The sequence below is a fragment of the Paraburkholderia gardini genome (assembly GCF_907164545.1).
Classification (GTDB): Bacteria; Pseudomonadota; Gammaproteobacteria; order Burkholderiales; family Burkholderiaceae; genus Paraburkholderia; species Paraburkholderia gardini.
On record NZ_CAJQZB010000010.1, the window covers coordinates 56432 to 112680 of the forward strand.

General features: G+C 63.2%; 52 protein-coding genes and 1 pseudogene (2 of these 53 running past the window's edge). 25 read left to right on the forward strand and 28 right to left on the reverse strand.

Features of this window, described 5'->3' with window-relative positions:
* Both LPA37_RS09700 and LPA37_RS09705 read right to left on the reverse strand, forming a co-directional pair.
* Positions 1–248 carry the beginning of an ABC transporter substrate-binding protein gene (locus LPA37_RS09700; protein WP_229012415.1) on the reverse strand. The gene continues 628 nt to the left of window position 1, outside the view, so the window shows 248 of its 876 coding nt (coding positions 1–248); its start codon is at positions 246–248; its stop codon lies off the left edge, out of view.
* Between the two features lie 102 nt (positions 249–350).
* Entirely contained in the window at positions 351–1418 is a 1068-nt protein-coding gene (locus tag LPA37_RS09705) for a TauD/TfdA family dioxygenase (RefSeq protein WP_228981741.1), read from the reverse strand.
* Between the two features lie 512 nt (positions 1419–1930).
* Between LPA37_RS09705 and LPA37_RS09710 the strand changes: the two genes are divergently transcribed.
* Entirely contained in the window at positions 1931–2128 is a 198-nt protein-coding gene (locus LPA37_RS09710) for a type II toxin-antitoxin system VapB family antitoxin (RefSeq protein WP_228981743.1), read from the forward strand.
* On the forward strand, positions 2125–2496 hold the full coding sequence (locus LPA37_RS09715) for a type II toxin-antitoxin system VapC family toxin (protein WP_228981745.1): 372 nt from the start codon (positions 2125–2127) through the stop codon (positions 2494–2496). Before LPA37_RS09710 ends, LPA37_RS09715 begins: the two co-directional genes overlap by 4 nt.
* A gap of 91 nt (positions 2497–2587) precedes the next feature.
* Here LPA37_RS09715 and LPA37_RS09720 read toward each other — a convergent pair whose 3' ends face one another.
* The gene (locus LPA37_RS09720; RefSeq protein WP_229012416.1) at positions 2588–3379 is read right to left on the reverse strand and encodes a hypothetical protein; all 792 of its coding nucleotides are present in this window, start codon (positions 3377–3379) and stop codon (positions 2588–2590) included.
* Positions 3380–3676: 297 nt separating this feature from the next.
* Here LPA37_RS09720 and LPA37_RS09725 point away from each other — a divergent pair, with 297 nt between their 5' ends.
* The gene (locus tag LPA37_RS09725) at positions 3677–5518 is read left to right on the forward strand and encodes an ATP-binding response regulator (RefSeq protein WP_229012417.1); all 1842 of its coding nucleotides are present in this window, start codon (positions 3677–3679) and stop codon (positions 5516–5518) included.
* 37 nt (positions 5519–5555) lie between these two features.
* Here the strand turns inward: LPA37_RS09725 and LPA37_RS09730 are convergent, their stop codons facing one another.
* From LPA37_RS09730 to LPA37_RS09750, 5 genes are all read right to left on the reverse strand, one after another.
* Positions 5556–6275, reverse strand: a complete 720-nt coding sequence (locus tag LPA37_RS09730) for a response regulator transcription factor (protein WP_228981750.1) — start codon at positions 6273–6275, stop codon at positions 5556–5558.
* Between the two features lie 333 nt (positions 6276–6608).
* Positions 6609–6785 carry a hypothetical protein gene (locus LPA37_RS09735; RefSeq protein ID WP_228981752.1) on the reverse strand — a complete coding sequence of 59 codons (177 nt, stop codon included), beginning with the start codon at positions 6783–6785 and terminating at the stop codon, positions 6609–6611.
* A 79-nt stretch (positions 6786–6864) separates the two neighbouring features.
* Entirely contained in the window at positions 6865–7866 is a 1002-nt protein-coding gene (cydB, locus tag LPA37_RS09740) for a cytochrome d ubiquinol oxidase subunit II (RefSeq protein WP_228981754.1), read from the reverse strand.
* Positions 7867–7894: 28 nt separating this feature from the next.
* The gene (locus LPA37_RS09745; RefSeq protein ID WP_229012418.1) at positions 7895–9307 is read right to left on the reverse strand and encodes a cytochrome ubiquinol oxidase subunit I; all 1413 of its coding nucleotides are present in this window, start codon (positions 9305–9307) and stop codon (positions 7895–7897) included.
* Positions 9308–9578: 271 nt separating this feature from the next.
* Positions 9579–10484 carry an urea transporter gene (locus tag LPA37_RS09750; RefSeq protein ID WP_229012419.1) on the reverse strand — a complete coding sequence of 302 codons (906 nt, stop codon included), beginning with the start codon at positions 10482–10484 and terminating at the stop codon, positions 9579–9581.
* 153 nt (positions 10485–10637) lie between these two features.
* Between LPA37_RS09750 and LPA37_RS09755 the strand changes: the two genes are divergently transcribed.
* A complete protein-coding gene (locus LPA37_RS09755; protein WP_228981760.1) occupies positions 10638–11207 on the forward strand; it encodes a putative glycolipid-binding domain-containing protein in 570 nt (189 codons plus the stop codon).
* A gap of 108 nt (positions 11208–11315) precedes the next feature.
* On the opposite strand, the gene LPA37_RS09760 is transcribed toward LPA37_RS09755, so the two are convergent.
* On the reverse strand, positions 11316–11903 hold the full coding sequence (locus LPA37_RS09760; RefSeq protein ID WP_229012420.1) for a GNAT family N-acetyltransferase: 588 nt from the start codon (positions 11901–11903) through the stop codon (positions 11316–11318).
* 231 nt (positions 11904–12134) lie between these two features.
* Between LPA37_RS09760 and LPA37_RS09765 the strand changes: the two genes are divergently transcribed.
* Positions 12135–12617 (forward strand): Spy/CpxP family protein refolding chaperone, encoded by a 483-nt coding sequence (locus LPA37_RS09765; RefSeq protein WP_229012421.1) that lies wholly within the window; start codon positions 12135–12137, stop codon positions 12615–12617.
* A gap of 85 nt (positions 12618–12702) precedes the next feature.
* Complete coding sequence (locus tag LPA37_RS09770; protein WP_229012422.1) at positions 12703–12993, forward strand: hypothetical protein; 291 nt, start codon at positions 12703–12705, stop codon at positions 12991–12993.
* 68 nt (positions 12994–13061) lie between these two features.
* Here LPA37_RS09770 and LPA37_RS09775 read toward each other — a convergent pair whose 3' ends face one another.
* Positions 13062–13952, reverse strand: coding sequence for a DMT family transporter (locus LPA37_RS09775; protein ID WP_228981765.1), 891 nt, complete (start codon positions 13950–13952; stop codon positions 13062–13064).
* A gap of 112 nt (positions 13953–14064) precedes the next feature.
* Here LPA37_RS09775 and LPA37_RS09780 point away from each other — a divergent pair, with 112 nt between their 5' ends.
* Positions 14065–15486: an aminotransferase-like domain-containing protein gene (locus LPA37_RS09780; protein ID WP_229012423.1), complete on the forward strand. Its 1422-nt coding sequence runs from the start codon at positions 14065–14067 to the stop codon at positions 15484–15486.
* Between the two features lie 36 nt (positions 15487–15522).
* Here the strand turns inward: LPA37_RS09780 and LPA37_RS09785 are convergent, their stop codons facing one another.
* From LPA37_RS09785 to LPA37_RS09795, 3 genes are all read right to left on the reverse strand, one after another.
* Positions 15523–16611: a TAXI family TRAP transporter solute-binding subunit gene (locus tag LPA37_RS09785; RefSeq protein WP_229012424.1), complete on the reverse strand. Its 1089-nt coding sequence runs from the start codon at positions 16609–16611 to the stop codon at positions 15523–15525.
* A 172-nt stretch (positions 16612–16783) separates the two neighbouring features.
* Complete coding sequence (locus tag LPA37_RS09790) at positions 16784–17995, reverse strand: hypothetical protein (RefSeq protein ID WP_229012425.1); 1212 nt, start codon at positions 17993–17995, stop codon at positions 16784–16786.
* Between the two features lie 510 nt (positions 17996–18505).
* Positions 18506–20044: an MDR family MFS transporter gene (locus LPA37_RS09795; protein WP_228981776.1), complete on the reverse strand. Its 1539-nt coding sequence runs from the start codon at positions 20042–20044 to the stop codon at positions 18506–18508.
* A 90-nt stretch (positions 20045–20134) separates the two neighbouring features.
* On the opposite strand from LPA37_RS09795, the gene LPA37_RS09800 reads away from it, so the two are divergent.
* Positions 20135–20884, forward strand: coding sequence for a TetR/AcrR family transcriptional regulator (locus LPA37_RS09800; RefSeq protein ID WP_228981778.1), 750 nt, complete (start codon positions 20135–20137; stop codon positions 20882–20884).
* Between the two features lie 532 nt (positions 20885–21416).
* Entirely contained in the window at positions 21417–21827 is a 411-nt protein-coding gene (locus LPA37_RS09805) for a response regulator (protein WP_228981780.1), read from the forward strand.
* 132 nt (positions 21828–21959) lie between these two features.
* On the opposite strand, the gene LPA37_RS09810 is transcribed toward LPA37_RS09805, so the two are convergent.
* Positions 21960–22523: a Fur family transcriptional regulator gene (locus LPA37_RS09810; RefSeq protein ID WP_228981782.1), complete on the reverse strand. Its 564-nt coding sequence runs from the start codon at positions 22521–22523 to the stop codon at positions 21960–21962.
* 108 nt (positions 22524–22631) lie between these two features.
* Positions 22632–23261 carry a glutathione S-transferase family protein gene (locus tag LPA37_RS09815; protein ID WP_228981783.1) on the reverse strand — a complete coding sequence of 210 codons (630 nt, stop codon included), beginning with the start codon at positions 23259–23261 and terminating at the stop codon, positions 22632–22634.
* A 140-nt stretch (positions 23262–23401) separates the two neighbouring features.
* Between LPA37_RS09815 and LPA37_RS09820 the strand changes: the two genes are divergently transcribed.
* From LPA37_RS09820 to LPA37_RS09830, 3 genes are read left to right on the forward strand one after another with little or no spacing between them, the layout of a single operon-like run.
* A complete protein-coding gene (locus tag LPA37_RS09820; RefSeq protein ID WP_228981785.1) occupies positions 23402–25087 on the forward strand; it encodes an ATP-binding domain-containing protein in 1686 nt (561 codons plus the stop codon).
* Positions 25088–25130: 43 nt separating this feature from the next.
* Positions 25131–25625, forward strand: coding sequence for a molybdopterin-dependent oxidoreductase (locus LPA37_RS09825; protein WP_228981786.1), 495 nt, complete (start codon positions 25131–25133; stop codon positions 25623–25625).
* Positions 25595–27448 (forward strand): ATP-binding response regulator, encoded by a 1854-nt coding sequence (locus tag LPA37_RS09830; protein WP_407672507.1) that lies wholly within the window; start codon positions 25595–25597, stop codon positions 27446–27448. Before LPA37_RS09825 ends, LPA37_RS09830 begins: the two co-directional genes overlap by 31 nt.
* Before the next feature lie 43 nt (positions 27449–27491).
* Here LPA37_RS09830 and LPA37_RS09835 read toward each other — a convergent pair whose 3' ends face one another.
* Complete coding sequence (locus tag LPA37_RS09835; protein WP_228981788.1) at positions 27492–28346, reverse strand: helix-turn-helix domain-containing protein; 855 nt, start codon at positions 28344–28346, stop codon at positions 27492–27494.
* A gap of 478 nt (positions 28347–28824) precedes the next feature.
* On the opposite strand from LPA37_RS09835, the gene LPA37_RS09840 reads away from it, so the two are divergent.
* Both LPA37_RS09840 and LPA37_RS09845 read left to right on the forward strand, forming a co-directional pair.
* Positions 28825–30165, forward strand: coding sequence for an NAD(P)/FAD-dependent oxidoreductase (locus LPA37_RS09840; protein ID WP_229012426.1), 1341 nt, complete (start codon positions 28825–28827; stop codon positions 30163–30165).
* 123 nt (positions 30166–30288) lie between these two features.
* Positions 30289–30939 (forward strand): C39 family peptidase, encoded by a 651-nt coding sequence (locus LPA37_RS09845; RefSeq protein WP_228981792.1) that lies wholly within the window; start codon positions 30289–30291, stop codon positions 30937–30939.
* A gap of 14 nt (positions 30940–30953) precedes the next feature.
* On the opposite strand, the gene LPA37_RS09850 is transcribed toward LPA37_RS09845, so the two are convergent.
* On the reverse strand, positions 30954–31142 hold the full coding sequence (locus tag LPA37_RS09850; RefSeq protein WP_228981794.1) for a hypothetical protein: 189 nt from the start codon (positions 31140–31142) through the stop codon (positions 30954–30956).
* A gap of 175 nt (positions 31143–31317) precedes the next feature.
* Between LPA37_RS09850 and LPA37_RS09855 the strand changes: the two genes are divergently transcribed.
* The 5 genes from LPA37_RS09855 (at position 31318) to zwf (ending at position 36558) form a co-directional block, all read left to right on the forward strand.
* Positions 31318–31572 carry a hypothetical protein gene (locus LPA37_RS09855; RefSeq protein ID WP_228981795.1) on the forward strand — a complete coding sequence of 85 codons (255 nt, stop codon included), beginning with the start codon at positions 31318–31320 and terminating at the stop codon, positions 31570–31572.
* A gap of 146 nt (positions 31573–31718) precedes the next feature.
* Positions 31719–32798, forward strand: coding sequence for a potassium channel family protein (locus LPA37_RS09860; protein ID WP_228981797.1), 1080 nt, complete (start codon positions 31719–31721; stop codon positions 32796–32798).
* 106 nt (positions 32799–32904) lie between these two features.
* Positions 32905–33912: a trans-3-hydroxy-L-proline dehydratase gene (gene lhpH / locus LPA37_RS09865; protein WP_228981798.1), complete on the forward strand. Its 1008-nt coding sequence runs from the start codon at positions 32905–32907 to the stop codon at positions 33910–33912.
* Between the two features lie 38 nt (positions 33913–33950).
* The gene (gene lhpI, locus LPA37_RS09870) at positions 33951–34874 is read left to right on the forward strand and encodes a bifunctional Delta(1)-pyrroline-2-carboxylate/Delta(1)-piperideine-2-carboxylate reductase (protein WP_229012427.1); all 924 of its coding nucleotides are present in this window, start codon (positions 33951–33953) and stop codon (positions 34872–34874) included.
* A gap of 208 nt (positions 34875–35082) precedes the next feature.
* Entirely contained in the window at positions 35083–36558 is a 1476-nt protein-coding gene (zwf, locus tag LPA37_RS09875) for a glucose-6-phosphate dehydrogenase (RefSeq protein WP_228981802.1), read from the forward strand.
* Between the two features lie 143 nt (positions 36559–36701).
* On the opposite strand, the gene LPA37_RS09880 is transcribed toward zwf, so the two are convergent.
* Both LPA37_RS09880 and LPA37_RS09885 read right to left on the reverse strand, forming a co-directional pair.
* Complete coding sequence (locus LPA37_RS09880; RefSeq protein WP_229012428.1) at positions 36702–37667, reverse strand: LysR family transcriptional regulator; 966 nt, start codon at positions 37665–37667, stop codon at positions 36702–36704.
* Between the two features lie 347 nt (positions 37668–38014).
* Positions 38015–39067 (reverse strand): NAD(P)-dependent alcohol dehydrogenase, encoded by a 1053-nt coding sequence (locus LPA37_RS09885; protein WP_229012429.1) that lies wholly within the window; start codon positions 39065–39067, stop codon positions 38015–38017.
* Positions 39068–39372: 305 nt separating this feature from the next.
* On the opposite strand from LPA37_RS09885, the gene LPA37_RS09890 reads away from it, so the two are divergent.
* Positions 39373–40290: an AraC family transcriptional regulator gene (locus tag LPA37_RS09890; RefSeq protein ID WP_407672508.1), complete on the forward strand. Its 918-nt coding sequence runs from the start codon at positions 39373–39375 to the stop codon at positions 40288–40290.
* Between the two features lie 113 nt (positions 40291–40403).
* The gene (locus LPA37_RS09895; protein WP_229012430.1) at positions 40404–40739 is read left to right on the forward strand and encodes a VOC family protein; all 336 of its coding nucleotides are present in this window, start codon (positions 40404–40406) and stop codon (positions 40737–40739) included.
* Positions 40740–40779: 40 nt separating this feature from the next.
* Here LPA37_RS09895 and LPA37_RS09900 read toward each other — a convergent pair whose 3' ends face one another.
* The 9 genes and pseudogenes from LPA37_RS09900 to tssK form a co-directional block, all read right to left on the reverse strand.
* The gene (locus tag LPA37_RS09900; RefSeq protein WP_228981812.1) at positions 40780–42255 is read right to left on the reverse strand and encodes a sensor domain-containing diguanylate cyclase; all 1476 of its coding nucleotides are present in this window, start codon (positions 42253–42255) and stop codon (positions 40780–40782) included.
* A gap of 143 nt (positions 42256–42398) precedes the next feature.
* Entirely contained in the window at positions 42399–43493 is a 1095-nt protein-coding gene (locus LPA37_RS09905) for a CocE/NonD family hydrolase (RefSeq protein WP_229012431.1), read from the reverse strand.
* A gap of 249 nt (positions 43494–43742) precedes the next feature.
* A complete protein-coding gene (locus LPA37_RS09910; protein WP_229012432.1) occupies positions 43743–44321 on the reverse strand; it encodes a DUF2459 domain-containing protein in 579 nt (192 codons plus the stop codon).
* Between the two features lie 321 nt (positions 44322–44642).
* Complete coding sequence (gene tssE / locus LPA37_RS09915) at positions 44643–45065, reverse strand: type VI secretion system baseplate subunit TssE (protein WP_229012433.1); 423 nt, start codon at positions 45063–45065, stop codon at positions 44643–44645.
* A 182-nt stretch (positions 45066–45247) separates the two neighbouring features.
* Positions 45248–45652 (reverse strand): annotated as a pseudogene (locus LPA37_RS09920) (type VI secretion system ATPase TssH); the annotation flags it as partial.
* A 178-nt stretch (positions 45653–45830) separates the two neighbouring features.
* Positions 45831–46316: an Hcp family type VI secretion system effector gene (locus LPA37_RS09925; protein ID WP_229012434.1), complete on the reverse strand. Its 486-nt coding sequence runs from the start codon at positions 46314–46316 to the stop codon at positions 45831–45833.
* A gap of 102 nt (positions 46317–46418) precedes the next feature.
* Positions 46419–48191: an OmpA family protein gene (locus LPA37_RS09930; RefSeq protein WP_229012468.1), complete on the reverse strand. Its 1773-nt coding sequence runs from the start codon at positions 48189–48191 to the stop codon at positions 46419–46421.
* A 62-nt stretch (positions 48192–48253) separates the two neighbouring features.
* Positions 48254–48985: a DotU family type IV/VI secretion system protein gene (locus LPA37_RS09935; RefSeq protein WP_229012435.1), complete on the reverse strand. Its 732-nt coding sequence runs from the start codon at positions 48983–48985 to the stop codon at positions 48254–48256.
* Entirely contained in the window at positions 48982–50331 is a 1350-nt protein-coding gene (gene tssK, locus LPA37_RS09940) for a type VI secretion system baseplate subunit TssK (RefSeq protein ID WP_229012436.1), read from the reverse strand. Before tssK ends, LPA37_RS09935 begins: the two co-directional genes overlap by 4 nt.
* A 577-nt stretch (positions 50332–50908) precedes the next feature.
* Here tssK and tssB point away from each other — a divergent pair.
* The 4 genes from tssB to LPA37_RS09960 all read left to right on the forward strand — a co-directional run.
* A complete protein-coding gene (gene tssB, locus LPA37_RS09945; protein ID WP_229012437.1) occupies positions 50909–51445 on the forward strand; it encodes a type VI secretion system contractile sheath small subunit in 537 nt (178 codons plus the stop codon).
* A 97-nt stretch (positions 51446–51542) separates the two neighbouring features.
* Entirely contained in the window at positions 51543–53078 is a 1536-nt protein-coding gene (gene tssC / locus LPA37_RS09950; protein WP_229012438.1) for a type VI secretion system contractile sheath large subunit, read from the forward strand.
* 109 nt (positions 53079–53187) lie between these two features.
* Positions 53188–55530, forward strand: a complete 2343-nt coding sequence (locus LPA37_RS09955) for a type VI secretion system Vgr family protein (protein WP_229012439.1) — start codon at positions 53188–53190, stop codon at positions 55528–55530.
* An 8-nt stretch (positions 55531–55538) separates the two neighbouring features.
* On the forward strand, positions 55539–56249 hold the start of the coding sequence (locus LPA37_RS09960) for a glycoside hydrolase family protein (protein ID WP_229012440.1). Its footprint extends 1716 nt past the window's final position; only the first 711 of its 2427 coding nucleotides appear in the window; its start codon is at positions 55539–55541; its stop codon lies beyond the right edge, outside the window.

The window sequence follows — 56249 nt, forward strand, 5'->3', positions numbered from 1 at the left end:
CCGTCTTTGATCGTGTCGAGGGAATCGCCATTCCACCATCCAGGCACACCGAGAACCGGTCGTACCGAAAGCGCTCCAGGGACGACGGTCGTCAACTTGACCGAACCTTTTTCTCCCGTTACCTCGCACTTCCCAAAGTCCGATGCAGCGAACGCGGTGACTGTGAAAGCACTCAAGACGAAGGCAACCGCAGCCCGATTAAGCCATCCTGCATGTGCTTTTGCGCCAGGACCTCTGATTTGTGTCATCTTTGTCTCCTCGATTATGGAATGAAGCGCCTTCAACGACCGACTACACGTTCTTGCAGATTGTCCACCCCGACAGCGGTGCGAAATCCATGTACCTTCCGCTCAGCTCATGCACGGCGTCGCCGGTTGCGCAATGCCGCCATGAGGCATGCCACCCGACACATCCCCCCAAAGGACCGCATGATCTTCAGGCAACGCGCGCGAATTGGGCACTGATAACCAGAGCCTCATCAGCATTCGATCCTGGCCGGTACTCACATCGTCTTTAAAGGCCGTGCGCCCGTGATAGATGACGTGGTTGTTGAGAAGCTGGATGTCGCCAGGCGCAAATCGCATCTCGAAGCAATGTTTCTGGGCAAGCTCCAGCATCATCCGGATAGCCTCATGCTCGGAACCGGTCAATCTGCGGACGCCGGAAAGCAGTTGCGCATTCTCGATGTAGGTCAGCGAAAAGTGACTCGTCAGCTTACCGTCCCGGACACCGAAAACCGGTAGATCGTAAGTCACATGCTGCCCTCCCGCTTCCTCTCCAAACCGGCTCCGCGGAATGGGTGCGCAAAGCAGGGCATGGAGATCTGGCCGAAGCCGCCGCATCTCGTTGTAAACAGTCGCGCTGCTGGCGAGCTTGCTGACGCCGCCTTCCGACGCCTGACGCACACAAAGCAAACCCACGACGTCGCAGCGGTCCGTGTGAAAGCGCAACTCTCCGGGCGAGAGTGTCCGCGCGCCCGACGAAAGAAATTCCTTGCCCGCTGCGTCCACCGTCGCGCCGTAGAGCTTGACGCCCACTCCTGCACCTTCGTCTTTTATCTCCCGCATCAATTCACCGCGGCGATTCTGAAACATGGGCGTCCCTAAATGACGACCCAATCCATACCAGATGCGGCGCAACTGTTGCTGGCTATAACGACTGACATCGAGGCCACGGATCTTCACCATCCCGGAGCCGTTCTCCAGTTCATCGCGCACGTCGTCGAAGAATGCATCGGCGCCTGGCAGCGGAAAGTTATCGCGGTCGACTTCGCTCCAGTCGATCTCTCCCAACTTGTCGACCGCGGCGTCGATCCCGTCCAGCACTGCCGGAGGAAACACCTTGACCCATCGAGGGTTCTGCTGGATTTCGACGCCACTCCACACACATGCACCCTGCAGATAATCGGCTGAAGACATTGGCTCTCCAAAGAAACTGAGACTGTAGCGGTGATGCAATTCGACAGAACAACCCTTGACCGTCCCCCAACCTGCGACTTATCCGGACGCCGGCATCTGGCGCATTGCATGGTTGTATATACAAGAAATCAAGATAAACCGCGTTGTCTAGTCAATCAAGAAATTATCACTACGATGCGGGCAAACACCTACCTTGGGACGACAACGCAGATCGCTGGCTTCAATCTCGCGCGGCGCCGGAAAATCGCTGGCTGGTTTTTTACCTGGACAACATCCCTGAATGGCGGTTAACTGTGCCCCGATCCGATCTTGTATATACAAATACACGAAGTCATTCCGGAATCGCAATCGGGGCAAGTGCTGATGCACATGGTCGCTGCGATGAAGGAAATCACCGGCAGCGACGAACAGCCAGCGATATATAAAAGTACGGATCTTTGTTGTGGAACGTAATGCACTATTAGAGGCATCATTCGATGTTATAATTGATGCTCTCGTTTAAGGAGGTTCCCATGCGTACAACTATCGCGCTCGATGACGACCTGATCGCCAGGGCGCAGGCCTATACCGGCGTAGAGGAAAAAACGGCACTCGTGCGCGAAGCGCTAAAGGCGTTGATCCAGCGTGAAGCCGCGAAACGACTCGCGAATCTTGGCGGTAGCCAACCGGGTATCAAGGGCGCGCCACGGCGCCGGCAGGACGTTGAATGATTCTGGTCGACACGTCGGTCTGGATTGACCATATCAGTGCCTCCGATTCCATGCTGGTCAGCCTGCTTAACGAGGAGCGTGTGCTGGCTCATCCCTATGTGACAGGCGAGATTTTGCTCGGGAGTCTACGTAATCGTGACGCCGTGTCTGGCGCTTTGCTCGACCTGCCACGCGCGCCAGTCGCAACACCGGAGGAAATTTTTTACCTGATCAAGCACGAGGGTTTGTTCAACCGCGGCATCGGATACGTCGACACTTCACTGCTGGCGTCCGCGCGTCTCCAACCCGGCATCACCATCTGGACGCGCGATAAGCGATTGAAGAAAGTTGCCGATGAACTCAATCTCGGCGCGATGCTCGCGCACTAGATAGCTTGCAGCTGCATTTCCGGATGCCAAAAAACGCAGTCCTCCGTGCGCCCGGTCCGCACACGAAGGACTGCACCCAGCTGCGCTTCAGTCAGGCGGCTGCTTCATTCATTTCCTGCGCGTTCGATTCGGCGGCGAGCAGATTCAGCACGACGAGAATCGCGTCGCGGTTGTCGAGACTGATCTCGATGCCGAGTACGTCGGTGAGCCAGCAGCCGATCTTCGTATTGGAAAAATCGCCGGCGTCGGCCGTCTTTTTCATGGTGACGCCGAGTTTGACGGCGCGATAGTGATACGACGGCACGCTGAACTGCGCGGCAACCGCGGAAAGACCGCCCTTGCATTCGGAGCACCAGCCAAGGCTGCCGGCGAGCACGATCTGCTCGGGTTCGTCGAGGCTGGCGATAAAGGCCCGGGCGGCGCGGCGCACGCAGTGCTCGTTGAGACCGTAATCGGTCAGCACGCTGTCGACGGGGTCTTCGAGCGCCTGCGCGTGCAGGTCGATTTCCTGTTCCATGCCGTCGTTTTCCATGGAGACGTTACGTTGATGACTTGCACTGCGCAGACAGTCGATCAGATAACGGCGGAAGTACGCACAGAGCGCGTAGCTGCTCGACGGCGCGCTTTCCGGGCAGGCCTGCGATCCGGTGTGGCCCGGCGCGAGACGCAGCACCTTCGTGTAGATGAACTGCGCGACGAGTTCTTCCTTGTCTTCGCCGAGCGCCTGCAGCTCGACGGGATGATAGGCCCGCAGCGCGCGCCGCACGAGATCGTACATCGACGCCATTTCGTCGTGCGAGAGTTGGGTGCGACGCCGCCACAGATCGGGCAGGATCGCGTCGTCGAGGTGTCGTGCCAGTTCGCGGCCCGCAATGGCGCCCATGAAAGCCTCCGTCGGTTAATTTGAGGCATGGAGCGCGGGGGAAGCGGATAATCCGCCGGGAAGCCTTGAAGCTGGCTGTCTGAAAAGCCCCGAAAGGCTTCGGCCGCGCTGGTAAGTTGCAACCAGTATGGTTTTTGCCGGCGGCTTCGCCTATATGGATTAAGTGTTAGCTGATGGGTAAACTGCCGGGTAAACCATCGCGACGAAACGGCATAACGGGCAGAACGGACATCACGGCGCGTGCAACCCGCACGGTTCGCCGTCCAGACCGCCGGCTTCCGGCAAGGAGACCGCACGATGCGGGCCGATCCCATCCAGCGCGCCATTGACGAAGATCTCGTGCCGGTCCTGTATGCGCAGGATCCGATTGCCTTTGTATCGCACTGGTTTTCGATCGTCGTGCTGGTCGCGATCTACTGGCCCGATATTCCGTTCCCCCATCTGTTCGCGCTGTGTTTCGGCTTTTACGGCTTCGCCAACTGCGCGGGGCTCGCGCTGTGGCTGTGCAATCGCCGCTGGCCCACGGCGCTTTCGCCGCGCGCCTGGATCAATCTGCACGCGCTGCGCGGTGCGCTGCTCTACTCGGCGCCGGGTGCCGCGATCTGGTTCGCGTTCCAGAGCGTCCATGTCGACCTGCCGCTGCTGCACACGGTGATGCTCGTCACGCTCGCAGCCGGCGTGTTCATGTCGAACGGTTTCGATTTTCTCAACTTCGTGACCGCGATTCCGTTCCTGCTATTGCCGGCCATTGCGCTTCATTTCAGCGTCCACACGTTCGACCGCACGATTCTCGCGATCGTCCTCGCGTTTTTCTTCTGCGCGATCAACGTGTATGCGCTGAGCTACCGGAAGCTGTTCCGCCGGGTCGTCGAGGCGCGCGTCGACCAGCAGTATCTGGCCGAATCGTTGGCCGCGCAGAAGCTGGTCGCCGAAGAGGCGAGCCTCGCGAAGACACGGTTTTTCGCGGCCGCGAGCCACGATCTGCGGCAGCCGCTGCATGCGATCGGGCTGCTCGCGGCGTCGCTCAACGACGGCACCGTCGCGCCCGCGCAGCACGCGAAGACCGCCGACCATATCGTGCGCAACGTCGAGGCGCTCAACCAGCTGTTCAACCAGGTGCTCGACCTCGCGCGGCTGGAGAGCGGGGTGACGCAGGTGATCCGGCTGCATTTCCGGCTCGACGAACTGTTCGAGCGCGTCGGTAGCCAGTACCGGCCGCAGGCCGCCGCGAAAGGGCTGGCGCTGCGGATCGCGCCGACTGCCGTCGTGGTGCATGGCGATCCGGTGCTGCTCGAACGCGTGCTGAGCAACCTGCTGTCCAACGCGGTGCGTTATACCGAGGACGGCGCGATCTGGCTGGGTTTTCGTCGCGCGGGGCGCCGCGCGGGCGGCTATATCGAAGTGCGCGATTCAGGTATCGGCATTCCGCGCGCTGAACAGGAGCGCATTTTCGAGGAGTTCTATCAGGTCGCCAATCCGCAGCGCGACGCGCGCCAGGGGCACGGCCTCGGGCTGCCGACCGTGCGCCGGCTGGTGGGACTGCTGGGCGGAGAATTGCAGATGAACTCGGCGCCGGGGCGCGGTTCGACGTTCCGGTTCCTCGTTCAGCCGGGCGACCCGGCGCGGATCGTGTCGAGTCTCGGCGACACCGTGGTGAACAGTCCGGCGATCGAAGGGCGGCGTGTGCTATGCATCGACGACGATCCATCGATTCTCGAAGGGCTGTCGGCGTTGCTTGGTCGCTGGGGCTGCGTCGTGCGCGGCGTACCGGACGAAATCCAGGCGCTGCAGGCGGTCGACGAAGGGTTCGTGCCGGATGCGGTGCTTTGCGACTACCAGTTGTCGAACCATCGAACGGGCGCGCAGGCGCTGTACGCCGTGCGCGATGCGCTGCGCCACACGGGGCACGGCGAGGTCGCCACGCTGCTGATTACCGGCGACATGGCTTCGCCCGATCTGGAGGCGCTCTCCGCGCAGGGTATTCCGGTGCTGCACAAACCGGTGACGCCGGCGCGTCTGCGCCGCACGCTTGAAAGCCTGTGGCAGCAGCACGCGGCGAAAAGCGGCGTCGAATCGGGTACGACAGGTGGCGAGTCGGCTGGTGCGCAGCCGCCTGTCGCCATCGACGGACAGCATTGAACGCACTGCCCGCAACACGATACGTGCAATCTCCGCGCTAAAGCGTTTTGCCGGCTTCGAGCCAGCCGTTGATCACGGCGATCGCGGTGGACCGGTTATGCACGCCCAGCGCCCGGAAAATCACCGACAGATGTACCTTGACGGTTCCTTCGGCGACACCGAGTTCACGCGCGATCATCTTGTTGGTCCAGCCGCGATGCACGAGCCGCATGATGTCCTGCTGGCGCGGCGACAGGTTTTCCAGCAGATGCCGCTGATGCGGCTGCAACTGATGCGCGGGCGGCACGGTTTCGAGGACGGCTGTCTCGGCGCCCGCGGGAGCGCGCGCGGCCGCCGCGCCGGCCGCGTCGCGCGTGCCGAGCAGGCTGAGCGCTTCCATCGGCACGTAGGCGCCGCCGGACAGCACCAGTTCGATCGCCTTCAACATCACGCTCGCGGGCTGGCGCTTCGGCACGAAGCCGAGCGCGCCGGCGGCGAGCACGGCGCGCATTTCGTCGGGCGATTCTTCAGCGGAAAGGACGACCACCGGCAACGCCGGGTTCGCCTTGAGCAGGACTTCCAGCGATCCCGCTCCCTCCATGCCGGGCATGTGCAGATCGACAATCGCGAGGTCATGGTTGGCATCGGGCCGCGCGGCGGCGGCGAGCGTCTCCCACGTATCGGCCTCGTCGAACTGGGCATCGGCATCGAGTCCGCGCAGCAGGCCTTTGACGCCCTGGCGGATCAGTTCATGGTCGTCGGCCACAAGAAACTTCATGATGTCTCCGCGTGTGGGCCCTGCCGGTTTGTCCTGCTACTCTTGTTGTCTGACGGTCGGAACCGGTCAGCGCCGCAGTGTGGCTATTCTGCCCGATGCGGCGAGCCGATGCGCGTCCGTCTTCTCCCTGTGTCGCCAGGTTGCCTCGCTGCGAGGCGTGACCCCTGGCAACGACCGCAGCAGGCCACGCAGACATCCTTGCATGGCTTACCAGGTAGACGAGTGGATTGAAGCGATTTTGAACCGTTCCACACCTGGCATTGCAGAATATGCGGCACGGTTCAAACGGGTGTTTCTTGTGGGCTTCGCAGCCCGCTTTCCGGCGTGATCGCGTTAACGCGAAACCGCGAAGAGCGTCGCGTTCATGAAGATCCGGAACGCGAAACCGAGCGAGACGGCCGCCGAAACACCGCCGCCCCACAACAGCACGAACCAGAGCCAGCCAGGCAGACGGAAGCTTGCGGCACCGCGCTTGCGTGCGCGGAAACGGGTCAGGGCAGTGAGGCGCATAGGGTTGGCGATGATGTGTGCGACGTGCGTTCCGGTTTCCTCAGTGGATATCCGGCGATGGCTGCTGGTTTTCAGCGGCTTAGTGGTAATGGATATCGCCATGACGAACCTTGCCGCGAAATACCCAGTATCCCATCGTCGTGTACGCGAGGATGACGGGCAGGATCACCGCGGCGCCCACGAGCGTGAACACCTGGCTCGAACGTGGCGCGGCGGCTTCCCAGAGCGTCATGCTCGACGGGATCGCATACGGCCACAGGCTCACCAGCAAGCCGGCGTAGCCGAGCAGCACAAGTCCGAGCGCGAGCGCGAACGGCGTATTGTGGTGACGATTCCGCACGGCACGCCGCATGAAGAACGCGCAGATCGCGACGAGGAGCGGCACCGGCAGCAGGCGATAGAAGAGCCCGTCATGGAACCAGCGCGCGGCGATCGCCGGGTCTTGCAGCGGCGTCCACAGGCTGACCACGGCGATGAACCCGAGCAGCACCACGGTGAGCGGCCAGACAACGCGATGCAGGCGCCGTTGCAGATCGCCTTCGGTCTTCGCGACGAGCCAGCAGCAGCCGAGCAGCGCATACGTGACGACGAGCCCGAGGCCAGTCAGCAGACTGAACGGCGTGAGCCAGCCGAACGCATCGCCGGCGAAGCTGCCGTCCACGACCGGAATGCCCTGCAGGAACGCGCCAAGGACGATGCCCTGAAAGAACGCCGCGCCCGTCGAGCCGCCGATGAACGCCAGGTCCCACAGATGCTTCGTGCGGTTCGCCTTCGAGCGGATTTCGAATGACACGCCACGAAAGATCAGGCACGTAAGCATGAACACGAGCGGCAGATACAGCGCCGAAAGCACCGTCGAATAGACGACCGGAAACACCGCGAAGAGGCCGGCGCCGCCGAGCACGAGCCACGTTTCGTTGCCGTCCCACACGGGCGCGACGGTATTCATCATCAGGTCGCGTTCCTTCTCGTCCGGGAAGAACGGAAACACAATGCCAATGCCGAGATCGAAGCCGTCCAGCACGACATACATGAAAAGGCCCAGTGCGATGATCCCGGCCCACACTACGGTAACGTCCATTTCGTTTTCGCCTTGAAATACAGGGGTTTTATGCAGCGTCGATCATCGCGTCGGCGGCGGAAAGCGGCCGGCGCGCGGTGTGACCGGGTGTGTTGCCAGGCAACGCGTCATGCGTGTCGCCCGGCAGCGTGGGGCCGGTGCGCATCAGCTTGAGCATGTAATAGACGCCGGTGCCGAACACGAGAAAGTAGACGATCACGAATGCCATCAGCGAGATGCCGACCTGCTGCGCCGTCAATGGCGAAACGGCCTGCACGGTACGCATCACGCCGTAGACCACCCACGGCTGGCGTCCGACTTCGGTCGTGATCCAGCCCGCGAGCAGCGTGATGAAACCCGTCGGCCCCATCGCGACGACAAAGCGCAGGAACCACTTCGATTCATAGAGGCGGTCGCCGCGTCGCAGTGCCCACGCGATCAGCGACATCAGGATCATCAGTACGCCGAGCCCGACCATCACGCGAAAACTCCAGAACACGATCGTCGAATTCGGCCGGTCCTGCGGAGCGAAGCTTTTCAGTCCGCGAATCTCGCCATCCCAGCTATGCGTGAGGATCAGGCTGCCGAGGTGTGGAATCGAAACCGCGTAGCGGGTTGTTTCCGCCTTCATGTCGGGCAGGCCGAAGAGGTTGAGCGCCGTGCCGCCTTTTTCCGTGTCCCACAGGCCCTCGATCGCGGCAATCTTGGCCGGTTGATATTCACGCGTGTTGATGCCGTGCTGGTCGCCGACCAGCGCCTGAACCGGTGCGAGAACCAGCAGCATCCAGAGCGCCATCGAGAACATCTTTTTCGTGGCCGCGTCGCGCCGGCCCTTCAGCAGATGCCACGCACCCACGGCCGCGACGACGAGCGCACCGACGATGAACGCGGCGATCGACATGTGCGCGAGCCGGTACGGAAACGACGGGTTGAAGATGATCTTGAACCAGTCGAGCGGCACGACCTGGCCGTTGACGACTTCGAAGCCTTGCGGCGTCTGCATCCAGCTGTTGGACGCGAGAATCCAGAACGTCGAGATCAGCGTGCCGAGCGCGACCATCAGCGTCGCGCCGAAGTGCGCACGCGCGCTGACGCGCTGCCAGCCGAACAGCATGATGCCGAGGAAGCCCGCTTCGAGGAAGAAGGCGGTCATCACCTCGTACATCAGAAGCGGGCCGGTGACGGGGCCCGCGAAACTGGAGAAGCCGGACCAGTTCGTGCCGAACTCGTAGCTCATCACGACGCCGGAGACGACGCCCATGCCGAAGGCCACTGCAAAGATCTTCGACCAGAAGAGACAAAGGTCTTTGTAGTACGCCTTGCCGGTTTTGAGCCAGCGCCGTTCGAGTACGGCGATGAAACTGGCGAGCCCGATGCTCAGCGCCGGAAAGATGATGTGAAAGGAAATCGTGAATGCGAACTGAAGCCGGGCGAGATCGAATGCCGAGAGTGCAGTGTTCATGAGCAGGTTGCGAAAATCAGACTACGCGCGTCGACCGCTGTCGAAACGCACTGCGATGTGCAGATGGACGCAAGCGTAGGGGAATGCGCGCGGATTTGCTGCGTCGCGGAACAGGGCGCGACGGCACGTGCAGGGCAGCACGCACGGACGTTATCGAGATAAGCCGTTGATCAGTATCGGAGTTTTCACGCGGCGGATTTGTGCGCCGCGGCGTGCTGTCGCAGGGGGATGTGCGGCAATCGACCGCGCTGTTTGGGCGCGGGTCGTCGCACTAGATCGACGTGATGCGTGAAGTGCTTCCGTGGCCGGTCGTGAGGCGTGTAATCCCATGCGCGCACCAGGCCGCGATCACAAATGGCGCGGTCATGCAGGTCCAGCCGAGGTGGTTAGCAAGCTGTTGCAGCAGCACCGATAACGCGATGGCCGCGACTGCCGCTATGGCGGCGCTGTCCGCTACCGCAAGCGCGGCGAGCGCGCCGTTGAAACCCAGCAGACCCGCGTCGAACGAGGAGAGTGTCGCGCCGGATAGCAGATGCCCGCCGGTTGCGAGCGCGGCGCCTGCGAGCGCCCAGCACGCGTGCCGTCGCGATGAGGCCGCGATGCCCGCGACGATCAGCATGCCCGGTAACGCGCCCGAAGCGAACGTCGTTTGCGCAACGCCGGCGAACACGCCATGCAGCACGTCCATCGACGAAATCACGCCCACGGCACTGATGACGCCATGCGGTGCATCGGTGTGCGCGGCAGACCCGACCAGCGCAAGCCACGCCCACGTCACGATCAGACACGGGCTCGAATAGCAGCAGACATGAAACCTTTGCAGGAGACGCGACCACGGATCGTGTATCCATGCCGTGGCGGTCGCGGCAAGAATGGCGATGGCGGCGGCGGTCGCATCGTCGGCGATGAACGTGAAGGCGGCCAGTGCGGCCAGCGCGCCGTTGAAACCGTGCAGGCCGGCGCGTGTATCCTGCTCGTCATAACCCGCGAGCACGGCGCTGATGTTCGCGCTGACGGCACCCATGAGCGCCGCGCAGGCGAGCCGGGGATCGCAGATGACGAGTGCCGCGAGCACGCACGCGCCCGTCGCGGCGTTTCCTTGCAGGACGATTTGCCCGAGACTGCGCAGCAGGGTGCGTAGCGCCGCGGATTCGGTCGGGGTGGTCGTCGCGTGCATACAGGATGAAGAGAAGATCGCGCGAAGCACCCGGCGCGACTGGCGGATTGAAACCGCGAGCATAGGTCAGTTGCCCTTCACCCGGCATGTGCCAGCATCGATAGTGGCTATTTGCAGCGTCATCGCTGAAATCGACCTGAAGGAGGTATCGATATGCGTGAAGTCCGCTGGACATCGGAAGAAGGCGACGGCATCGAGCATCTCGCGTTCGATGCGCGCGGTGACGGGTTTCATGTCGAGAGCGCCGTCGTCGGGCAGCGATATGGGCGTTCCTACGGTCTGTTCTACAGCGTGACCTGCGACGTGCAATGGCGCGCGACGCATGCGTGGCTGAAGATCGCGGGCGGTGGCGAAGTGGAACTGCGCGGCGATGGCGCGGGTCACTGGCGCGACGGCAGCGGTCGTGCACTGGACGCAATCGAAGGTTGTATCGACATCGACATCGCCGCCACGCCGTTCACCAACACGTTGCCCATCCGCCGGCTGAAACTGGCAAAGGGTGCGCGTCAGCCGATTTCCGTGGCTTATATTTCGACGCCGGATCTCGCGGTCAGCCGCGTCGAGCAGGCGTACACGTGTATCGAACCCGATCGCGAGTATCGCTACGAAGGCATCTTCCGCAATTTCGCCGCGAACATGACAATCGACGAAGACGGTCTCGTCATCGACTATCCGTCGCTGTTCAGACGTTTGCCTGCGCCTGATCGCCAGTCACTGCGCTGAAAGCCGCGTGCAATCCACGTATCACGCGGCGCCGGAAGAAGAGCCGGCGTGCCGCGATTTCAACACGTTCGACGTTCCGCGTTCTTTCGCGGTTTAACGGGCGGGCGTTCAATTCTTGCGGCTGAAGTCCCGTGGCGGAGCATCGGTGCCCGGGCCAAGCGTGCGTTGCATGAGCGTCGTATCGAGCCATCGGCCGTGCTTGAAGCCGACGGCCTTGAGCGTACCGGTCAGCTCGAAGCCAAGACTGCCGTGCAGCGACATCGAACCGCCGCTTCCGCCATCGGCGATCACGGCGATCATCTGCCGCCACGGTCCCGACTCGCAACGTTCGATCAACGCCTTGAGCAGGATGCGGCCGATGCCGCGCCCGCGAAACGCATCGTCGACATAGATCGAGTCTTCGATCGTGTGGCGATACGCGGCACGCGGCCGGTACGGCGTCGCGTAGCAGTAGCCGGCCACGACACCGTCGACTTCCGCCACCATGTAAGGCAGGCCATGCCCGAGCACCGATTCGCGACGGGCGCGAAGATCGTCGACTGAAGGCGGCGTTTCCTCGAACGATGCGACGCCTGTAAGCACATGGTGCGCGTAGATGGCCTGGATCGCGGGCAGATCGGCTTCGGTGGCGTCGCGCACGTGTGGCGCCGTGGTGCCGGGCGCGGCGTTCGCTTCGGTATGGGATCCGGTATTCATGCGTGTCTGGAAAGAGAGGGGGGAGGCTGGCGTGCGAGCTTTTACTATGCCCGTAGTGCGCACGAATTTGAAGCCGCTCAAAAAAACAGCACGGCTCGCGATGAGCCTGCCTGTGCATGAAAATGTAAGCTGCGGCGCATCGTCAGCAGGACACGCGGCGTTTGCGTGTGTCATCTGCGTGGTATATATCTTCGTACGTGATGCAATTCCTGAACCTGACACGGAGCATGCATGAAATCTGTCATTGCCTTAACAGTACTTGCACTTGCAACGAACGTAGGCGCCCAGACACCGGCCGCATCGCCTGCCAGTGCAGCCAGTTCCAACATGGCCTCGGGCGCGGGTAGCACGAAGCCGGCGGCGCGCGACAGTCATGTCGAGGAACGTATCAGCGAACTCCATTCAGAGCTCAAGATCACACCGGACCAGGAGCCGCAATGGGCAAAGGTCGCGGACTCGATGCGTGACAATGCGCGCACGATGCACGATCTTTTTGAAGCACGGCATAACAGCATGGCGAACGAAACGGCGGTCGAAAACCTGAAGTCGTGGGGCGATATCGCGCAGGCGCATGCCGATGGCAACAAAACGCTGCTCGCCGCGTTCCAGCCGCTTTATGACAGCATGCCCGACGCGCAGAAGAAAATCGCCGATCGGGTTTTCCGGCGTCCCGACACGCATCGTCCGGCGCACAAGTCGTCGAAGAAGAAGTGAGCGGGCGTAGCGTGCTGGACACGTTACGAAACGGGACGTGCGTACAGGCTGCGTCATCCCGCACCCGCGATCACGGAGGCTCGCGATGAAACATCATGCTGCTGCGGTGATCGTCGGATTGAGCATGCTGGCAGCCGTTCAGGGTGCCCGGGCGCGCACCGATGTGAGCGTCGTGATCGGACTGCCGGGTCTGGTCGCCGTGTCGCCGCCGCCGGTCGTGTATGTGCCGCCCGGGAACTACGGGCCGCCGCCCGTCGTCTACAACGGCTATTACGGGCCGGGATGGAACCGGCCACCGTCATATCACCACCGGCCTTACCGGCGCCCACCACCGCCGCCTCCCCGGCCACATCGTCCGCCGCCGCCGCGTCACTAGCATCCGGCGCGTCGACGGTACGCTTCAGCTGTGTGACTACGTAGCCTGAGACGGCGCGCGATGCGTGCTCAGGTTGCGTGCTGCGGCACCGGCGCGCTTTTCGCGAAGCGGCGCGCGCCGCCCACGCATGCAACCACGACAATCGTCACCGCGATCATCGCGGGCGGCACCTGTTCGTGCAGAAGCAGTGCGGCGAGCATCAGCCCGAAGAACGGCTGCAGGAGCTGCAGTTGTCCGACGCCTGCGATGCCGCCCAGCGCCAGTCCGCGATACCAGAACACGAAGCCGATCAGCATGCTGAAGAGCGACACGTACGCGAGCCCCCAGAACGCCGCGTGACTCACACCCGCAAACGATGCGGGCCATGCCCACCACATGAGCGGCAGCATGACCGGCAACGCCAGCACGAGCGCCCACGAAATCACCTGCCAGCCGCCGAGATGACGTGACAGTCGCGCGCCTTCCGCATAGCCCAGTCCGCAGGCGACGATCGCGGCCACCATCAACGTGTCGCCGAGCGGTGACGCATGAATGCCGTTGCGCAGCGCGAACGCCACGACCGATGCGCTACCGAGTGCGGAAAAGAGCCAGAACGCCGGCTGTGGCCGTTCGCCGCCGCGCAGCACGCCGAATATCGCCGTCGAAAGCGGCAGCAGGCCGATGAACACTATCGCGTGCGCGGCCGTGATGTGTTCCAGCGCAAGCGCGGTCAGAAGCGGAAAGCCGACCACCACGCCGAGCGCGACCACCACGAGCGGCAGCAGGTCGCGCCGGGCAGGGCGGGTTTCGCGAAACAGCAGCAGCAACATGAACGCGAGCGTGCCGGCAATCGACGCCCGCGCGACAGTCAGAAAGAAGGGATCGAAACCCTGGACGGCGATGCGCGTCGCGGGCAGCGAGCCGCTGAAAATAAGTACGCCAGCCAGTCCGCTCAGCCAGCCGTTGCCTGTTTTTGTCATGGAGAGTGTCCGATGCTGCATGAAAACGTCGAGCATCCTCTGTCGCACGATAAAGCGTAAGCTACGGATCAGTACAATTCAGACAAACTGTACCGGTCAGGGAGCAGTACGGATGGCGGAAGATGACAGGATGAGTTCGGCGGCCACGGGCACGCGCGTCGCGCTGGTCATGAACACGTTGCGCGAGCGCATCGCGAGCCGCGCGCTGATGCCGGGCGCACGCGTGCCGTCGATCCGCTCGATGACCGACACGCTCGGCGTGTCGAAATCGACGGTGGTCGACGCATATGACCGGCTCGTCGCAGAAGGCGCGATCGTGTCGCGGCGCGGCTCGGGGTTTTTCGTCTCCGGCCACGCGCCGCCGTTCGCGCTCGCCGATATCGGGCCGCCGCGCGATCGTGATGTCGACCCGTTGTGGCTCACGCGTCAATCCCTCGAAAGCGACGCGAAAGCGCTGCGACCCGGCTGCGGCTGGATGCCGGCCGCGTGGATGCCCGAAGAGGGTGTGCGTCGCGCGCTCCGTGCCGTTGCGCGCGACGCGCATGGGCCGCTCGTCGAATACGCGTCGCCGCGCGGCCTGCCTGCGTTGCGCCAGCAGATCGCATGGCGGCTGTCGCAACATGGCGTCGACGCGCCGCCCGAGCAGATCGTGCTCACCGATGGCGGCACGCATGCGCTCGATCTCGTGTGTCGCTTCCTGCTCGAACCAGGCGATACGGTGTTGATCGACGATCCCGGCTACTTCAATTTTCAGGCCCAACTGCGGGCGCACCGGGTGCAGATGGTGAGCGTTCCGTATACATCGTCGGGGCCCGATCTCGCGCAGTTCGAGCAGGCGCTGGTGAAGCATCGTCCGCGGCTTTATGTGACGAACTCCGCGATCCACAACCCGACTGGCGCGACGCTTGCGCCGGCAATCGCACATCGTCTGCTCAAGCTTGCGGGCGAGCACGATCTGCTGATCGTGGAGGACGACATCTTCGCCGACTTCGAGGACGAACCCGCGCCACGGCTTGCCGCATTCGACGGCCTTGCGCGCGTGGTGTCGATCGGCAGCTATTCGAAGACGCTGTCGGCGGCGGTGCGCTGCGGTTATATCGCGGCGCGCGGCGACTGGGTGGAGCCGCTCATCGACCTGAAGCTCGCGACATCGTTCGGCAACGGTGAACTCGCCGCGGGTGTCGTGCATCGCCTGCTGGTGGACGGCACGTACCGGCGCCATCTCGAAACCATGCGCACCCGGCTCGCCGATGCAATGGGCGATACCGCGCGGCGTCTCACGCAGGCAGGCTTGCACATCTGGACGCGACCGCGCGGCGGCATGTTCATCTGGGCGAAGTTGCCGGATTCGCTCGATGCCGCGCGGGTCGCGCGTCATGCGCTCACGGAGGACGTGGTGTTCGCACCGGGCAACGTGTTCAGCGCATCGCAGTCGGCGGCGGGTTTTCTGCGCTTCAACGCGTCGCAATGCACGCGGCCCAGGGTCTACGAAGCATTGCAGCGCGCGATGGAGCGTGCGTCACGCGATACGTGACATGGGGGACGCTGCCCGCGCGGGCAGCGTCGCGTGTCACTGCTTTCCGCACAGGAGCAGCAGCCGCTCCTCGTCGGTGCATGGGCGCTTCGGCGACTTCGCCGGATCATCCGTTGCGGGACCAGGGCCATTCGTTGCCGCGACCGCGGTCTTGTGCGCGAAGCACGCGCGCAGGCGCTTTTCCACTGGCGGATAGTACTTCCATCCTTTGCCTAGATTCGGCAGCTCCATCTTCACCTGCTTCCACTTCGGATGGCCGTGTTCCTGGAGGTTGTCGAAATTCGTGCACAGTGAATCCGCGAACCGGTTGAGATTGCCGACGGTGTCGCGCAGGTTGTAGTCGTACGTGACAAGGAAGGCTTTCACGGTGAGCGTCTGCACGTCTTCCTTAAGCCAGTTCGGATAGTTCGACGCGCGGATCGTCGCGGGAAAATACGTCTGTTTCGCGCGCGCGGTTTCGGGCGCGGCGGGATCGAGCCTGAGTACGCGGATCTGCTGCAGCAGTTCGGGATTCATGTCGGTGAAGAGCCTGGCCGGCTGCCCCGCGACGATCACCGCGACGTCGATTTTCTTCACGATCAGCGCGGCAAGCGCATCTTCGTTCGACAGATGCTGCGCGTACTGATCGGGAACCGGTGCGCCGAACATCAGCCGGTACAGCGTGGTTGCCGATTGCGCGGTGCCGCTGCCAATCAGGCCGACGCTCATGTTCTGGTTCTTGATCTCGTTGATGGTCTTCAGCGGAGAATCGGCGCGCACGACGAAATAGATCTCTTCGTCATAGAGCGGCATGATGAGGCGCAGCGGACGAATCGTCGTGCCCGCGTCGGCGTTGCCGCTGTTCGCCATGTCGACGTACGCCTGATACACGTCCGACTGTACGAGTGCGAGCTTCACGCCGGGTTCGAAACGCATGCGCTGCACGTTTTCGGCGGAGCCTTTGGACGGCATGACTTCGAGATCGATACCTGCCTGCGGCGCGACCCATTTCGCGAGGTCCGCGCCGATCTGGATGTACGTGCCGCGTTCCGGTCCGGTGACGATCTTGTAGTGCGCGTTGTCCGCCAGCGCCACCGACGACGCCAGCGCCAGGCCGATGCATCCCGCCAGAATGAGCTTGAACATGGTCTCCACCTTTTCTGTGTGGTTGTAACTGAGACTCGCGCAGCGTCGCGCGTGGTGTTGAATCAGGTTTGTGATGTCGTGTGTTATGTGATCAGCGAGGCATCCTGATCGATGCGTGCGGTCTGATGTGTCGGGTGCATCGTGTCATGGCGTGATCGCGTCGATGCGTCCGTCAATGCGCGGGCGAAGCCGTCGAGGTTGCCGCCGCGCCACTCGTCGCCGGATGGCTCCAGCCGGATTCGCGAATCGCGCGTTCCCGTGCGTCGATGCTGTTCGCGTCCGTTGCCTGGGTCGCGACAGACGACGGCGGCGCGGGTGATGCAGAAACATTCGCCGATGCGGGTGTCCGTGCCATTGCGGGTGCTGGCACATCCGCCGGCGCCACGACCGCGTTTGCGGGCACACGCGGTGCAGCGGGACGCGGGGCGTGCGCGCGGGGCGCCGCGGCCGCGACCGCCGCGCCGGGTGCGGTGGCCTGTGCGCCGCCGCGCGCGGTCGGCAGTGCGGGCGAGTTCCAGCCGGCCTCGCGGATCGAACGTTCAAGCAGGGTCTTCGCGTCGTTACTGGATGAATCGACGGCGAGTGCACCGGATGCGTTGTGCCGCACGCAACTCCACAGCCGGTCCTGCATGCAGGCGTTCGCCGCGCGTACCAACGCATCGCGCTTGAGCAGGCGTTGAAGCAGATCCTGCTGCATGAGTCGTGTGTCGGCATTGTCGGGCCGTGTGGCGAGCACTTCAGAGAGCGCCGCCTGCGCGCCCGTCAGATCGTTTGCCTGCAGGCTCGCGTGCGCTGCCTGCAGGCTTTCGGGCACATCGCGATGGCGTGTGGGCGTGCGCGTGGGTAACGGAGGAACCGGCGGCACGACGGGCGCCACCGCGACGGCAGCGGCGGGCGCCGCGCCGGGCAATGGCGGCAAGGTTGGGATGGGCGGTATCGATGGCGAAGCAGCGGCGGCCTGTCGCCGCGTCGGCGGCGTCTGCGCCACGGGTGCAGGTGTAACAGGAGCGATCGAAGTGACGCTTTGCGATGGCTGCGCTCCCGGCGCTCCCGGATACGGCTGGATGCTGCCGCTCGCGCTGCTGGCGGCCGGTTCGTCGGCGACCGTATCGGACTTGTGTTCGCTAAAGAGCGTATAGCCCGCGTAGCCGAGTGAAAAAAGAAAGAATGTCAGCACGAGCCCCTTGCTGAAAATCCAGCGGCCCACGCTGCGCCAGACGGGCTCGGGCATATCGAGCGGAGGAATCGGCGTATCGGGCAACATGAGCGGCTGCGCGTGTCCAGCGGGCTGCGCGATATCGGCGGGCATGCCCGTCGGCGGAATGCCGGATGGCGCCGGCGCGTGGGTCTGCGCGTGGACTTGCGGATGGGAAGCCGCTTTCAACCGCACGCCGTAAGCGACGGCATGACTCGCACCACACCACGGACACGTTTCATCTGGCGGATACAGTGCGCCGCCGCACCGTTTGCAGGGTGTCGGGAACGTTCGGCCGGGACTCGTCTGGGTGGACATGCGTTCAACCCACCAGTTATACGCGGTGCCTTTGAACGGCACGTTACGGATCGTCATCACGGCGAACCGCAGTAGCTGCGTAATTCACGGTACTTCAGGGGACATACGCACTGGTCAGCGGACTTGCCGAAGCAGTTTCGGGAGGGCGCCTGAATGCAATATGTGTCGTTTCCGCGCCAACGTCAATCGCGTTCTCGTCTAACGCACACATTGGTTCCGGACACGTCAGGAGAACGATTCAGACAGACATTTTTTGTACGCGCCACATCGCAATGCGGCAGGTTTTTTCTGTCTGGTCAGATGAATGTCGACTGACTGCAGGACTGGACGCGGCGTGCGTCCAGTCGTACGAAAGTCAGGAAAGCAGAGGATCTGCGTGCGTCAGTGATGTTTGCGCAGCGGGATGTCCTTGAGCATCCATGCGAGCACGAACGCCAGCACGACCACGCACGCGGCGACGAAGTACACCGTGTGCAGCGCGCCCGCGAACGCCTGCAGATAATCGTCGCGAAGCGCGGTGGGCAACTGGTGGATCGTGGCCGGCCCAAGCGACTGCGGCAACTCCGTTCCGGCCGGAATGAGTTCACTCAGGCGTGAATGAAGCTGGCGTGAAAACACCGCGCCGAACGCCGCCACTCCCACTGAGCCGCCGATCGAACGGAACAGCGTCGCACCGGACGTTGCCACGCCCATGTGCCGGAATTCGACTGCATTCTGCACGGCGAGAATCAGCACCTGCATGACCATGCCGAGGCCGCAGCCGAGCAGGCCCATGTACAGATACATCACATACAGCGGCGTGGAAATCTGGATGCGCGCCAGCAGGGTCATCGCGACGGCAACGAGAAACGTGCCAGCAATCGGAAATATCCGGTACCGGCCGATCTTGCTGATCACGCGACCTGTGACGACAGACATCACGAGCAGCCCGCCCATCATCGGCAGCATCTGCATGCCGGCTTCCGAGGGCGTCGAATTCTTGACGACCTGCAGGTACACCGGCAGGAACGTGACGGATCCGAACAGCGACACGCCGACGATGAAACCGATCAGACAGCTCAGCAGGAACGTGCGGTCCCTGAAAAGTTCGAGCGGCATGATCGGCTCTTCGGCAAGACGTTCTTCATAAATAAAGCCGCCGATGCATACGAGACCGACCGCGAGCGTGAACCACAATTGCGGCGAACTCCACGGCAGTAGCGTGCCGCCCTGGCTGGTGAACAGGATGATGCAGACCAGTGCGGTCGCGAGGAACCCGGCACCCATGTAGTCGATTGCGTGTTTGATGTGTTTCGTATGCGGTTTGAAAACCGCTGCGATCACGAGCAGCGCGCCGATGCCGAGCGGCAGGTTGATGTAGAAAATCCAGCGCCATGACAGATGCTCGACGAGAAAGCCGCCCAGCAACGGACCGATGATCGTCGCGAGACCGAACACGCCGCCGAACATGCCCTGATAGCGGCCACGGTCGGCCGGCGGAATCACGTCGCCGATGGCGGCCATCGTGACGACCATGAGACCGCCGCCACCGAGACCCTGAAGCGCGCGCAGCACAATCAGCTGCGTCATGTTCTGCGCGGCGCCGCACAGCGCGGAGCCGACAAGGAACAGCACGATGGCCGTCTGCAGGACGATCTTGCGGCCGAACAGGTCGCCGAACTTGCCGTACAGCGGCACGACGATCGTCGAGGCGAGCAGATACGCCGTGACCACCCACGAGAGATTATCCAGACCGCCCAGTTCGCCGACGATGGTTGGCAGGGCGGTCGAGACGATCGTCTGGTCGAGCGCGGCCAGCAGCATGACAAGCAGCAGCGCGGTAAACAGGATGCGCAGCGGCGGATGCGCGGGCGCAGGCGAATCGATGCGGGATTCGCCGAAGTCGCCTGGGTCCGCGCTCAGTGAAGGGGGCTGATCCATGTGAGAGTAGGGTTGCTTGATATTAATTAATGAGAAGATTAATATATGCGATGAAGAACGAATCGTCAAACGGAAATCGTCGAAACGGATATGGCACAGAGAAAACCGGATAGTGGGGGAGCGAGCGGCACGTCGCGGGCGGGGGCAACCGTCACGGCAACACCCGATGACCGTCCGGCGGCAGCCGGCGCCGCGCCGCGTCGTCCTGGCCGGCCCACGGGCAGCGCGCGTGGGTCTGACCAGCGCACGCGGCTCCTCGACGTGGCGCTCGCGCTGTTCGCACGCCAGGGCATCGTCGATACGACGCTCGGCGCCATCGCGCGTGAAGCGGATGTCACGCCGGCGATGGTCCATTACTACTTCAAGACGCGTGACCAGTTGCTCGACGTGCTGATCGACGAGCGCTTCATGCCGCTGCGCGCAGCGCTCGGCGGTGCGTTCGAGGACAATCCGGACGATCCCGTCGCGGCTATCACGCAACTGGCGCGGCGGCTCGTGGACATTGCGATCGAATATCCGTGGTTTCCGCCACTGTGGGTGCGCGAAGTGATCAGCGAGGGCGGCTTGCTCAAGCAGCGCATGTATGCACGGTTTGGCAACGCCCACCGGCTGGCGTTGATCGACTGCATCGCGAAGTGGCAGAAAGCGGGGCGGCTCAATGCGGGTCTGGAGCCGTCGCTCGTGTTTCTTTCGTTACTCGGGCTGACGATCCTCCCGCTCGCGACTTCCAGGGAATGGCGCAACGATCCCATTCATCGTCAGATCAGCGCCGACGACATCGCGCGTCATGCCATTGCGCTGCTTGTGCAGGGTGTCGGGCCACACGGCGCCGCACGCTGAGTGCGGGCGCACCGCAGACCTGTCGCCGGATCCGGCGCGCGATTCGGCACGTATTGTGCTCAACACGATTGAATTCAGAACGTCGATCCGGATGGCGCCGGGGCGTACCTGGCGGCCGTTTGCTCAGGCCCGCATTGCACATGCCGGCTGGCGCGGAGTTCGAACCGGTCGTCGCGCTGAAAGAGACCGGCCGTGCCTTTTTGCACAGCCGGATAATCACGACGGCAATCCGTGAGAGGGATGTCACGACGACATGAGGCCCTGTAAGAAAGGCGTGCAGGGCGCTTTTTTCGCGCGGTTTTTCCGCCGCGTTTTCATGTCTTCGTCTTGATCCCGCGTTATCGTCCGCTGTGCCTGACACAGCGGTGCAGTGCCTGCAACGGAGGACAACGCGATGAGGCTCGCACGCCGCGCAACGCAAAATGACTGCAACCCGTCGCGCAAAACGGGGTCTACCCGAACGTAGCGCACCGGTTCGCCCAGATAACAGCTGCGCGTGACCGCCTAACCTTTCTATAAGCAGCAAAGCAAAATGAACGGAGAGTTGAGACTCGATCAGGCAACCATCGTACTCGTCGAGGATGACCCGCAGAGCCGGGAATCGCTGGCGAGCCTGCTTGAATCGGAAGGGGCACGCGTCATCGCGGTCGCGGACGCGGAAGAAGGTGTCGAGGCGGCGGTCCGGTTGTTACCGGACGCCATCGTCTGCGATATCGATTTGCCCGCCATGGACGGTTTCTACGTTATCCAGCGACTGCGCGACCACGAGATTCGCGGTGACCACGCCCCTTCGGTGGCGGTGGCACTCACCGGCCACACCGACGACGCCTACCGCCTGCGAAGTATCGGCGAAGGTTTTCAGCACTTCATGACGAAACCGGCACGTCCCGACGCGCTCGTCACGCTGTTGCGCGACGCGATCGAGGCGCGCGCGGCAGGTTGAATCCTGAAGTGAGGGTGTGGTGTGGGGTTGAGATGTACACGGGCGATGCGGTGACCCGCGCCGCGGGTGCGCCGCCGCTGTGTACGAAGGAAATCACGCGCGAAGCCCGCGCGTGATCGATGAGATGCGCTATTAACCGCGCGCGACTTCCGCGTTCTTCGCGGGTTTGCCTTCGGGTGACGCGCTTTTCGCTGCGTTTTCTGCCTGGCAGGCAGCGCACAGGCCTTTCAGTTCGATTTCATCGCTGGCGAGACTGTAGCCTGCGTCTTCGATCTGCGCGACGAGCGCCTGACGCAGCTTCGGCTGATGCAGCTCGGTGACGTTGCCACACTGCTGACAGACGACCAGAATGCCATGCTGACATTGCGTCAGATCATGGCACACCGTGAACGCGTTGATCGATTCGATCCGGTGGACCAGCCCGGCGGACAGCAGAAAATCCAGTGCGCGATACACCGTGGGCGGTGCGGAGCCGGGGTGAATCTGACGCATGTCGTCGAGCAGCGAGTACGCCTTCGTTGCCCGGCCTGAGGCAAGCAGCAGTTCCAGCACCTTGCGGCGGATTGGCGTCAATTTCTCGCCGCGTTCGCGACAATATTCTTCTGCCAGCGCGAGCGCAGCCTCCGACGACCCCGTGCCGGCGGGCCCATGGTCGTCGTCGTGGTGGTGTGCGGTCGTAGGGGAAGCGTTCTTCATGCGTCGATTATACGGGGCATCGCGAACTTCGATCGAACGCCCCGTCGAGGCTCCATCAGCGCTCTGTTTTCCATCGGTCAGGCAGCCGGGGCGGGCCGCCCCGGCCAGTCATGTCAGCGGCAGATCGACGTACTTCCGGAATCCGGGACGGTTTTCGAGCCGCGCATACCAGCGCTCCAGATTCGGCATCGAGCCGCGTTCGACGCCTTCCAGACCGAACCAGCGTTTCGCATACGCGCCGAGCACGATATCGGCGAGCGTGAAGTTGTCGGTTTCCAGGAAGAAGCGGCCCACCAGGTGCGTGTCGAGCTGCTTCCACAGTACGCCGACGGCCTGCACATCCCGTTCGAGCGCGGCGAGGTCGCGTGCGGCGGCCGGCGTGCGCACGATCGACCAGAACACCGGGCGCTCCGCCGGCTGCAGGGTGCTCAGCGCCCAGTCGAGCCAGCGGTCGATGCGCGCGCGGATTTTCGGGTCGGCGGGATAGAGAAAGCCCGACGGCGGTCCGTACTGCATCACCAGATAGCGCAGGATCGAGTTCGACTCCCACAGCACGTAATCGCCATCGACGAGCGTCGGGACCTTGCCGGTCGGATTCATCGACAGATAGTCGGGCGCATCGTTGCGGCCGAACTGCATGCCGGCATCGATGCGCTCGTAGGGCAGCGACAGCTCATCGCAACACCACAGGACTTTCTGGACGTTCACGGAATTGGCGCGTCCCCAGATCGTGATCATTCGGCGGTTCTCCTGGAAAGCAAAGCGCCGCGCATGGCCGCGGCGTCGAACCCTGAACGATACACGATGAAGGCGGTTTTTACCGGCCACAGCCACATCGCTGCGTACAATATACCCACTTCAAAGTGACGAGGCATCGCATGGCCCGCATAGTCCCCGACAACTGGAAAAATCTCGCCGCCACCGGCGCCGCCTCGCGCGAGCGCGAAACGCTCGCGTTGCTCGAACATGCTTTGTCCGACGATTACACCGTGTATCACGGCGTGCACTGGACGCGTCTGAACCAGGGCTTTTCGGTGTTCGGCGAAGCGGATTTCGTGATCGTCAGCCCGTCGGGCCGCGTGATGATCGTCGAGCAGAAAACCGGCTTTCTGCGCGAGACGCCCAAGGGACTCGTGAAAGTTCACATGCAGACCGAACGCAACGTCGCGATCGCGCTGGCGCGCACCGTCGAAGGCATGCACCGCCGTTTCACCGCGGCGCTCGGCGCGAACTCGTTTTTCATCGAGGAACTGCTGTATTGCCCCGACCACGTCGTGAAGGACGCCGCGATTGCCGGCGTGAACCCGGCCCGCATCGTCGACGCAACGCGCAAGGAGCGCCTTGCCGCGATCATCCGCGAGGCGCTTCCCGCGGATGAGCCGCGTCTCGCGTGCGCGGCGAAGATCCACCACTTTCTCGCCGACGAACTCGCGCTGACTCCCGACGCGAGCGCGCTCGTCGGCCAGGCGGGCACGCTTGTCACGCGTCTCGCGGGCGGACTCGCGACGTGGGCCCGGCGGCTCGAATTCACGCCGTTCCGTCTACGCGTGACGGGCACGGCGGGTTCCGGCAAGACGCAGCTCGCGGTGCAGGTGATGAAAGACGCGATCGCCGAAGGCAGACGCACGTTGTATGTGTGCTTCAACCGGCCGCTCGCGGATCACATCGCGCGCGTGGCACCGCCCGGGGCGAAGGTCGCGAACTACCATCAGCTCTGCGACTGGATCGCGCGCGACGCGGGCCGCGCGCCGGACTTCGATGCGCCGAACGTGTTCGAACAGCTCGAAGCCACGTTCGCGCAATCGCCGGTCGACGCGCGCTGGCAGTTCGACGTGCTGATCGTCGATGAAGGGCAGGATTTCCAGCAGCCGTGGGTCGCGGCGCTCGAACGTCTGTTGCGCCCGGGTGCCGCCTGGTGGTGGCTCGAGGATCCGCTGCAAAACCTGTATATGCGCGCGTCTGTCGAGTTGCCCGGCTGGACGACGCTGACGGAAACCACGAACTACCGCAGCCCGCGCGATATCCTCGATTACGTGCGCGAACTCGTCGGTGCGACGACGCCGCTCGCGGCTGGACTGACGGCGGGCAGTCCATTCGACGGCTCGGACATTTCGTTTTCCACCTACGACGAAGCCAACGCAACCGAAGGCAGCATCGACGCGACCAAACGCGCGATCACGCATGCGCTCGGGCTCGGCTTTCGCAGGCAGGACATCGCGGTGCTGTCGTTTCGCGGGCGTGAAGGCTCGGCGATGACGTCGCTCGATCAGCTCGGCCCGCACCGTCTGCGCAGTTTCACGGGCCGATACGACCTGTTCGGCAATCCGGAGTATCGCGAGGGCGACGTGCTGCTGGAGTCGATCTATCGTTTCAAGGGACAGTCCGCGCCGTGCGTGATTCTCACCGAAGTCGATTTCGAGCAGTTCGACGAACGCATCGCGCGCAAGCTGTTCGTCGGCGCGACGCGCGCGACGATGAAGCTGATGGTCGTCGCGACAGGGCGCGCGGCGCGGCATCTGCGTGCGTCGCAGGCCGACTGGGCGTTGACGGCCGACGAACGTTGACGTATACGGCTGGAACCATAAAAAGACAAAAGGACCGTTGAACATGCGTTACCCGAAAGCCCTGTTGTGGGCCTTCCTTGCACTGGCTGTCGTTGCGGACACCGCATGGGCCGCGCCGTTGACGCTCGACGTCAAGGGCGCGATTACACAGACGAACGATGCCGCGCACACCGTCTTTCATTTCTCGGAAGCACAACTGCTGGCGCTGCCGGCGCGTTCCATCACGACTTCCACCGCATGGACGCCGAAATCCACGTTCACCGGCCCGTCGCTGTCGGACGTTCTCGCGACGGTCGGCGCGCACGGCACGATGCTGGAAATCCACACGCTGGATGATTACATCTGCACGGTTCCCGTGGCGGACGCAGCCAGATATGGCGTGATCGTCGCGTACAGCATGAACGGCAAACGTCTGAAGGTCAGCGATTTCGGTCCGCTGTTCCTCATCTATCCGCGCGATGCGTTTCCGGCAGAGCTCGAAGGCGCGGGCGGCGACGCGAAATTCGCATGGCAGATCAAGTCGATCGTCGTCAAATGAAAACGCCGCCGCCGGATGACCTGTCCGTGCCCGGGCGTTCGTTGCGCCATTTCCTGTTCGTCTTGATCTGGCTGACCGCGCTCGCGCCGCCGATCGCGGCGGTCGGCTATTTTCTCGGTGTCAACCTGCTCGATCCGCGCATCACGCTTCAGACAACCGGCACGTATGACGGTTTCTACTGGGACGCCGCGCAACTGCAGATCGCGTATTCGCGCTTCCAGACACAACTGCTGCTTTACCAGCGCGGCGCGGACCCCGATTACGCGGCACTCCAGCTGAGCTATCAGGTGCTGCAGTCGAAGCTGCACGTGATGGCCGGCTCCACGCGCATGCTCGCGTCGCGGCCCGCGCTCGCCGCGCGCCAGAAGAACGAGATCCAGCAAATCACGGCGCTGCTCGATCTGCTCGATCCGGATATCGAGGCGCTGGAACATGATCCGGGCCGCGCCGACCCGATCGTGAGCACCCTGCGCGCGCACTGGGAGGAGGTCAACGATCTTGCGCTCAGTCGCCGTGACGCGGACGTCTACGACCGCGAGGCGATGAATCACGATTTCCTCGCCAAACGGCGCCTGCTGTTTGCCACGGGGATGGTGCTACTGCTGCTTTCGGCGGCGGCGACAGTGCTGCTCGTGCTGAACGGTTATCGTCGCACGCGGCTGATCCGTCAGCAGCACGCCGCGCTGGCCGCGGAACATCAGGCGAGTCGCGCCGCACGCGAATCGAGTCTCGCGAAAGACACGTTTCTCGGCATGATCAGCCATGAGTTGCGCACGCCGCTGCATGCGATCGTGTCGTCGATCGAGCTGCTCGGTTTCAATTTTCATTCGGAGGCCGATCGCAAGGTGATCCGCCGGCTCGAAACCGCCGCGCGCCAACTCGAAGCGCAGATGAAGGATCTGACCGACTACGCGCGCCTCGGCGCGGGCAAGCTCGAATTGCGGCACGAGCAGTTCGATCCGCGCGAGCTGATCAGTTCGATCGCCGACCAGAACGCCCCCGCGGCGAGCGCGAAAGGTCTCACGCTCGAAAGCGATGCGGGCGGCCATGTCGGGCTCGTCGAGTCGGACCCGCATCGCATCCGGCAGATCGTGAACAACCTCGTGGCCAACGCGATCCGCTATACGGAGACGGGCGGTGTGCGCCTGCAGCTCGTGCAGGGGCCGACACTGCTGTCGATCTTCGTCAGCGATACCGGGCCTGGTGTGCCCGCTGACCAGATTCCGCGGATCTTCAGGGAATTCACGCAGCTCGATGCTTCGCGCGCGCGACGTTTCGAAGGCGCGGGCATGGGGCTGTCGATCGTGAAGGGGCTCGTCGACCTGTTTGGCGGCAACATTCAGGTCGAGAGCCGCGTCGGTGAGGGCACGACGTTTCGCGTGGCGATTCCGGTCGTTTCCGTTGGGCCCGCCGCTGCGGCCAATACCGAAGTCAGCGCACCCGCCAGCGGCGCGCCGGCCTGCGTGCTGATCGTCGACGACAACCCGTTCGTGCGCGATTCGCTGAGCGAAATGGTCGTGCACATGCAGTGCGAAGCGGCCTCCCGCGCGACCGTCGACACCGCGCTGATCTGGCTCGACACGCACCGCTGCGACGTGATCCTGCTCGATCTGTCGATGCCGGGCAAGGATGGATATGCGTTCGTCGAAGCGTTCGCCGCGCGCGATGTGCCCGCGGGTCACGCACCGGTGATCGCGGTCAGCGCCGACGTGCCGCCCGCCGATGCGCGCGGGCCGTTCTTCGACTGCCTGTCGAAGCCCGTGCACTTCGAGGAGTTGCGCGCCGCGGTGCAGCGCGCGCTGGCGATGCGTCACACGGTGTGAAGCACGGCGTGACGCGCACGGGCCATGCACCGTGCCTGCCGGCCTAGATGCGGTTCAGGCGTTTCGACAGATCGGCGACGAGAATCGCCATGCGCGCCGGCTTTTCGTAACAGGCCACGTCGAAGTTGCGGATCACGTCGCTGATTTCCGATTCGCTGGCCTTGCCCGTCAGCAGTTCGCCCGTCAGCACGAAGATCGGCGCATCCGGGTTTTCCGACGCACGCACCGCGCGGATCGCCGCAGCGGACGTCTGCGTGCCGAACAGCCAGTCGATCACGACACCGTCGAACACCTGGGTCTGCAATGCTTCCGCGAACGCGCTCAGGCCGTAAAACGCCGCCGCGCAGAAGCCGCTGTGCTCCAGATAGTCGCGCAGGTTGTCGGCGGAAGCCTGATCGTCGTCGACGACCGCGATCAGCGGTTTGTCCGTTTCCGCGCGCCGCGGGTAGATCTCGATCTTGTGGACCTCGAAGGCGTTCTGATAGAGCGCACCGTCGTGCCGCATGACGCGCCATTGTCCGAGCTTCGAAAACGCGATGAACTCCGGGCGGCTGCCCGGTTCGAGCGCGGCGCCGACCCACGCGGTACACGCGAGATCGATCGCGCCGATCGAGAACACCGCTTCCCGGGCGATCGCGCCGACCATGCCCGGATCGAGCGACTGCGCGCCGAACAGCTGCGCGGCCGGCTCGCCGAAGGCCTCGGCGACTTTCTTGATCTGCGAGAGCGTCCATGGGCTGTTGCCGCGCAGCTTGCGGTGCCCCTGCGAAAAACTCAGATCGAGGATGCGACACAGTTCGGTTGTCTGCTGGCGCTTGCCAATGCCGTGCCGGCTCATCAGCTCGCGCACGCGTTCGGCGACGGCGATCGAGTCGGGAGAGGTTGCTTCGTTGGCCATACTGCGTGCGTGTCCGTCGATGTGAGTTGTCGTAACTGGAGATGAACGCTACAGGCGCCAGACAGTCCGGCGGGATTACGGTGCGGATACCGCGTGGACGTACGGCGTGGCCGGGGACTGTCAGGTTCGCCCACCTGACTGCCTGGGTGCGCCTCGACCGTCACGCGCGGCCGGCCTGAGGGTATCCGCTATCCTCGGACACCGCGTAAAACGAGGCGTTCCGGTAATTCGCACGCCCTTGCCGAACCTTGCCACCGGTCCGGTCAAGGGCGCTATTTTACCGATGAAAGTATCTAAGCCGCATAAATGTAATGTGTCAGGCGGCACTTTTCGTGGTCGCCGGGATGCGCCGGCGGCTCGCTTGCACTGGAAGAACCAGGCGAGTCGCGCAGGCCATGCCGGTACGCGTTCAGGGTTGCCGCCGGGCGGCGCGCCTGCGAAGATGCCGCCGCATGCCCTTTTTTCCCCGATCCATACGATGACGACGACCTATCCGCTGCACGCGGGGCTGACCCGCGCCGATGAACCCTTTCCCGCCGAAGCCGATGTCGTGATTGCCGGCGCCGGCATCATGGGCTGCGCGGCGGCGTATTACCTTGCGCGGCGCGGCCTGAAGGCGATGGTGCTCGACAAATCCCGTATCGCCGGCCAGCAGTCGTCGCGTGCGTGGGGATTCGTGCGCCAGCAGGGGCGTGAAGCCGCCGAAGTTCCGCTGATGATGGCTGGCATGCGTCTATGGGAACAGCTCGAACGTGAACTCGATTTCGACCTCGAATGGCGGCAGGGCGGATGCATGTACGTCGCCAGCGATGAGAGCGACTGGGCGTCGTTCCAGCAATGGACCGACGTCGCGCGCCAGTACGGGCTCGATACGCGTGTGCTGAACCGCGCGCAGATCGACGAGCACGTACACGGCATGCAGGGCGCAGTGCTGGGCGGCCTCTACACGCCGACTGATGGCCAGGCTGAACCGCGACGCGTCGCGGCGGCGTTCGCCGCGCGCGCGATCGAAGACGGCGCGCGTTTTTTTGAAGGTTGCGGCGTGGTGGCGATCGAACGGGCGGCGGGCGCGATCACGGGTGTCGTGACCGAACGCGGCACGATCCGCACGTCGCGGCTGATCTGCGCGGCAGGCGCGAGCAGCTGGCGGCTCCTGAAAACGCTCGGTCTGGAACTGCCGCAGCAGGCGGTGCGCGGCACCTGCATGCGCACGAACGCGCTGCCGCAGGTGACGGCGTCGACGTTCTGGGGACATGGTCTCGGCATTCGTCAGCGGGCGAACGGCATGATCAATCTCGCCGACGACATGCAGGTCGACGTCGACATGACGTTCGGCCATCTGCGGGCGTTGAAGTGGTTTTTGCCGGAACTGTGGAAGCAGCGCGAAAAATTCAGCTTTCATCTGAACGGCGCGATGTTCCGCGATCTGCGCGAGCGTTTGCCCGGCGGCGTGCCGGACGCCGAACGCATGCTGCATCCGCGCGATCCGCAGCCGCAGCCCGAGCGCAGTCATGCGCCGCGTGCGCTGCGCAAGCTCAAGGCGCTGTTTCCCGCCTTGAAAGACGCACAGATCACCGAGGCATGGGCCGGTCTCATCGACGTGCTGCCAGACGGCATTCCCGTCATCGATGCGCCTTCGGAAGTAAGCGGACTGATGATCGCAACGGGCTTCTGCGGCCACGGTTTCGCGATGGGGCCGATTGCCGGCAAATTGCTGGCGGAGTGGATCGACGAAGGCAGGCCGTCGCTCGATCTCGCGGAATTCCGCCTGCGGCGGTTCTTCGACGGGACGATGAAACGTCCGCGCAGCATGCTTTGAAGCGCTGCGCGCGCCGCCTGTTGCTTCACGCCCGCCTGTCTGTGATTCCGGGCGGCATCATCAAGGATGCGTGGCGACGGCTAATATCGGGTAAATCCGCTACTGAATACGGGAATCATGCGAATGAATGAAAAGCCGCTAACGGCATTACGCCATTCTGGTGTGCCGTATTACACGCAATGGGGCGATCCGGCGTGGGTGCGCGCGATCGTCGAGGACGCCGCCGATCCCTGCGACGACCCCGCCTGGCGCCGCGGCGGCTTTACCGAGCCGGAGCGCTACCGGTTCTGGGCGAAGCGGTTATGCGGGCTGACCTGCCTCGAATCGGCGCTGGACTTCTGGGGAATTGGGCACCCATGCCGGGCGGCATTGCTGGACGAGGCATTGCGTCACGGCGTGTACCGGATGCGCGACGATGGCGGCGTCGATGGCCTGATATATCGTCCGTTTGCGCAGTGGACCGCGCAGGCTTTCGGGCTGCACGTCGATGTGCTGCCGCGGATTGGCATCGAGGAGATCGCCACGCGCATCGATGCCGACACGCTGGCGATCGTCTCCGTCAGCCCGGAAATTCGCTACCCGGACCGGCATAACGAAACGCGCGGAGGGCATCTGATCCTCCTGCACGGACGGGACGAGCGTGGGGTGTGGTTTCACAATCCGTCGGGCGTGGCGCCGTTTCAGGCGGACGTCTGGCTGCCGTTCGATACGGTGAACCGGTTCTACGCCGGGCGTGGCCTGACGCTCAGGCGCCCGGCCCGGGCCGGAGACTGAACCGGCAACGCCGCTCAACGCTGGCGGGCGATTTCCCGCGGTACGCGATGCGGGTTGCCGGACGAAAGCAGCACCTGATACTGGCTGTGACGCATATACGAATGCCACATGTCCTGCGCGAAACTCACAAACGCCGCCTTGAACGACGAAGCGGCAGGGCGGGCAGCAGGCGTGGAACGGGAGGAAACGGACTGGGTCGACATGATCGGGTAATTAATGGTTAACGAGTAGGGGTTAACCATTATACGTCGTCCATGCGCGCGACGCTGGCCGTCGCGTGCGTGGCCGGATCGGGTCTGGATCCTGCTGCTCCGGCAACAGCACGCCCGACGTGAACCGTGACCGGCAATCAGGAATCAGGAATCAGGAGACGAGAACATGAATCGACATTCCATCCTGCTGAGTCCTGGCGTATTCGTGCTGGTTACGCTATGCACCGTGAACCGGGCCGCCGCTGCGTCGAGCGACCATCAGGACAAAGCCTGTCGCGGCGACGCCATTCATTTCTGCAAGGCGGAAATCCCCAACCGGCAGAAGATCATCGCCTGCATGAAGCAGCACATGTCCGAATTGAGCCCCGGGTGCAGGGCGATGTTCAGCGAAGACAAAAAGCAGGACACAAGCGATCAATAACGCTCACGTTTAATCCTGTTCCCCTGGCGGTTGATGCTTCGCCGGCAAGTCAGCGGAGAGTGATCCCCGGCAGCGATCGGGCCCCGGGTTCACCGTTTGAGCCGGCAGTCGTCGTAGAATCAGTGTCCCTGGTTCTGGAGCGCCGCATGCCCGAAGAGCGACGCAACCCATCCCGCTTCCGTCTGTCGCGGCGCGCCCGTCTCGCGTGGCAGCCGCCGCGCGCCCGCACGCTCTTCACACGTCCGGCCGCCTCGCCGCAACGCGTGCTCGTGCGGCGGCTTTACCTTGTCGCGGCACTCTGCGTGCTCGCGTTCGTCGTGCTGTATCTCGATCGCGGCGGCCTGCGCGATGCGACCAAGGAAGTGCTCGGCATCGTCGATCTGATGTACTTCACGATGGTCACCGTCGCGACCGTCGGCTATGGCGACATCGTGCCCGTGACCGCTCGCGCGCGGCTGATCGACGCGTTCTTTATCGTGCCGATCCGCATCGTCATCTGGTTTATCTTTCTGGGCACCGCGTACCAGTTCGTCATTCAACGCGTCATCGAGGAATACCGCATGAAACGCCTGCAAAGACAGTTGCGCGATCACATCGTGGTGTGCGGGTTTGGCCTGAGCGGGTCGGTGGCGGTACGCGAGCTGCTCGAAAGCGGCGTCGATCCGGATTCGATCGTGGTGATCGATCCGCAGCAGCAGGCGCTTGAAGCCGCGACCGCGCTCGGCGTGGCGGGACTGCTCGGCGATCCGTCGCGCGAGGATCTGCTGCAGCAGGTGCATGCGCGTCTCGCGAAAGCCGTGATCGTCGCGGTGCAGGAGGACGCTACGGCGATCCTGCTGACGCTGACCGTGCGCGGCGTGGCGCCGGAAACGAAGATCGTCGTGCGCATCCAGGAGCAGACGTTTCAGCGGCAATTGCGTCAGGCCGGCGCCGACGTCATCATTTCATCGACAAAGATCGGCGGCCTGTTGATGGCCGACGCCGTCAGCAGCAATTACATCGTGCCGTTCGTGAACGACCTGCTGTCGTCGCGAGGGCGGGTGAATCTGGTGGAACGGTTCGCGCGGCCGCACGAAGTGGGATGCCAGAGCAACGCGGTGCCCGGCGCGCTGGTAATCGGCCTCGCGCGCGATGGGCACGTACGGTCGTTTTATGAGGATCCGCCGTGTCCGATCGAGATAGGGGATCTGCTGTTCCTGATTCAGTCGACCCGCGCGCAGAGCTAAAGCCGCAGGTTCAGGCGGAAGATTCAGTACATTGAAAAAACAGCATGGAGGAGAGCAGGATGGCAGTTGAACAGACGTTGATTGCAAAAAGGAGTGCCGTTGCATCATGAAGTTGAATCGTGTGATCAGCACCGTTGAAGTTCATACCGGCGGTGAGCCGTTCCGGATCGTCACGAGTGGACTGCCGAAGATTCCCGGCAAGACGATCGTCGAGCGCCGTGCGTGGCTGAAGGAACATGGCGAACCGCTGCGCCGCGCACTGATGTTCGAGCCGCGCGGCCACGCCGACATGTACGGCGGTTATCTGACCGGGCCGGTGAGCGAAGGCGCCGACTTCGGCATCATCTTCGTTCATAACGAAGGCTATAGCGATCATTGCGGCCACGGCGTGATCGCACTCGCGACAGCTGCCGTTTCGCTGGGCTGGGTCGAGCGCACGGAGCCGGAGACGCGCGTCGGCATCGACGCGCCGTGCGGCTTTATCGAAGCGTTCGTCGAATGGGACGGCGATCATGCGGGCGGTGTGCGCTTTGTCAATGTGCCCTCGTTCATCTGGCAACGCGACGTGACGGTGAACACGCCGTCGTTCGGCGCGGTCACGGGCGATATCGCGTTCGGCGGTGCATTTTATTTCTATACGTCCGGCAAGCCGTTCGGGCTGGCGGTGCGCGAGGCCGGGGTCGAGCGGCTGATCCAGTTCGGCGCGGAAGTGAAGCGCGCGGCGAACGAGGCGTTCAAGGTCGAGCATCCGCATATCCCCGAGATCAATCACATCTACGGCACGATCATCGACAACGAACCGCGTTTCGCCGGCTCGACGCAGGCGAACTGCTGCGTGTTCGCGGATCGCGAAGTGGATCGTTCGCCGACCGGCTCCGGCACGGGCGGGCGCGTCGCGCAACTGTATCTGCGCGGGCAGCTGGGCCGCGACGAAACGCTCGTCAACGAATCGGTGATCGGCACGATCTTTCGCGGGCGTGTGCTGTCCGAAACGAAACTCGACCGCTTCGACGCCGTGATTCCGGAGATTGCCGGCGACGCCTATATCTGCGGCTTCGCGAACTGGATCATCGACGAACGTGACCCGCTGACGTACGGCTTCCTGGTGCGCTGACGCGCGCCGCATGCTTCGACGCAAAGGACCCCACGAGTATGACAACCCGCATTTTCGATGCCGCGCAGACCGCGCGGCTTACGCCGTACGCGTCGCTGGTCGATGCGCTGAAGCTCGCCGCAGCGGATTATGCGCAGGGCCGCATCGCGAGCCCTGAACGGCTTGTCGTGCCGTTGAACGCGGGGGGCGTGATGCTGTCGATGCCGGCCACCGCGCCCGACCTCGCGATTCACAAACTCGTGAACGTGTGCCCGACGAACCGCGCGCGCGCGTTGCCGACCATTCACGGCCAGGTGATGGCAAGCGACGCCGATACGGGCGAGACACGCTTCATTCTCGACGGCCCGACGGTCACCGGCCGCCGCACCGCCGCGATGACGATGCTCGGCATTCAGACGTTTCTGGCCGCCGCGCCGCGCGACGTGCTTCTGATCGGCGCGGGCACGCAGTCGGCGAATCATCTGGAAGCGCTCGCCGAGCTGTTTCCGGATGCGCTTATCCGCGTGCGCGGCAGTTCCGCGGCGCGCACGCAGGCGTTCTGCGACGCCCACCGCGCCGCGGCGCCGCGCGCGGAGCCGCAGCAGGACACGCGCGTGCCGGACTCCGTCGACCTCGTGATCACGCTGACCACCAGCAAGACGGCGGTCTACGACGAAGCGCCGCGCGCGGACCGGCTCGTGATCGGCGTCGGCGTGTTCACACCGGATGCGGTGGAAATCGGCGCACGTACGGTGCTGGGCAGCGCGCTTTTCGTCGACGACCTCGCGGGCGCGAAGCATGAAGCCGGCGATTACATCCAGGCCGGTGTCGACTGGAACGCGGTGACGCCGATCGCATCCGTGCTGGCCGCTAAAACTTCTCTGCTCGCGCGCGGCACGCCCGTGGTGTTCAAGACGGTGGGCTGCGCGGCGTGGGATCTGGCCGCGTGCCGCGTCGCGCGGGCCGCATTAGGCGACGGCTGACAAATCTTTCACGCCCTGCGTCCGCGATCCCGTTTGCGCTTGCGGGAATCGCGGCAACGCGTGCCGGACCGTGGATCAGGGACCACGGCCGGGCGCACCGCGCGTGCAAACAATCTCAAAACGTTGCACCATAGGCGTTCGCGAAAAAACGCCCGGCGCGCCGTGCTTTTTTCCGCTTCTGACCGACATTCTTACCGGTGTATGCGCTATGACGACCCAGACTACCCAGGCCCCGCCCGATTTGCCGCTCGACATGATCATCTTCGGCGGCGGCGGCGACCTGTCGGCCCGCAAGCTGCTGCCTGCGCTGTACATGGCGCACCAGCACTGCAATCTGCCCGCGAACACGCGCATTCTGGCGATTGGCCGTAAAAACTGGACGCGTGACGAATATCTCGCGTTCATGGAAGAGCATTCGAAGCCGTTCGTCGAGCCCAAGGCGCTCGAGCCGGCGTCATGGGACAAATTCCTGTCGCTGTTCGAATACGTGCGCATCGATGTCGATTCAGCGGCCGACTACGCGCGTCTCGCCGAAGCGTCGCGCCCCGGCGTACGCCGCGTGTTCTATCTCGCCACCGCACCGGCGCTCTTCACGACGATCTGCGACAACCTCGCCGCCGTTGGCCTCGTCGACGAACATTCGCGTGTCGTGCTGGAAAAGCCGCTGGGTCACGATCTGGCTTCGGCACAGGCGATCAACAATTCGGTGGGTCAGCACTTCGCGGAAACGCAGATCTATCGCATCGATCATTACCTCGGCAAGGAAACAGTGCAGAACCTGATGGTGCTGCGCTTCGGTAACGCGATTTTCGGGCCGCTGTGGCAGGCGCCGTACATCAAGAGCGTGCAGATCACGGTGGCGGAGAACGTCGGCGTGGGCAGCCGCGCCGGCTTCTACGACGAAACCGGCGCGCTGCGCGACATGGTGCAGAACCATCTGCTGCAGCTGCTGTGCATCGTCGCGATGGAACCGCCGGTGTCGCTCGACCCCGATGCGGTGCGCGACGAGAAGCTGAAGGTGCTGCGCTCGCTGCGCCGCATGACCGATGAAGACATCGCACGCGATACGGTGCGCGGCCAGTACACCGCGGGCGCGGTCGGCGGCGAGCCGGTGAAGGGCTATCTGCAGGAAGACAACGTGCCGGCCGACAGCCGCGCGGAAACCTTCGTCGCGTTGCGCGCGCATATCAACAACTGGCGCTGGGCGAACGTGCCGTTCTATCTGCGCACCGGCAAGCGCATGCAGAAGAAAGTGTCGGAAATCGTCATCGAGTTTGCCGATCTGCCGTTCGCGATCATTCCGCCCGGCCCGCGCAACTACGGCAACCGTCTCGTGATCCAGTTGCAGCCGGCCGAATCGATCCAGTTGCAGATGCTCGCGAAAGAGCCGGGCAGCGGCCTCAAGATGCTGCCGGTGAACCTGAATCTCGATCTCGAACAGGCGTTCACCGAGCGTCGCGCGGAAGCGTACGAGCGTCTGCTGATCGACGTGGTCCGTGGCCGCCTCACGCACTTCATGCGGCGCGACGAACTCGAAGCCGCATGGTCGTGGGTCGAGCCGATCATCGAAGGCTGGAAGCGCTCGGGCGACAAGCCGCGCAACTACACGGCGGGAACGTTCGGGCCGGCGGCATCGTCGGCGTTGATGGCGCGTGAGAACAACGCGTGGTCGGAAGAGTCGTAATCGCTGTAAAGCTCGCGGTAAAACGCCGGACTGCCCGCGCATGCGGCAGTCCGGCGATCGATGCAGACACGTTTCGTTTCGCTAAAGCGATGGCGTTTCGCACTTGCGGTGCGCCGCCATGCGTGCGGCTACCTCGTCTTTCATTACCTCACTTCGTCGGGATACACGCCGCGCAATAGCTGGCGCACGCGCGACATGTCCTCGCTCGCGTGCTCCGTGCGTTCGAACAGATCGGCAAGCCAGTCGACGAATGCACGTACGCGTGGCGACACCTGACGGTTCTTCACATACGCGACCGAAACCGGCATCGACGAAGGCTTCCATTGCGGCAGGACCTCGCGCAACTGGCCGGAATCGAGATACGGCTGAGCGGCGATCCGTGCGGGCTGGATCATGCCGAGCCCACGCAGGCCGCAGGTCAGATACGCCAGCTCGTCGGTGACCTTGACGAAGCCGTCGACCTTCACGTTGAGCGCCTTGCCGCCCACCTCGAAATCGAAATCCACCGCGCGGCCGTTATGCGCCGACATGCAATTGACCGCGACGTGGTGGTCGAAATCGTCGAGGCTCGCCGGCATGCCGTAGCGTTCGAGATATGCCGGGCTTGCGCACGTGACGTGTTCGAGCATGCCGAGCCGGCGCGCGGCGAGACCCGAGTCCGGCAGTTCGCCGAGCTGGATGCTGCAATCCACCGCTTCGCCGACGAGATCGACCGTGCGATTGCTCACGCCAATGGTGAGATCGACGTTCGGATAGCGCGTATGAAAATCGTCGAGCGCGGGCAGCACGAGCGCCGTCGCCACGGTGCCCGGCATTTCGACGCGCAGGCGGCCGCTGAGCCTGTCGGTTGCCTGATGCAGGCTCGCTTCCATTTCGTCGATGTCGGCGAGAATCTGCGCGCAACGCTCGTAGTAGGCGGCGCCTTCGACGGTCAGGCTGAGACGCCGCGTCGTACGCACGAGCAGTTGCGTGCCGAGCAGCGCTTCGAGGTTCTGGACAAGCGTGGTGACAGTGGCGCGCGGCATATCGAGCGACTGGGCCGCGCGGGTAAAGCTGTTGGTATCTACGATGCGAATAAAAGTACGCATCGCCTGAATACGATCGATCACGGGCAATCTCCTGGTCAAGGACGGACTAGAGACGCGCCAAAGGCGAGCCGTGTGACGCAATACGGATGCCTGGGCAGTGTTTATATCGTACGGACCAGCAGCCGTTCAGGGAATGGCAGGGGCTCCGGACGATTTGCCTGTTTCTCCTGGATTCAGGAGAAACAGCGTTGAAGTGCCAAAGACGAAGACGCGATGCGGATGCGTCGCATGCGTTCGGAACGCAAAGGGACAACGGTGTCATCCGGCGACGAATGACCGCCAGCCGTCAACCGCCAGAAGCAGCAGGCCGCGCGGATCGAACCGCGCGGCCTGCATCGAACTGCAGGACTGCCGCTTTAGTTGCGCATTTACTTGCGCATGGAATCGATGTCGATCACGAAGCGGTATTTCACATCGCTTTTCAGCATGCGCTCATACGCATCGTTGATCTTCTGCATCGGGATCATCTCGATGTCGGACGTGATGCCGTGCTCTCCGCAGAAGTCGAGCATCTCCTGCGTTTCCGCGATGCCGCCGATCAGCGAGCCCGCAAGACGGCGGCGCTTCATGATCAGGTTGAACACCTGCGGCGACGGATGATCGTGCTCCGGTGCGCCGACCAGCGTCATCGTGCCGTCACGCCTGAGCAGGTTGATGAACGGGTTCAGGTCGTGCGGCGCGGCCACCGTGTTGACGATCAGATCGAAGCTGTTCGCATGGGCGGCCATCTCGTCCGGATTCCGGGAGATCACGACTTCATCGGCGCCGAGGCGCTTCGCGTCTTCGATCTTCGAGGTCGACGTGGTGAACAGCACGACGTGAGCACCCATCGCATGCGCAAGCTTCACGCCCATGTGACCGAGCCCGCCGAGGCCCACGATGCCGACCTTCCTGCCCGGGCCCGCGCCCCACTGACGCAGCGGCGAATACGTGGTGATGCCCGCGCACAGCAGCGGTGCGACGCCAGCGGGATCGAGATTCTTCGGCACGCGCAGTACAAAGGCTTCATCGACGACGAGTGCCGTCGAGTAGCCGCCGTACGTGTTTTCTCCGGTCTCGCGATCCTGGCCGTTATACGTGCCGACAAAGCCGGCTTCGCAATACTGTTCGAGACCTTCCTTGCAACTCGGACACGTGCGGCACGAATCGACGAGACAGCCGACGCCCACCAGATCGCCGACCCTGTAGTTCGACACCTGCGGACCGACGGCCGTCACGCGGCCAACAATCTCGTGACCCGGCACGGCCGGATACACGGTGTTCTTCCATTCATTGCGCGCTGTATGCAGGTCGGAGTGACACACTCCGCAGAACAGCACGTCCATCTGCACGTCGTGATCGCGCGGCGCGCGGCGCTGAAGTTCGAACGGAGCGAGCTTCGATGCGGCGTCGGGGGCGGCGTAGGCATAAGTCGTGTTCACAAGACCTCCAGGAAAAATGTAAGCGCGACAGCAGGTGTCGGGGGGAGTGCGGATGGTTTGCCGGGCATGCCGGCAGGGTTCCCATCGTAGGGCTCGCCGTCATTCGGGGATAGACCTGATCGTCTTGAAGGTTTGCCTGATTCTCCTGGACGTACACATAGGCGGTGGATTGGTGCTAGATTTGGAGCCTTATTCTCCTGACGGGCATCGAACCCGGCAGACTGACCCGGACAGGCACCGCCATGAACTCGACTCAACCGGTAACCGCCACGTGCGGCGGATTCATCAGCCCCGCGCAGAAGCGCATGGTCGGGTTGCTCCGCACGCTCGCGCCCGCGGAAGGCTACACACATTCGTGCCTCGAAGGCGTGAGTTTCATGCGCTCAAACCGGTCGATTCCCCGCATGCCCGTGATGTACGAACCGTGCGTCGTGATCGTCTGCCAGGGACGCAAGCGCGGTTATCTCGGCGATGAAGTTTTCGTTTATGACGCACAGCAGTTTCTCGTGCTGTCCGTGCCGCTGCCGTTCGAAAGCGAGACCGAGGCAAGCGCGGAGGAACCGATGCTTGCGATCAAGATTCGCGTCGATCTCACCACCATCGCCGAGTTGCTGATGGCGTTGAACGATACGCGCGGCACGCAGCGTATCGAGCCGAAGGGTATCTATTCGACCGCGCTCGACCAGCCGTTAAGCGACGCGGTGCTGCGTCTGCTCGAAGCGCTCGGCTCGCCGCTCGATGCGCGCATTCTGGGCGCGTCGATCGTGCGGGAGATTTTCTATCGCGTGCTGAAAAGCGAGCAGGGCGACGCGCTGCGCGCGGCGCTCACGCATCAGCATCACTTCGGCCGCATCGCGAAAGCGCTGCGGCTGATTCATGTGGATTACCAGGGCGATCTCGACGTCGACATGCTCGCGCGCGAAGCCGGCATGAGCCTCGCGGTGTTCCATGCGCAGTTCAAGCAGGTCACGTCGACATCGCCGATGCAGTATGTGAAGGCGACGCGGCTGCATCACGCGCGTCTTCTGATGGTGCAGGACAACCTGAATGCGGGCGCGGCGGCGGCGCGCGTCGGGTATGAAAGCGCGTCGCAGTTCAGTCGCGAATTCAAGCGGCTGTTCGGGTGCAGTCCTGTCGAGGAAGTACGGCGCCTGCGCACGACGTTCGAGGTGTCGCCGCCGCGCGTGCCCACGCCGGCACTGCGTCATGTGACGGCGGCGTAAGCGCGCGTTCGCAATACGGGTAATGCCGATACCAGCATGATTCGACAACTGGTTACGGTCGCAAACCATCGATACGATGGCGTCACGCCTTTCCGACCGGAGACAGTGACCCCATGACCAGGAAACGTTTTCACATCGCGCTCGCCGTGGCGAGCCTCGACGCTTCGATTGCCGACTACAGCGAGCGCCTCGGCCAGCCGCCGGCGGCCGTCGTGCCCGGCCTTTACGCCATGTGGCGCACCGACCTGCTCAACTTCTCGATCAACGAGACGCCGGGAAAAGCCGGACAGTTACGCCATGTCGGCTTCGAAGACGATGCCTTTGAAGGCTACACGAAGAGCACGGACGTCAACGGGCTCGAGTGGGAGCTGTTCTCCGCGGCGGAGCAGGACCGCCGGATCGTCAGCACCTACGGTGAAGCAGTCCGCCCGGCGGGTCCGCAAACGTAACGGCGCCCGCGCGCCGCTGAATAGCGGCGTCGCCCAGCGTTCAGATCGTGGCGCTGGTGCCACCGTTCTGGTTCGCGTAGTGCGCGCGTTTCTCCTCGTACATCAGCAGGTCCGCGCGCTGCACCGCCGCTTCGATCCGCTCGCCTTCCGGGCACGTCGCCGTGCCCATCGAGAAGCTCAGGGTCGAGCCGGGATAGAACTGGTTGTTCAGGTCGACGAGTTGCCGGATCGTGTCGATCATCGCCGCGCCGCCGCGTTCATCGGTGGCGGGCAGCAGGATCGCGAATTCGTCGCCGCCAATCCTCGCCGCGTGAAACGGCGTTTCAAGTGCCTTCGCCAGCACTTCGCCGGCACGGCGCAGCAATGCGTCGCCGGCTGCGTGGCCGAGCTGGTCGTTGATGCGCTTCAGGCCGTTGAGGTCGGCCATGATGACCGTCACCGGGAACGGCCCCTTGCGTTCGAGGCGGTTCAGTTCGTCGACGTAGAACGAGCGGTTGCGCAGCTTCGTCAGCACATCGTGCTTGCCGAGGAACTCGAGGTACGCCTCGGCCTTTTTACGCGCGGTGATATCGGTCAGCGCGACGAGCACCAGATCCCATTTGTGTTCGTGACCCGGCAATACGGAAAACTGCAGGTGTACGTGCAGCTCGTTGCCTTCCAGCGAATAGTTGAGCACTTCGCGTTGCTGGAACAGCTTGTTCTCCCACAGATCGATCAGCTGATCGCGAAAATGCGGGCGCATGTCGTCGCGGAATACATCCTGCAGACGCGCCAGCAGCGTTTTCTTGTCGGGTGCGGCGAACATTTCGAGCGTGTGCTGGTTCACGTCGATCACGTGAATTTCCTGCATGCAGCGTTCGACAAACTCCGGATGCACGTCCGTGAACACGCGGAAATCGACGATGCCCGCCGCGCGCGCCCCATCGATCAGGCGCTTGACCGCGCTGAAATCCTCGACCCACAGCGATACCGGCGAATGTTCGAACAGGCCGCGCGCGTACAGTTCGCCGTCGGCGATGCGGCGGCGCGCACCCTCCAGTTCGGTGATGTCCTCGACGGCCACCAGCACGCGGTCGAGACGCGCCTCGTGGCCGGGCAACACGTTGCCCTTCACGAGCACGTCGAGCCGGCGGCCGCCCAGCGTGTAATTGACCGTCTTGCTCACGAAGTGGGTTTGGCCGTCCCACAACTGGCATAGCTCTTCGATGTGGGTTTTCAGCATGTCGTCGCGAAACACGCTGGCAAGATTGTCGGTCAGTACGCCCAGATCGGCCGCTTCGAATTGCGCCAGCGTGCGCCGGTTCACCTTGATCACCCGTATGCACGACGAGCATTGCGCCACGCGTGCGATATCTTCCGCGAAATACGCCCGCAGATCGGTGATGCCTTCCGCCTTCCAGCCGTCGAACAGCGCCTGCACATCGCTGAAGTCCTCGAGCCAGAGCGAAACCGGCGCCAGCTCGAACATTTCGGTGTCGTCGCTCGCGAGCGGGAGATCGCGCAAGTCACCTTGCATACTGAGGTTATCCGGCATGTTGCGCCCGTAGTCGAAAGTGCGACTATTTTAAGACGAGTTTGGAATCGTCAATAGCAGAGGCCGCGACTATTCAGCCAGATGTCTGGCCGGAGGCCTGATCGAGGCCCCGGGCAGGGCTGCGTTTAGCCGTATCCGCGGGCTTGGGCGGACGGCTCCGGAGGGGTTGTGCTCTTCGCTGCCGTCATGCTGACCGGCCTTGTTCCCGCGAGCAGCCACGCATCGAATGGACCGCCTGTATGGAGCACGCATACGGCCTTTGCGCTGCCCTCGTAGCCGGAAGGAAACTGGCCGCGCAAGGGATCTTTGGGAAAATGCCACGTGCCTCTGATGTCAAGGCGAAGCACGTCGCCTTTGAGGAAGCGGGTGGCATGAGGTTGCAACGCGATATCGACGGGAACAATCTCGCCGGCACGCAGCGGCTCGCTGATGCGATGGCGATGTACCGGCTGCGACGGCGACGAAAGCGCTTCATCGCGTTCGGGACGACTGGCGATTTCCTTGCGAAATTCAGTGTTTGTCCTCACACCGCCTCGCTTGAGCCCCTTGTCCCAGACGATCGTGAAGCCGTCCTCCCGAACGCCGCCCGGGCGAGCGAAATCCCGGTACAGATCGCTAAACCCTTCCCATGGGCAGATCGCCGCGAGATGCGGCGGGCGCAGCGCCGCCACTTTGTATTCGCTGATCGCGAGATAGGACACGCCGTTAAGTCCTACTCGCCCGGACGACCAGGATTGAGTTCCGGCCCATTCGATGACGTCGTGGAAATCCAGGGCTTCCTGGTCGGAGAATAAATCACCGATGCCTTCGGCTGTTCCGCCGCCGCGTAAATCGACGTTGACGACCGCGTAGCCTCGCGGCACCCACACACCGGGGTCGGGTGCCTCCCAGCTGGTCCACTCGGAGATCTCGATGGGATGCGGCTGCGGGAACAGCCGGTATTGCAGGTTCAGGCCACGGCCACTTCGCGTGCGCGCGGGGATTGCGTCCTTGCCGTAAGGATGAGCCGAGATGATCACCGGCGCCGGTGCGCCGCCTTCCGGGCGGAAAACGTTGACGCGTAGCGTCGTGCCGTCACGAACGATCACCGGAACGTTCCAGTCCGCGTGAATGCCGGGGGGCATCTTGTACACCTTGACCCGAGGGCGAATCGCGTTTCTTATACGACGAAACGCCAGCGTCATTGGTCCAACGCTTTGCCGCGAACCTTTCACCGTCATTGTGCTCACCGGCTGGTCTGATTAATCGGGAATCCTTTTTGCGTCCACTTGACGATATGAGCAGTGCCTGCTGCGCGTACCGTCATAGGGGGAAACCACCATGAAACGCTCCTGGCTAGTCTTACTCCTCGGCTCGCTTTTTCTGTCCGGCTGTCTTTCGTTTAGCAGCAGCGATCCGTCGCCGCCAAACAGGACCACCGTCGTCGTGCCGGAACAGAGCCCCGCGACTGTGTGCAATCCCTCGCCCTGCTAGTGGTGCAGAGTACGGCATGTCGGGAGCGGCGCGGCTGATTCAGGTGTGAGTTGCCGCGCATCGTCCATCACATCGCGGGCGAACAATATGGCGCCGCGGACCGGCAAACCAGCCGATCGTAGCGCGTCCGACGTCCAGGTGTTGCAGGTATAGAGCGCGTCATAGGTGCCCCTGGCGGCGAAGAACACGCTGCCCGGATACGGGCCGTCGCCGAGCCGGACCGGTCCGCCTGCGGCATCGGTTTGAACCGAATGCTGCAGGAACGTCCGAAGCCCCGCCAGACCGGCGTCGCTCACGCCGAGCACGATCACGCTGGGGGAGCCGAACGCCGCGCCCGGCGGCGCGCGCAGGACCGTCATCAGCACGGCCGCCTGGCTGGGGAGCAGGGCGGAGAGCGCGGCCAGCACGCCGTGCTCGCGCGTGACGACGTATTGCCGCTCACCGAAGCCGAAGCACAGGAAGCGAGCGCCTTCGAACCCTTGTGCGAGGGCCGATACCCACGGGCCCGCATCCTCGCTGCGCACACAGACGTCGGTATGCCACGCGCGCCTCGCCACCACGATGGTCGTGGTCACGGGGCCCGCCGCAGGCATCAGCGGAACGGTCGAGCAGGCGGCAAGTGCCGCCACCCACGCGATCACACATGACCGGCCGATCCTGAGCAGACTTGAACAAGGCAAGGGTCCCCTCCAGCAGACGCTGCCCCGATCGTACGACACGCCGGATTTCCTGACGAGGCCAGGTTTTGTGCCTGGTTTTGCGCCGATGCCTTTTGTAACCTGACGGTCGGTTTCGCGGGGATGTTGCGCCGTCGGGCGCACTTGAGCACGGTATTGACGCGAAAATGTGATGGAAATGCGGAGTTCGTCCACGCGGATCGCTACGCCTGAATGCGGCTATTTCGTTTCGGTTCGCCGCTCGATGCGCATGCGGCCCGGCGGCTCGAAATACGTACCGAACCGCACGAGCCCCGCCTTCTTCAGATGACAGGTCATCACATAGCTCACGGTGACGCCGGGATCGTCGTTTTCGATAATGTCGACATCGATCGCACGAATGCGCGGCTCGTATTTCAGCAGCGTGGCTTCCATCTCTTTTTTCAGCAGATGCGACGACGCAGGCAGCGCCTTGAAGATGTTCGTCAGATCCGGCAGACCGAAATCGGGCAGGTGCTTGAGCGCTCCCGCGCGCGTATTGAGAATGCGGCGGATGTTCTGCTGGATGCTCAGGATCTCGAGTGTCCTGTCGTCGTGGGCGCTGAGCGGCTCGCCGCCGATGTGGCCGAGCAACATGTCGTACAGCGAAGGTCCGGCGGGCATCGTCGGGTCCCTCAAATGGTTGCTGCAACCGGATGGCCGGCGCCCGGCAGGGCATTCGCGGTGAGCGCGATGTCGTACCGACGGCGCAGACGTTCGGCGATCCTCGCAATCTTCCGACGCACAATCGATGCGAGCGCGCCATGTTCCTCCAAGGGGTCATCCTTCGACCAATGGAAGTCGCTGTGGGGCGCTGCATCCACGATCGCCTGCAGCAGGTTCGCCGAGCGGATCGGCTGCGCTGCGTCGCTGGTTGACGCGTGAAGCCACGCGCTTTCCAGCTCGCGTGCAAGCGATTGTGACAGCGCCGGCTTGTCGCGCAGGTCTCGGGGTACGCGGTCGATTGCCGCGAGCAACGCGCCCCACACGCCGTCGATATCGATTTCATGGCGCCGCAGGATGGCGGGAATATCGCCATCGCCGGCCTCGATGAGCTTCAGCAGCCAGTGCCCGGCGGTGATCTCACCGGCCAGACGCGCCTGGCACAGGCTCGCGGCCGCCTCGAGGGCGACCGCGCAATGCGGGTCGAGCTTGCGAAGCAGATGAGTGGAGTCCCTCGGGGACTTCCGATGGTCGTCGCGCATGGTCATGGTGGAACCCGGTCATGGGCGCGGCGGAGCGCTGGTCCGCCAGTTACAAAAAGCGCAGGCTCGCTGCAGGCGAACCGGCAGGGACTGGCGAAAAGAAGGCCGGCACACAACAGACGTGTGAGGGCGTTGGGCCAGTGCCGGCTTCCGGAGTACATCGTCAGGTCATCGGAACGCTCGTTTAAGCGCGCTCGTTCCAGCTGTCGGCGTGGATGATGTTGCCGTCCTTGTACGACCACGTGATTTTTTCGTAGCGCAGTTCGATCTCTTCGAGGTGGTTGTGCTTCTCGTACGCCGGGTTCTTGATGTCGAGCATCTTCGGCGTGACGCCGACGATCTTGACGTTGTCGAGCTTCGTGTTGAAGTATTCCTTCTCCTTGCCCGCGTCGTCGATCCTGTACCACCTGATCTCGACCGACTTCAGTGTCTGGCCGCTCGTCACCGCCTTGTACAGATACGGCGTGGCCGCATCGGTTTCCTTGGTCAGCCTGATCGGCTTGTGCACGCGCGTGCCGGTGAGCTTGCCCGTGTTGCTGTCAGTCGGGATATTCACGCTGTGGTCGAACGCGACGAGTTCGACGCTGCCCTCACGGCCCTGCACGGTGACTGAACCCTTGACGTCCGCACCGCCGTCATCCTTGATCCACATATAGGCCGGAATTGCCATCTTCTCTACTCCTTCAAAGGTACTGCGACAATCGCCCGGAGCCAGTCCCCGAGCCTAGAATTCCCGAAGCACGGCCGGCTTCGGGGACTGAAAAATGCTGTGCTACTTCGGGGTCGATGGGGCGCTGGCTGCGGTGCCCGTCGCCCCGGGGGCGCTTCCTTCGACCAATGGGAGTCCCTGTGGGACGGGGCGCAAGGGGACTTCCTTCGACGAGAGGGTGTCCCCGTGGGACGGAGCGTCCGGCACCAGCGTGATCTCCACGCGCCGGTTTCTGGCACGACCGCTATCCGTGTTGTTGTCCGCGATGGGCCGCGTATCGCCGTAGCCCTGGATCGCGAACTGCGTGACCGGTATTCCTGACGCGTCGACCAGCCAGTCGCGCACGGCACCCGCGCGTGCAAGCGAAAGCTTCTGGTTGAACCCGGGGTTGCCGCTGGCATCGGAGTAGCCCGCGACGAGCACCCGCTTGTCCGGATGCGCCTTGATCATTTCCAGTGCGCCCACCATTGCACGCATCGAGCCAGGCTTGAGCTGGGCGCGGCCGCTGTCGAACAGGGACATGCTGTCGAGCGTCACGACCGTCGGCGGCGGAAGGGGAGCCTGATACGAGGCAATCGCGTCGTCGAGCGTGGGCATCAGCGCCGCGGCGCGGTACATCCCGAACGACAGACGCATCGGCACGCCGGTACGCGAGAAGCGGTCGATCTGGTCGCGGTCGGCCACGAGTGACTGCAACGCATCGCGTCGCGCGGTGTCATGGTCAGGCGGAATTGTGGCAAACCGGTCGAGATCAGCGCCGATGCGCGCGAGCAGCGCCTGGTTGTTCCTGGCCGCGCCCCACATCGCCAGCGCGAGCGCACAGGCGAGCAGCGCGATTGCGTGTGCAAGCGCTGCCACGCGGGGCGACACCCAGAACCGGCGGGGCATTGCCTCGATCAACGGCTGGGGCAACGGCCAGGGCGCAGGGGAAGCGGCCATCGCGGGAGGAACGACTGCCGTCTGCCTTTCGACGTCGCGCGACCACGGTGTGCCCGGATGACTGGCCGGGCCGCAGTCGATCCAGCCCGCTCCGAACAGCACCCACGGAGCGGCGGGCTGCCGTGGGTCGGTCAGGACACCGATCGCAACACGCTGTGTCCAGCCAGCGACGGCGGCGAGGCCTGCGGCGCGGGCGGCCGCGAGCCGGATTCGTTCGCGATCGCCCTGCGCCCGCTGGACTTCCGGTTCGGCGGCTCGCATCACTTCTTCAAACCGCTGCGTGCCCGTGATCCGCGTGGCCGACGAGACGCCGTACCATTGCGGGACGTCATGCGTTGCCGGTGCGACGGTCAGCCGCTGGTAAACCGCGACGTAGCCCGGCAGCCGCGTGCCAAGCACGCGCGATGCATCGCCTGATGCCTGGCGCACGACGCGCAGCATCTGCGTCAGCGACGCTTCGCCAGCATGCAGCGCAGGGGCGATCGAGAGCGCGACGCCATCCGGTGCGCGGCCGTCGCGCCACTGTTTGACGGCCACCGCGAGCCGGGGCAGATCCTGCGGCCGCTCAACCCGCAACCAGATCGCGCCATCGCCGACGTGAGCAAGTCGCTCTTCTCCATCGCCGCGATCGAAGATCTGCGTGAGCGCATCGCCTGTCACCATCACGAGCGGCATCCGCGTGCGCAGGCTCACCGGAAGGTCGGCGGTGGTCGTTCCGAGCGCGGTCAGCACGCGTGCGCTTTGCGCCTGGGCGCGCGCGAGCTGGCGGCTGTGCCGGGCGACGAGGAGAATGGCGAACACCGCTACGGCTGCCGCCGCCCCCCACGCAGCACCGCGGCTGACCGGCAGGACAAGAAACAGCACGGCGATCACGAGCGTGGCCGCGAAGATCGCCATCGTACGGAAGGGGTAACCCAAGCCCCCCAAGGGGGCGTCCTGCGGGGCGCGCAATTCGACCATCACGGCTTCGCTGGCAGCGATGGCGTCAGATGCGCGAGCTGCAGGTCGAGCGTCTGGCTCCAGATCAGATAGACGAGCGCCGCGGCCACGCAGCCGAACCCCGCGATCGCCCACGGCGAGAACCGGTAGAGCCAGTCCGCCAGACGCCAGCCGCTGCGATCGGCGATGAATGTGTGCAGGGCAGCGGGGCGCAGTTTCTGCAGCTGAGTATCGAGCGAGGCGATCAGCGTTGCGTGCTGCGCCTCGCCCTCTCGCGCGTAGCGCCCCATGAAACCAAGCCCGAGCACCGCGGCGTAGCATTCAAGCAGATCCGCGTTCGGTACCGCTTCGCGCATGCGTTCCGTGAGACGCTCGAATACGCGCTCACCCGCGTCGTGCTTCCCGAAGCGCTCGACCTGCAGCGGTTGAGCATCCCACTGCGATCTGTCGTCCAACGGCAGCGCCCGGAGCACAGTCTCGTCGAGCAGGCCGCACTGTGCATAGAGCGCATCGTCACGCACGTCCGCCGCCACGCCCCGTTGTTCCAGCGCAGCAGAAAATTGGGCCATCAATTGCTGGCAACGCTGGCGCAGCTCCGTCACGGATTCAGGCTTACCGCCCTGTGAGAGGGTCGTCACGAGCAGCGCCGTGTCGCGCAACAGGTCACGTATGCCGGTCTGCCGGGTGCGCTTGCCGCCGGGCTGGTGATCCTCCCAGGAGACTTCTTTCAGCGCGTTCACGAAAGATGTCATGACCGCAGCACCGCATAGAGTTCGAGCGAGGCATCCGGCACCGTCGTCGGCAGGTAGATCTGGCAGGCATGCGCGGCGAGCATTCTCGCGTGTGCCGGATCGTTCGCATCGAGCGCGAAGTAATGGTTGTCGAGGCGCACCGGAATGGCGGCGGGTACCCGCTGCACAGCCTTCAGCGGAATGCCGGCGAGCGCGGAATTCACGATGTGCTCGACATCGTCGGGCGCGCCGATCTTGCAAAGTCGCGGCAACTGCTCGACCAGTTCGAAGGGCGTAAGCCTCGCGTTGACCGACAGGTAATAGTCGGCGCCGGAGCGCAGCCGCTCGTCGAGAAACTGTCCTGTCCACGTTGTTGGACTCTTGCGGGCAAGTCCGATCGCCACGACACGCGACGGAATGATCGCGTCGAGCAGATCACGGATCAGGGTCTCGAGTTTCGCGAAAACTTCATGCGCGCGCGCATGGTCGTAGACCGGAATGTCCGTGAGCTGGGCGCCGGTCGAGAAGGTCATCAGCACGCTGGCCAGTTCCGCCAGCACGCCATAGAGCCGTTCGGGCGGCTGGTTCGGATGCGTGGAGAAAAATCGCAGTTGCGGCCAGTACGTGTGGATGGCGTGCAGCAGCCAGAAGAGCGACACGTCCGCCACGCCGTATTCCGCTACGTCGTCGATGCGCTCGCTCTTGCGTGCGCCGAGCGCCGCGCTTTTCGCCAGCAGGATGTCGGCGAGACGCTTCACGCGCTCGATGTGCAGGGGATGGCCGGCAAGTGTCAGGCATGGCGGCACATAGTGCGGGTCCGCCTCGAACTGGCCGCTCGCGCCACGCGTGAGACGCGCGATCGCACAGACGGTGTCGTCCGCATGCGGCTCGAAGTCGAACAGGAGCCGCACTGCATGGCGTTCAGCGGCGATCTCGACCTCTGACGTGCCATTCAGATCCGTGACGTTCACAAACTCACGATACGAACGGCGCGGACGCGCAAGCGAGGTTTCATCGAAGCGGCAGTTGCTGCCCGTCGCATTCAGAAGTGGCAACGCAGCCAGCACCACGACACGCTGGACACCGCCGGGCACGCTCTGCGCGAGATCGCGCGCGGGAGGGAGTGGATCGGCCACTGCGGTGTCGACCGGTGTGCCGTCGGGAAAGCGCAGCTGAAGGTGCGAAAGTTTCAGGCGGCCCGCGCGCAACGCTTCCTCATCCAGCCTGACGCCGAGCGAGCCCCAACCTTCCGCGATCACGGCCGAAGCGAACTGCCGGTGCGCGAAGCTGATCCAGCGCTCCTGCTGCTGAAGGTGGTGATGTCTGAGCCCAACCCCCTCGGACCAGAGCGGTTTGTCGATTCGCATGGATGTGATTTGTGCCGTGTTGCGGGTTGTTATCGGTTGCGGATTCTATATGCGTGAAATGGATTCGTATACCGTTTAAAACTATTTCGATATACAAAACATCTAATATTTGTTGAGTTTATTTTTGGATAAAAATTGCATCTCTTTAAAACCGTCATAAATAATCAATATTGGTTGATGAATATCAAAACGGTCTCATGAAATCAGTATTTGCGTAGATTGACAGACCCAATACCGACAAGGTGAAGAGGTCATTGTCAGCTTGAAACCATTTTCGATCATCTCACGATGGCGATGAAAAAAATGTCAAATATTGTCGCGTTCACAAAAATTAACGATCCATGAGATACGTGAAATGCCAGACCCTTTGACTTTGAATAGGACTACAGTGTTTAATGTGATCCGGCATTAAAAATTGCAGAAGGAAGACGTGCGCTATGAGGTATCTCGAAAGGCTGTCGGGAAGCCGGGTTGTGCCGGCTTCCCGGCTTCCCGGCGGCGCTAAGGGCGACACTACGTTGCGTGGAACCGTCTTCGGCGATGCGCCTGAGTGAATTCACATTTATAAGGATGACGAATGGACAGTTTTCAGCGCGAGATTCCGAAAAGTCGCGTCTCGATAACATTGGACCTGCATACGGGCGGCGCCCAGAAGAAGGTGGAGTTGCCGCTCAAGCTGCTGGTCGCGGGCGACTTCAGCGCGGGCAAGGAGCAGACGCCCGTTGCCGGGCGCAAGAAGGTCAATATCGACAGGAACAATTTCGATGCTGTTCTCGCCGACTACGCGCCGCAACTGACGCTTGCCGCGCAAAACACGCTCGCGGGTGATGGTTCGGAGCTGCCGGTGAACCTGTCGTTCAGGTCGATCAAGGACTTCGAGCCGGAACAGGTGGCTCGCCAGATCCCCGAGCTGCAGGCGCTGCTTGCGGTGCGCAATCTGTTGCGCGATCTCAAGTCGAATCTGCTCGACAACGGCACGTTCCGCCGCGAATTCGAGAAGATTCTGAGGAACAGAGGCCTCTCCAACCAGTTGCGGGGAGAACTCGCGCAGATCGCGACGACCGCAGGTAGTTCCGGTGGGACGGGGGCGCCCCAGCTCGAGGGTCATGCCTGAAGGCGTGAAGGCCAAGCGTGCTGGTGGGTCTCAAAGCACGCGCGCCTTTACTGCATCCCGAAACCAGCTAGCGCCAGTACCGCAGACAGGACAGCAAATGAACCAGAATGAAATCCGGCAGGGCAGCGCGGTGCAGACCACCGTGCTGGAAAGCGACAGCGTCTACGCGTCGCTGTGCAGCAAGATCAATCTCAATCCCGTGCGCGAAGCACGTCCGCTCGAAGCGTTCCGCGACAACGACCTGCTTTCCGAGTCATCCGCCGATGAACGGATTGCGCGTGGCATGAGCGCGTTCCTCGACCTCGTCTCCATGGCCAGCAAGCCAGTCGACCGGCTGGACAAGTCGCTGCTCGATTTCCATATCGGCCAGATCGACCGTCAGATCGGCCGGCAGCTTGACGCGGTGATGCACACGCCCGAATTCCAGGCACTCGAAGGCCGCTGGCGCGGCCTGAAAATGCTCGTGAGCCGCACGGACTTCCGCAAGAACGCGCGCATCGAGGTGCTCGACGTGTCGAAGGAGGCGCTCATGCGCGACTTCGAGGACACGCCCGAAATCATCCAGAGCGGGCTGTACCGCCTCACCTACATCGAGGAATACGACACGCCGGGTGGCCAGCCGATCAGCGCGATGATCAGTGACTACGAGTTCAGCAACGCGCCGCAGGATGTCGGTCTGCTGCGTAACATCTCGAAGGTGGCTGCCGCCGCGCATATGCCGTTCATCGGGTCGGTGGGGCCGGCCTTCTTCGGCAAGCAGTCGATGGAAGAGGTCGCGGCGATCCAGGACATTGGCAACTACTTCGACCGCGCGGAGTACATCAAGTGGAAGAGCTTCCGCGACACCGACGACGCCCGTTATGTGGGCCTGACGATGCCTCGCGTACTGGGTCGCCTGCCGTACGGCAAGGATACGACACCGGTGCGCGCATTCAACTACGAGGAAGCCGTCAAGGGTCCGGACCACGACCGCTATCTGTGGGTCAATGCGTCGTTCGCGTTCGGGGCGAACATGGTGCGCAGCTTCACCAGCAACGGCTGGTGCGTGCAGATCCGCGGCCCGCAGGCAGGTGGCAAGGTAGAAGACCTGCCGGTTCATCTGTATGACCTTGGCACCGGCGCCCAGCCGAAGATCCCGACCGAGGTGCTGATCCCCGAGACGCGCGAATTCGAGTTCGCCAATCTCGGCTTCATTCCGCTGTCGTTCTACAAGAATCACGACTTCGCGTGCTTCTTTTCGGCGAATTCGGCGCAGAAGCCCGCTATCTACGAGACGAGGGAAGCGACTGCGAACAGCCGCATCAACGGGCGCCTGCCGTACATCTTCCTGCTCTCGCGTATTGCGCATTATCTGAAGCTGATCCAGCGCGAGAACATCGGCACGACCAAGGACCGCCGTCTGCTCGAACTGGAGCTGAACAGCTGGATCAAGGGTCTCGTGACGGAGATGAAAGATCCGGGTGACGAACTGCAGGCGTCGCACCCGCTGCGCGAGGCGAAGGTCACGGTGGAAGACATCGAGGACAACCCGGGGTTCTTCCGCATCAAGCTTTTCATCATCCCGCACTTCCAGGTCGAGGGCATGGACATCGGCTTGTCGCTGGTATCGCAGATGCCGAAGGCCAAGGGCTGATGAAGTGAATTCCTTGTAACTCATGTAGCACGCCGGGGCGTGTGCGGAGGAGGTCGACGCCGCGCCCCGGCTTTGTCAGCTGTGGCGTCAATGTTCAACGGAGTGATCGATGGGTTCGATGGTTCTGCCGTCCCAGGCTTACGAGGTGAAGCTCGCGCCGCATCCCGCGCCGCTCTCGGTGGTGAAGTTCCGCGGGTTTGACCGGATCAGCGAGCTGTACCGATACGAGATCGAATTCACGAGTCCCGTCGCGGGTATCCCGATGGACGCGGTACTCGGGCGGCCCGCGAAGTTCATCATCGACCCCGTCGACCCGAACGCCGACTATTTGCGCAGGATGTTCGGCGAGAGGGCGGAGCAATTCAGCGACAAGCCGCCCGCACGCACGATCCACGGCATCGTCACACAGTTCGACGAGTTCGGTACGTCGGCTGATGAGACCCGTTACAGGCTGGTTATCGAGCCACGTACCGCGGATCTCGCGCGCGCGGTCACGAGCCGGTTGTTCCAGAAGCAGTCCGTGCAGGAAATCATCGCGGATACGCTGAAGCATTACGGGTTTCGCGAAGGCGTTGATTTCATGTTCAGCCTGCGCGCGAAGTACAAGCGCCACGAATACATCACGCAGTATCACGAGACTACGTTCGCGTTCATCCAGCGCATCGCCGCGGAGGAAGGCATCTGGTTTCGCTACGGGCAGAAAAAGGACCGCGAGATCATCGTTTTTGGCGACGATCTGGATGCGTATGCGCGTAACCAGCGCACGGTGCCGTTCCGTAGTGACGCCGGGCTGGAGAGCGCTGGCGCCGAAGCCATCAAGTCGCTCGAACGACGCATGCGACGCGTGCCCGAGGCAGTGCGCCTGAACGACTATAACCATCGTCAGGCTGGCGTGTCGCTGCTCGTCGAGGAAAACGCGGCGCGAGACGACAGGACGACGAACGCCGTCGACTACCACTGGGGCGAGCATTATGAAACGCCCGAGGAAGGGCAGCGCATTGCACGGCTGCGTCACGAAGCACATCTGTCGAAGCAGATCACCTATGCGGGTAAGGGCAATGCTTTTGCCATTGAGGCAGGCGAGGTGTTGCGTCTCGACCAGAACCCCGTGGATGCGCCGCACGGGCTGCTCCTGACGTCGGTGGAGTCTGGCGGTGGCCGCAGCGAGGCGTACTGGAATACCTTCACCGCGATCCCGTCGGACCGTGTCTGGCGCACGCCGGTCGATTTGGCCACACGCCCTGTGATCGACGGCATCCTGCCGGCGCGCATCACGTCGCCCGGGGATTACAAATACGCTTATCTGACGGGGGAAGGCTGGTATGTGATCAAGCTGCCGTTCGACCTGGACGAATGGAGCCCAGGCGGCACGAGCCGTGCGGTGCGGCTCGCGAAACCGTACAGCGGCGACAACTACGGTCATCATTTTCCGTATATCGACGGCGCGGAAGTGGCGATCATCCATACCCAGGGGGATCCTGACCGGCCCGTCATTATCGGCGCGATGCACGACAGTCTGCATCCGGATCTCGTCAACAACCTCAACAATACGCGGAACATCATTCGTACGGCCGGCGGTACCGAGTGGCGCATCGAGGACAAGGCAGGCATCGAGCACAGTCACCTGACGACGCCTTACCAGACCAGCGAGCTGAATCTCGGGCATATGGTCGATGGCGAGCGGAAGGAACGGGGGCAGGGGGCTGAATTATGCACCGGCGGTCACGTTGCTGTGCGGGGTGGAAAGGGTGTGCTGGTTACCGCAGAAGCTCAGCCCAACGCGACGGGCCTGCAACTTGACATGCAGGATGCTGACGCCACGCTCCGTCAGGCAGCGGACGTGATGCGCTCCCTGAACGACTCGGCTAATGCGGCAAAGGCGTGGCTTGCCGAGATCGATCAGCAGCGCGCGCTCATCGAGCAGAAGCTCACAAGTCTTCAGAAACCCGTGATCGTCGCCAGCGCACCCGAAGGCGTAGGCATTGTGAGTGGCCAGCACATGCAACTGGCCACGCGCAAACAAATGTTTGTGACAGCAGGGGACGGTCTGGATATCGGTGTGATGAAGCGAATCACGATGGCTGCTGGCGAAGCGATTTCGCTGTTTGCCGCGACGCTGGGGATCCGGATTTTCTCGAGCAAGGGAAAAATCCAGATCCAGGCCCAAGGTGACGCGATGGAACTGATGGCGCTCAAAAATGTTGCTGTCAGCTCGTCCACAGGCGAAGTGATCATTACCGGTTCAAAAGGCATCACGCTGGGTGACGGCTCCGGCGCCTACGTGAAGATCGCCAACGGGAAGATCGAACTCGCAAGCCCCAGTGGGCAGATCGAAGTCAAGGGCAACCTGAATACTGGCGACCCAGCGAGTGGTAGTTTCACGTTCCCCAACTGGTCCGACGTTCCCCTCAAGGATGTGAAGGGAGATATGAATTTCGGGTTTTCTGAATAAGCGTAATCATGGCAAACACAACGCCTACACCGGCACCGGCGAGCCCGCCACTGAAGCAGCTGGGCTTCGCCTTTCCGTTTCGCAAGAAGGGTCAACGCAATGCGGGCTCATCCGCTGACTTTACCGATGAGCACGACTTTCACAAGGTATTGAAACAGGAACCATCGGGCTCCTATTCGGTCAGCGGCAAGGGAATGTGGCATGGCGGCATTCACGTTACGGAGGCCGGATCGGGCGGATCGCTTGATCTGAAGTTTGGCGTTCGATGCCTGGCTGACGGCGAAGTCGTGGCGTGGCGCATCAACCGCGCCTACCCGGTCAGCGATATGCCTGCCCAGAATGACCAGCCGGCGATCAGCGCGCCGTACAGCACGGGATTTGCGCTGGTACGTCACTCGATGGAGTTTCCGCGAGGTACCACGCTGAAGTTTTTCAGCCTGTACATGCACCTGCAGGATCTGGCGGGTTATGAAAGTGACACGTCACAGCCGAAACAGCAAAAGCCCGCGTACTGGTCGACCCAGTTCAAGGTCACCGAATTCGCTCAGGACAAGCCTCACGCCGGCCCGAACGGCCAGGTCGCACCGACGGAACAGCAAGGGATCAGGATACGTGCGACGAAGCCTCACGGCACGATTCTCGGCATCCTGCCACAGGGAGCACAGGTCAGCATTGGCCAACGCGATGGAGATTGGGGCCGGCTCAAGGATACGCATGGC

What these genes read in the sequence shown, in the direction of transcription:
- LPA37_RS09805 (WP_228981780.1), top strand. Translation starts at nt 21,417, where the DNA reads ATGAACGGAGAGTTGAGACTCGATCAGGCAACCATCGTACTCGTCGAG.
- LPA37_RS09935 (WP_229012435.1), bottom strand. Translation starts at nt 48,985, where the DNA reads ATGACATCTTTCGTGAACGCGCTGAAAGAAGTCTCCTGGGAGGATCAC.
- LPA37_RS09840 (WP_229012426.1), top strand. Translation starts at nt 28,825, where the DNA reads ATGACGACGACCTATCCGCTGCACGCGGGGCTGACCCGCGCCGATGAA.
- LPA37_RS09830 (WP_407672507.1), top strand. Translation starts at nt 25,595, where the DNA reads ATGGCAGATCAAGTCGATCGTCGTCAAATGAAAACGCCGCCGCCGGAT.
- LPA37_RS09725 (WP_229012417.1), top strand. Translation starts at nt 3,677, where the DNA reads ATGCGGGCCGATCCCATCCAGCGCGCCATTGACGAAGATCTCGTGCCG.
- LPA37_RS09760 (WP_229012420.1), bottom strand. Translation starts at nt 11,903, where the DNA reads ATGAATACCGGATCCCATACCGAAGCGAACGCCGCGCCCGGCACCACG.
- LPA37_RS09955 (WP_229012439.1), top strand. Translation starts at nt 53,188, where the DNA reads ATGGGTTCGATGGTTCTGCCGTCCCAGGCTTACGAGGTGAAGCTCGCG.
- tssC (WP_229012438.1), top strand. Translation starts at nt 51,543, where the DNA reads ATGAACCAGAATGAAATCCGGCAGGGCAGCGCGGTGCAGACCACCGTG.
- LPA37_RS09900 (WP_228981812.1), bottom strand. Translation starts at nt 42,255, where the DNA reads ATGCAAGGTGACTTGCGCGATCTCCCGCTCGCGAGCGACGACACCGAA.
- LPA37_RS09850 (WP_228981794.1), bottom strand. Translation starts at nt 31,142, where the DNA reads ATGTCGACCCAGTCCGTTTCCTCCCGTTCCACGCCTGCTGCCCGCCCT.
- LPA37_RS09925 (WP_229012434.1), bottom strand. Translation starts at nt 46,316, where the DNA reads ATGGCAATTCCGGCCTATATGTGGATCAAGGATGACGGCGGTGCGGAC.
- LPA37_RS09815 (WP_228981783.1), bottom strand. Translation starts at nt 23,261, where the DNA reads ATGATCACGATCTGGGGACGCGCCAATTCCGTGAACGTCCAGAAAGTC.
- LPA37_RS09785 (WP_229012424.1), bottom strand. Translation starts at nt 16,611, where the DNA reads ATGTTCAAGCTCATTCTGGCGGGATGCATCGGCCTGGCGCTGGCGTCG.
- LPA37_RS09800 (WP_228981778.1), top strand. Translation starts at nt 20,135, where the DNA reads ATGGCACAGAGAAAACCGGATAGTGGGGGAGCGAGCGGCACGTCGCGG.
- lhpH (WP_228981798.1), top strand. Translation starts at nt 32,905, where the DNA reads ATGAAGTTGAATCGTGTGATCAGCACCGTTGAAGTTCATACCGGCGGT.
- LPA37_RS09715 (WP_228981745.1), top strand. Translation starts at nt 2,125, where the DNA reads ATGATTCTGGTCGACACGTCGGTCTGGATTGACCATATCAGTGCCTCC.
- LPA37_RS09835 (WP_228981788.1), bottom strand. Translation starts at nt 28,346, where the DNA reads ATGGCCAACGAAGCAACCTCTCCCGACTCGATCGCCGTCGCCGAACGC.
- LPA37_RS09750 (WP_229012419.1), bottom strand. Translation starts at nt 10,484, where the DNA reads ATGCACGCGACGACCACCCCGACCGAATCCGCGGCGCTACGCACCCTG.
- LPA37_RS09860 (WP_228981797.1), top strand. Translation starts at nt 31,719, where the DNA reads ATGCCCGAAGAGCGACGCAACCCATCCCGCTTCCGTCTGTCGCGGCGC.
- LPA37_RS09820 (WP_228981785.1), top strand. Translation starts at nt 23,402, where the DNA reads ATGGCCCGCATAGTCCCCGACAACTGGAAAAATCTCGCCGCCACCGGC.
- LPA37_RS09710 (WP_228981743.1), top strand. Translation starts at nt 1,931, where the DNA reads ATGCGTACAACTATCGCGCTCGATGACGACCTGATCGCCAGGGCGCAG.
- LPA37_RS09705 (WP_228981741.1), bottom strand. Translation starts at nt 1,418, where the DNA reads ATGTCTTCAGCCGATTATCTGCAGGGTGCATGTGTGTGGAGTGGCGTC.
- lhpI (WP_229012427.1), top strand. Translation starts at nt 33,951, where the DNA reads ATGACAACCCGCATTTTCGATGCCGCGCAGACCGCGCGGCTTACGCCG.
- LPA37_RS09890 (WP_407672508.1), top strand. Translation starts at nt 39,373, where the DNA reads ATGGTCGGGTTGCTCCGCACGCTCGCGCCCGCGGAAGGCTACACACAT.
- LPA37_RS09905 (WP_229012431.1), bottom strand. Translation starts at nt 43,493, where the DNA reads ATGACGGTGAAAGGTTCGCGGCAAAGCGTTGGACCAATGACGCTGGCG.
- tssE (WP_229012433.1), bottom strand. Translation starts at nt 45,065, where the DNA reads ATGCCCGCCGGACCTTCGCTGTACGACATGTTGCTCGGCCACATCGGC.
- LPA37_RS09895 (WP_229012430.1), top strand. Translation starts at nt 40,404, where the DNA reads ATGACCAGGAAACGTTTTCACATCGCGCTCGCCGTGGCGAGCCTCGAC.
- LPA37_RS09765 (WP_229012421.1), top strand. Translation starts at nt 12,135, where the DNA reads ATGAAATCTGTCATTGCCTTAACAGTACTTGCACTTGCAACGAACGTA.
- LPA37_RS09795 (WP_228981776.1), bottom strand. Translation starts at nt 20,044, where the DNA reads ATGGATCAGCCCCCTTCACTGAGCGCGGACCCAGGCGACTTCGGCGAA.
- LPA37_RS09855 (WP_228981795.1), top strand. Translation starts at nt 31,318, where the DNA reads ATGAATCGACATTCCATCCTGCTGAGTCCTGGCGTATTCGTGCTGGTT.
- LPA37_RS09735 (WP_228981752.1), bottom strand. Translation starts at nt 6,785, where the DNA reads ATGCGCCTCACTGCCCTGACCCGTTTCCGCGCACGCAAGCGCGGTGCC.
- LPA37_RS09730 (WP_228981750.1), bottom strand. Translation starts at nt 6,275, where the DNA reads ATGAAGTTTCTTGTGGCCGACGACCATGAACTGATCCGCCAGGGCGTC.
- LPA37_RS09780 (WP_229012423.1), top strand. Translation starts at nt 14,065, where the DNA reads ATGGCGGAAGATGACAGGATGAGTTCGGCGGCCACGGGCACGCGCGTC.
- LPA37_RS09770 (WP_229012422.1), top strand. Translation starts at nt 12,703, where the DNA reads ATGAAACATCATGCTGCTGCGGTGATCGTCGGATTGAGCATGCTGGCA.
- LPA37_RS09810 (WP_228981782.1), bottom strand. Translation starts at nt 22,523, where the DNA reads ATGAAGAACGCTTCCCCTACGACCGCACACCACCACGACGACGACCAT.
- LPA37_RS09930 (WP_229012468.1), bottom strand. Translation starts at nt 48,191, where the DNA reads ATGGCGATCTTCGCGGCCACGCTCGTGATCGCCGTGCTGTTTCTTGTC.
- LPA37_RS09755 (WP_228981760.1), top strand. Translation starts at nt 10,638, where the DNA reads ATGCGTGAAGTCCGCTGGACATCGGAAGAAGGCGACGGCATCGAGCAT.
- LPA37_RS09775 (WP_228981765.1), bottom strand. Translation starts at nt 13,952, where the DNA reads ATGACAAAAACAGGCAACGGCTGGCTGAGCGGACTGGCTGGCGTACTT.
- tssB (WP_229012437.1), top strand. Translation starts at nt 50,909, where the DNA reads ATGGACAGTTTTCAGCGCGAGATTCCGAAAAGTCGCGTCTCGATAACA.
- LPA37_RS09845 (WP_228981792.1), top strand. Translation starts at nt 30,289, where the DNA reads ATGAATGAAAAGCCGCTAACGGCATTACGCCATTCTGGTGTGCCGTAT.
- tssK (WP_229012436.1), bottom strand. Translation starts at nt 50,331, where the DNA reads ATGCGAATCGACAAACCGCTCTGGTCCGAGGGGGTTGGGCTCAGACAT.
- LPA37_RS09720 (WP_229012416.1), bottom strand. Translation starts at nt 3,379, where the DNA reads ATGGGCGCCATTGCGGGCCGCGAACTGGCACGACACCTCGACGACGCG.
- cydB (WP_228981754.1), bottom strand. Translation starts at nt 7,866, where the DNA reads ATGGACGTTACCGTAGTGTGGGCCGGGATCATCGCACTGGGCCTTTTC.
- LPA37_RS09745 (WP_229012418.1), bottom strand. Translation starts at nt 9,307, where the DNA reads ATGAACACTGCACTCTCGGCATTCGATCTCGCCCGGCTTCAGTTCGCA.
- zwf (WP_228981802.1), top strand. Translation starts at nt 35,083, where the DNA reads ATGACGACCCAGACTACCCAGGCCCCGCCCGATTTGCCGCTCGACATG.
- LPA37_RS09825 (WP_228981786.1), top strand. Translation starts at nt 25,131, where the DNA reads ATGCGTTACCCGAAAGCCCTGTTGTGGGCCTTCCTTGCACTGGCTGTC.